General features: G+C 36.2%; 41 protein-coding genes and 2 pseudogenes (2 of these 43 cut by a window edge). 24 read left to right on the top strand and 19 right to left on the bottom strand.

Annotated elements, in window-relative coordinates; genetic code table 11:
- Positions 1 to 1,231, top strand: the 3' portion of a protein-coding gene (gene alaS, locus ACFIKH_RS05115; RefSeq protein ID WP_375653895.1) for an alanine--tRNA ligase. The gene continues 1,436 nt to the left of window position 1, outside the view; 1,231 of the gene's 2,667 nt are visible here — the last part of the coding sequence; its start codon lies off the left edge, out of view; the stop codon is at positions 1,229 to 1,231.
- Between the two features lie 1,234 nt (positions 1,232 to 2,465).
- Here alaS and ACFIKH_RS05110 read toward each other — a convergent pair.
- The gene (locus ACFIKH_RS05110) at positions 2,466 to 4,247 is read right to left on the bottom strand and encodes a glucan ABC transporter ATP-binding protein/ permease (protein WP_375671122.1); all 1,782 of its coding nucleotides are present in this window, start codon (positions 4,245 to 4,247) and stop codon (positions 2,466 to 2,468) included.
- Between the two features lie 237 nt (positions 4,248 to 4,484).
- On the opposite strand from ACFIKH_RS05110, the gene ACFIKH_RS05105 reads away from it, so the two are divergent.
- From ACFIKH_RS05105 to ACFIKH_RS05080, 6 genes are all read left to right on the top strand, one after another.
- Positions 4,485 to 5,468 (top strand): RluA family pseudouridine synthase, encoded by a 984-nt coding sequence (locus tag ACFIKH_RS05105; protein ID WP_375626030.1) that lies wholly within the window; start codon positions 4,485 to 4,487, stop codon positions 5,466 to 5,468.
- A 796-nt stretch (positions 5,469 to 6,264) separates the two neighbouring features.
- On the top strand, positions 6,265 to 7,284 hold the full coding sequence (locus ACFIKH_RS05100) for an ATP-binding cassette domain-containing protein (protein ID WP_375626979.1): 1,020 nt from the start codon (positions 6,265 to 6,267) through the stop codon (positions 7,282 to 7,284).
- A complete protein-coding gene (locus tag ACFIKH_RS05095; protein ID WP_375651825.1) occupies positions 7,259 to 7,930 on the top strand; it encodes an ABC-2 family transporter protein in 672 nt (223 codons plus the stop codon). The genes ACFIKH_RS05100 and ACFIKH_RS05095 overlap by 26 nt, the downstream gene beginning before the upstream one ends.
- 135 nt (positions 7,931 to 8,065) lie before the next feature.
- Complete coding sequence (locus ACFIKH_RS05090; protein WP_375651826.1) at positions 8,066 to 8,854, top strand: ABC-2 family transporter protein; 789 nt, start codon at positions 8,066 to 8,068, stop codon at positions 8,852 to 8,854.
- A 707-nt stretch (positions 8,855 to 9,561) separates the two neighbouring features.
- Positions 9,562 to 9,921 (top strand): hypothetical protein, encoded by a 360-nt coding sequence (locus ACFIKH_RS05085; protein WP_375671120.1) that lies wholly within the window; start codon positions 9,562 to 9,564, stop codon positions 9,919 to 9,921.
- A 531-nt stretch (positions 9,922 to 10,452) separates the two neighbouring features.
- Positions 10,453 to 10,818: a response regulator gene (locus ACFIKH_RS05080; RefSeq protein WP_375626023.1), complete on the top strand. Its 366-nt coding sequence runs from the start codon at positions 10,453 to 10,455 to the stop codon at positions 10,816 to 10,818.
- A gap of 232 nt (positions 10,819 to 11,050) precedes the next feature.
- Here ACFIKH_RS05080 and rpsI read toward each other — a convergent pair whose 3' ends face one another.
- Positions 11,051 to 11,536 (bottom strand): 30S ribosomal protein S9, encoded by a 486-nt coding sequence (gene rpsI, locus ACFIKH_RS05075; protein WP_015856545.1) that lies wholly within the window; start codon positions 11,534 to 11,536, stop codon positions 11,051 to 11,053.
- A gap of 2 nt (positions 11,537 to 11,538) precedes the next feature.
- Entirely contained in the window at positions 11,539 to 12,003 is a 465-nt protein-coding gene (gene rplM / locus ACFIKH_RS05070) for a 50S ribosomal protein L13 (protein ID WP_015856544.1), read from the bottom strand.
- Between the two features lie 296 nt (positions 12,004 to 12,299).
- Between rplM and recJ the strand changes: the two genes are divergently transcribed.
- On the top strand, positions 12,300 to 14,084 hold the full coding sequence (gene recJ, locus ACFIKH_RS05065) for a single-stranded-DNA-specific exonuclease RecJ (RefSeq protein WP_375671117.1): 1,785 nt from the start codon (positions 12,300 to 12,302) through the stop codon (positions 14,082 to 14,084).
- 17 nt (positions 14,085 to 14,101) lie between these two features.
- Here recJ and parE read toward each other — a convergent pair whose 3' ends face one another.
- The 4 genes from parE to ACFIKH_RS05045 form a co-directional block, all read right to left on the bottom strand.
- Complete coding sequence (parE, locus tag ACFIKH_RS05060) at positions 14,102 to 16,168, bottom strand: DNA topoisomerase IV subunit B (protein WP_375626972.1); 2,067 nt, start codon at positions 16,166 to 16,168, stop codon at positions 14,102 to 14,104.
- 81 nt (positions 16,169 to 16,249) lie between these two features.
- Positions 16,250 to 16,987, bottom strand: a complete 738-nt coding sequence (gene lipB, locus ACFIKH_RS05055) for a lipoyl(octanoyl) transferase LipB (protein ID WP_375626017.1) — start codon at positions 16,985 to 16,987, stop codon at positions 16,250 to 16,252.
- Between the two features lie 122 nt (positions 16,988 to 17,109).
- A complete protein-coding gene (locus tag ACFIKH_RS05050) occupies positions 17,110 to 17,961 on the bottom strand; it encodes a TPM domain-containing protein (protein WP_375671115.1) in 852 nt (283 codons plus the stop codon).
- On the bottom strand, positions 17,961 to 18,587 hold the full coding sequence (locus ACFIKH_RS05045; protein WP_015856539.1) for a LemA family protein: 627 nt from the start codon (positions 18,585 to 18,587) through the stop codon (positions 17,961 to 17,963). Before ACFIKH_RS05045 ends, ACFIKH_RS05050 begins: the two co-directional genes overlap by 1 nt.
- Before the next feature lie 241 nt (positions 18,588 to 18,828).
- On the opposite strand from ACFIKH_RS05045, the gene ACFIKH_RS05040 reads away from it, so the two are divergent.
- From ACFIKH_RS05040 to ACFIKH_RS05005, 8 genes and pseudogenes are all read left to right on the top strand, one after another.
- A complete protein-coding gene (locus ACFIKH_RS05040; protein WP_375626968.1) occupies positions 18,829 to 19,638 on the top strand; it encodes a class I SAM-dependent methyltransferase in 810 nt (269 codons plus the stop codon).
- A gap of 1,330 nt (positions 19,639 to 20,968) precedes the next feature.
- Positions 20,969 to 22,507: a histidine ammonia-lyase gene (gene hutH / locus ACFIKH_RS05035; RefSeq protein ID WP_375653889.1), complete on the top strand. Its 1,539-nt coding sequence runs from the start codon at positions 20,969 to 20,971 to the stop codon at positions 22,505 to 22,507.
- Positions 22,508 to 22,660: 153 nt separating this feature from the next.
- Positions 22,661 to 23,020, top strand: a complete 360-nt coding sequence (locus tag ACFIKH_RS05030; protein ID WP_375648517.1) for a hypothetical protein — start codon at positions 22,661 to 22,663, stop codon at positions 23,018 to 23,020.
- Positions 23,021 to 23,470: 450 nt separating this feature from the next.
- Positions 23,471 to 24,847 (top strand): amino acid permease, encoded by a 1,377-nt coding sequence (locus ACFIKH_RS05025; protein WP_375671113.1) that lies wholly within the window; start codon positions 23,471 to 23,473, stop codon positions 24,845 to 24,847.
- Positions 24,848 to 25,949: 1,102 nt separating this feature from the next.
- Positions 25,950 to 26,147, top strand: a complete 198-nt coding sequence (locus ACFIKH_RS05020; RefSeq protein WP_375671111.1) for a hypothetical protein — start codon at positions 25,950 to 25,952, stop codon at positions 26,145 to 26,147.
- A gap of 415 nt (positions 26,148 to 26,562) precedes the next feature.
- Positions 26,563 to 26,964 (top strand): annotated as a pseudogene (locus ACFIKH_RS05015) (hypothetical protein).
- Between the two features lie 358 nt (positions 26,965 to 27,322).
- Positions 27,323 to 27,724 carry a hypothetical protein gene (locus tag ACFIKH_RS05010; RefSeq protein ID WP_375626958.1) on the top strand — a complete coding sequence of 134 codons (402 nt, stop codon included), beginning with the start codon at positions 27,323 to 27,325 and terminating at the stop codon, positions 27,722 to 27,724.
- 1,367 nt (positions 27,725 to 29,091) lie between these two features.
- Complete coding sequence (locus ACFIKH_RS05005) at positions 29,092 to 31,845, top strand: autotransporter outer membrane beta-barrel domain-containing protein (RefSeq protein ID WP_375671109.1); 2,754 nt, start codon at positions 29,092 to 29,094, stop codon at positions 31,843 to 31,845.
- Between the two features lie 976 nt (positions 31,846 to 32,821).
- Here ACFIKH_RS05005 and ACFIKH_RS05000 read toward each other — a convergent pair.
- The 5 genes from ACFIKH_RS05000 to ACFIKH_RS04980 all read right to left on the bottom strand — a co-directional run bounded on the left by ACFIKH_RS05000 (position 32,822) and on the right by ACFIKH_RS04980 (position 36,677).
- Positions 32,822 to 34,087, bottom strand: a complete 1,266-nt coding sequence (locus tag ACFIKH_RS05000; protein ID WP_375671107.1) for an acetyl-CoA carboxylase biotin carboxylase subunit family protein — start codon at positions 34,085 to 34,087, stop codon at positions 32,822 to 32,824.
- On the bottom strand, positions 34,084 to 34,947 hold the full coding sequence (locus ACFIKH_RS04995; RefSeq protein ID WP_375627007.1) for a DMT family transporter: 864 nt from the start codon (positions 34,945 to 34,947) through the stop codon (positions 34,084 to 34,086). The genes ACFIKH_RS05000 and ACFIKH_RS04995 overlap by 4 nt, the downstream gene beginning before the upstream one ends.
- 80 nt (positions 34,948 to 35,027) lie before the next feature.
- Positions 35,028 to 35,927 (bottom strand): DUF6421 family protein, encoded by a 900-nt coding sequence (locus tag ACFIKH_RS04990; protein WP_375671105.1) that lies wholly within the window; start codon positions 35,925 to 35,927, stop codon positions 35,028 to 35,030.
- Positions 35,879 to 36,232 (bottom strand): hypothetical protein, encoded by a 354-nt coding sequence (locus ACFIKH_RS04985; RefSeq protein WP_375648341.1) that lies wholly within the window; start codon positions 36,230 to 36,232, stop codon positions 35,879 to 35,881. Before ACFIKH_RS04985 ends, ACFIKH_RS04990 begins: the two co-directional genes overlap by 49 nt.
- A complete protein-coding gene (locus tag ACFIKH_RS04980) occupies positions 36,219 to 36,677 on the bottom strand; it encodes a hypothetical protein (RefSeq protein ID WP_375648340.1) in 459 nt (152 codons plus the stop codon). The genes ACFIKH_RS04985 and ACFIKH_RS04980 overlap by 14 nt, the downstream gene beginning before the upstream one ends.
- 779 nt (positions 36,678 to 37,456) lie before the next feature.
- On the opposite strand from ACFIKH_RS04980, the gene ACFIKH_RS04975 reads away from it, so the two are divergent.
- Positions 37,457 to 38,239, top strand: coding sequence for an ATP12 family chaperone protein (locus ACFIKH_RS04975; RefSeq protein ID WP_375670326.1), 783 nt, complete (start codon positions 37,457 to 37,459; stop codon positions 38,237 to 38,239).
- 34 nt (positions 38,240 to 38,273) lie between these two features.
- On the opposite strand, the gene ACFIKH_RS04970 is transcribed toward ACFIKH_RS04975, so the two are convergent.
- The 4 genes from ACFIKH_RS04970 to uvrA form a co-directional block, all read right to left on the bottom strand.
- Positions 38,274 to 38,819, bottom strand: coding sequence for a hypothetical protein (locus ACFIKH_RS04970; protein WP_375671103.1), 546 nt, complete (start codon positions 38,817 to 38,819; stop codon positions 38,274 to 38,276).
- A 155-nt stretch (positions 38,820 to 38,974) separates the two neighbouring features.
- Positions 38,975 to 40,384 carry a type I glutamate--ammonia ligase gene (glnA, locus tag ACFIKH_RS04965; RefSeq protein ID WP_015856529.1) on the bottom strand — a complete coding sequence of 470 codons (1,410 nt, stop codon included), beginning with the start codon at positions 40,382 to 40,384 and terminating at the stop codon, positions 38,975 to 38,977.
- A 59-nt stretch (positions 40,385 to 40,443) separates the two neighbouring features.
- A complete protein-coding gene (locus ACFIKH_RS04960) occupies positions 40,444 to 40,782 on the bottom strand; it encodes a P-II family nitrogen regulator (RefSeq protein WP_273754282.1) in 339 nt (112 codons plus the stop codon).
- A 1,065-nt stretch (positions 40,783 to 41,847) separates the two neighbouring features.
- The gene (uvrA, locus tag ACFIKH_RS04955) at positions 41,848 to 44,763 is read right to left on the bottom strand and encodes an excinuclease ABC subunit UvrA (protein ID WP_375625995.1); all 2,916 of its coding nucleotides are present in this window, start codon (positions 44,761 to 44,763) and stop codon (positions 41,848 to 41,850) included.
- Positions 44,764 to 45,097: 334 nt separating this feature from the next.
- Between uvrA and ssb the strand changes: the two genes are divergently transcribed.
- The 5 genes and pseudogenes from ssb (at position 45,098) to ACFIKH_RS04930 (ending at position 50,274) form a co-directional block, all read left to right on the top strand.
- Positions 45,098 to 45,604 carry a single-stranded DNA-binding protein gene (ssb, locus tag ACFIKH_RS04950; protein ID WP_375625993.1) on the top strand — a complete coding sequence of 169 codons (507 nt, stop codon included), beginning with the start codon at positions 45,098 to 45,100 and terminating at the stop codon, positions 45,602 to 45,604.
- A 228-nt stretch (positions 45,605 to 45,832) separates the two neighbouring features.
- Complete coding sequence (gyrA, locus tag ACFIKH_RS04945; RefSeq protein ID WP_375625991.1) at positions 45,833 to 48,616, top strand: DNA gyrase subunit A; 2,784 nt, start codon at positions 45,833 to 45,835, stop codon at positions 48,614 to 48,616.
- A 24-nt stretch (positions 48,617 to 48,640) separates the two neighbouring features.
- Positions 48,641 to 49,160: pseudogene (coaD, locus tag ACFIKH_RS04940) on the top strand (pantetheine-phosphate adenylyltransferase).
- Positions 49,150 to 49,743 carry a peptidylprolyl isomerase gene (locus ACFIKH_RS04935; RefSeq protein ID WP_375671101.1) on the top strand — a complete coding sequence of 198 codons (594 nt, stop codon included), beginning with the start codon at positions 49,150 to 49,152 and terminating at the stop codon, positions 49,741 to 49,743. Before coaD ends, ACFIKH_RS04935 begins: the two are co-directional and overlap by 11 nt.
- A gap of 18 nt (positions 49,744 to 49,761) precedes the next feature.
- Positions 49,762 to 50,274: a peptidylprolyl isomerase gene (locus ACFIKH_RS04930; protein WP_375648337.1), complete on the top strand. Its 513-nt coding sequence runs from the start codon at positions 49,762 to 49,764 to the stop codon at positions 50,272 to 50,274.
- A gap of 305 nt (positions 50,275 to 50,579) precedes the next feature.
- On the opposite strand, the gene ACFIKH_RS04925 is transcribed toward ACFIKH_RS04930, so the two are convergent.
- Positions 50,580 to 50,717, bottom strand: a complete 138-nt coding sequence (locus tag ACFIKH_RS04925) for a hypothetical protein (RefSeq protein WP_375625988.1) — start codon at positions 50,715 to 50,717, stop codon at positions 50,580 to 50,582.
- A gap of 969 nt (positions 50,718 to 51,686) precedes the next feature.
- Here ACFIKH_RS04925 and tgt point away from each other — a divergent pair.
- Both tgt and ACFIKH_RS04915 read left to right on the top strand, forming a co-directional pair.
- Positions 51,687 to 52,805: a tRNA guanosine(34) transglycosylase Tgt gene (gene tgt / locus ACFIKH_RS04920; RefSeq protein WP_375625986.1), complete on the top strand. Its 1,119-nt coding sequence runs from the start codon at positions 51,687 to 51,689 to the stop codon at positions 52,803 to 52,805.
- A gap of 1,274 nt (positions 52,806 to 54,079) precedes the next feature.
- Positions 54,080 to 55,279, top strand: a complete 1,200-nt coding sequence (locus ACFIKH_RS04915) for an MFS transporter (RefSeq protein WP_375626941.1) — start codon at positions 54,080 to 54,082, stop codon at positions 55,277 to 55,279.
- A gap of 42 nt (positions 55,280 to 55,321) precedes the next feature.
- Here ACFIKH_RS04915 and ACFIKH_RS04910 read toward each other — a convergent pair whose 3' ends face one another.
- Together ACFIKH_RS04910 and ACFIKH_RS04905 are read right to left on the bottom strand one after the other, a co-directional pair.
- Positions 55,322 to 56,749, bottom strand: coding sequence for an MFS transporter (locus ACFIKH_RS04910; protein WP_375626938.1), 1,428 nt, complete (start codon positions 56,747 to 56,749; stop codon positions 55,322 to 55,324).
- 119 nt (positions 56,750 to 56,868) lie between these two features.
- Positions 56,869 to 57,671: the 3' portion of an NADP-dependent isocitrate dehydrogenase gene (locus ACFIKH_RS04905; RefSeq protein ID WP_375626936.1), read on the bottom strand. The gene runs 412 nt beyond the window's last position; the window shows 803 of its 1,215 coding nt (coding positions 413–1,215); its start codon lies off the right edge, out of view — the gene reads right to left on this strand; it ends in the stop codon at positions 56,869 to 56,871.

Below are 57,671 nucleotides of genomic sequence, written 5' to 3'. Positions count from 1 at the left end.
TGATCATATTTCTTCAGGTCAGAAAGCTATGCTTGTTGTTAATCAGACACCTTTTTATGGTGAATCTGGTGGGCAAATTGGTGATAGCGGTATCATTTCTGGTGAAAATTTTATTTTTGAGGTGCATGATACCCAAAGAAAGGGTGATGGTCTTTTTATTCATATTGGGGAGGTGAAATCTGGTCAGGCATCGAGATCTGATTGTGTCGAATTAACGGTTGATATTGTTCGTCGTAAGAAAATTCGCGCGAATCATTCTGCTACTCATTTGTTACACGAAGCTTTACGACAAGTTTTGGGATCTCATGTTACACAAAAGGGCTCTCTTGTATCGCCAGATCGGTTGCGTTTTGATTTTTCTCATCCAAAATCCGTTTCACCAGAAGAGTTGAAAAAAATAGAAGATTTAGCAAATGAGATTATTTTGCAAAATAGTAGAGTGATAACGCGCCTCATGGCTGTAGATGATGCCATTTCTGAAGGTGCAATGGCATTATTTGGTGAAAAATATGGTGATGAAGTTCGCGTTGTTTCTATGGGGGAGCCATTTGAACAGGGAAGATTAAAAAAGCGTTGGTCAATAGAGCTTTGTGGAGGTACACATGTGGAGCGAACAGGTGATATCGGTTTGATTCATATTGTTTCTGAAAGTTCTGTAGCTGCTGGAGTGCGGCGTATTGAAGCTTTAACAGGCAAAGAAGCACGTCTTTATCTTAGCCGCCAAGATGAACGTATTCATGAAATTGCTGATCTTTTAAAAACTTCTTCTGCTGGTGTGGAAGAACGGGTGCGGATTTTGCTTGATGATCGTCGTAAACTTGAAAAAGAATTGAATGATGTACGCAAGAAAATGATGTTGAGTGGTGGAATAACAGAAAGGAGCCAAGGTGATATTACTATCATCAATGGGTTTTCTTTTACCGGACGCGTTGTTAAAAATATTTTACCACGGGATCTTAAGGCGCTCGTCGATTCTGAGAAAAAACAAATCGGATCTGGAGTGGTTGCGTTTATTAGTGTCTCGGAGGATGGAAAAGGGAGTGCTGTTGTCGGTGTTACGAATGATTTAACTCATAGATTGAATGCTGTTGATCTCGTTCGTATTCTTTCAGCTATGCTTGGTGGTAAAGGTGGAGGTGGCCGTCCTGATATGGCGCAGGCTGGTGGTCCTGATGGGAACAAAGCTGATGAGGCATTTGCGGCACTAAAAGATTTTCTGGAAAAAAATTAAAGAATGAAATCATTCTGCATAGGTGTTTTTTTACATTTTTATATTGGGTTGGCATCTAAGTATCACGAATATCTGTCTGGTGTGTTTCTGAAATCAAGATACAGCGTAATTGGGGAAAAATACATTTGTAAAGATAAAAGCAGTGTTTGTCTTTATGATTACTTTTTCATTTGGCATTATAGCCTCCAAGCGTTTCAGAAGTCACCGTTTTAAGATAAGATAGATTATGCAGCACTTCATGCTTTGCTGTGTATTCTTTTACTAGGAAGACTAGTTATGGCATTGCTCTTATAGATTGTTTTGAAGAAACCTCTCTTTTTATGAAAGGAATAACACAAGATTTATTGCATACGATTATCCTTATAAAGTTATAAGCTGTCATTATTCTATTAGTTTTCAAATAACTAAAATCCCTTTCCTTATAAAAGAGCTATTGTATTGTTTTCATTTTGCTTTTTATTTACAAGAAAACAATTTTTCGGTTTATCATTAAAAGGTTTTAAAAAGAATATTCTCCTATCTTTATAAATTTTTATTTCAAGTTATAAATTAATGAATTATCTATATAAATCAAATGAATGTTACATAAATTTAAAGATTTAGATTAATGTCTAATTTATTATCATATAATTGCCTTAATACATTGAGTTATAATGATAATTTATCGTTTTATATTTTGAATAAGAGCTACGAATATTCGTAGAATTTTATCATTTAAAATTCTACGTATGTTAAATTAATCAAAATCACTCACGAATGTCGTTGTAAAATGGGCTTAGGAGCATTGAGAAATGTTTCTTAAAAAAGCCATATGAATGTGCAAAACAATGACGTTCTGTTCTTTATGAGAGGACTATAAAGAACAAGATAAACAAAAGTGCAAAGCAATACAATAATATTCATTATTAAAAAGATATTGCTTTAGTTCCTTTTGAAATTCGTAAAGCTGAGTTGAAAGAAGAGGGTAAAACTGGAAATTGTTTTTACCTTTATATCTTTATATTTTCCCTAAATGAGAATGTATACTCGTCAATATGCACAGATATAGGAAAATATTTTTGTTCCAATCTAGTAAAATTACAATAGCAGAGAAAATACTAAACTGTTTTAATATTTGTTTTAAATACCTAAGATGGATTGTGGCATTTTTAGAAATCTTTTTACTTGTATCATATAAGCACTCTTATTATATTGAGGAGGATTTTTTGCATAAGATCTATGAAGAGTATCGTTTTTATGAAGCTATGGCTTCATGTAAGGGGATAACATTTTCTCCTTCTCTTTCTGGTTGTTTGATTGTTAAACCACTTGCCTTTAAAAAATTAGAGAAACGTCCTCCTTTATCGATCAATTCTTGAAAGTTTCCTTTTTCCATTAAGTAACCATGTTCCAGAAAGAGTATCACATCAGCATTGCGTACTGTTGAGAGGCGATGTGCTATAATAAAAGTAGTGCGGTTATGGCGTATTGAATCCAGAGCATCTTTGACACGTGCTTCTGTTTCAACATCAAGAGCGCTTGTTGCTTCATCTAGAATGAGAATAGGGGCATTTTTTAAAACAGCGCGTGCAATTGCTAGTCGCTGTTTTTCTCCACCTGATAATTGAGATCCTCGTTCGCCCACCATTGTGTTATAACAATCAGCTTTTTTTAGAATAAAATCGTGAGCTTCTGCTATTTTTGCTGCTTCATAAAGTTCTTCATTCTTTGCGCTCGCTTTTCCTATTGAAATATTGTCATAAATAGTGCGGTTGAAAAGACCTGAGTCTTGAAATACTGTTGCTAGAGACTTGCGTAAAGATTCGCGATTGATCGAGCATATATTTATTCCATCAATGGAGATATGCCCAATGGTAGGGTCGTATACGCGCTGCAACAGATTGATCAATGTTGTCTTCCCAGCCCCTGTTGGTCCTACAATCGCAACAGTTTGTCCTGCTTTAACCTCAAAGGAAATATCAAAAACGCCTTGAGAAGAATTTGGAAATTTATAGGTCACGTGATGAAATTGGATGGCGCCTTTAACATTTTGGAGGGAAGGAAGATTTTGTGGTTCGTTGGTATGAAAGGTTGAGTCTTCCATTTCAAAAAATTCTTGCAGTTTTGCTTGTGAGGATATTGCACAATTAATGAAATTGCTCATTTGGTCTAGACGACTAATCATGAGTTGTGCAAATCCAACAAAAGCAACGATTTCACCTACTCGTAATTGACCTTTTGCAACAAAAAAAGCTCCAAGGAGAAGAACACAAACGATTGAAATTGTTGAAGCCATTCGATTTAAGCCACTGGCAAGCGCCCACCAATTAAGAACAGGATTTTGTGCTTTAAGCAGAGCATTTGTATGTTGATGCAGTATAGAAGTTTCTTCTTTTATTCGGTTATAACTTTGTACAATGGAAACATTAGAGATTGAATCACTGACATGTTTAAAAAGGTTGTGGTGGTAGCATTCTACAGCGGCTTGTCCGTCTTTTGTTTTTCGCATCACTAAACGTGCAATTAATACGTAGATGATGGCAAGCACAACCAAGACTATTGAAAGACGCCAATTCATATTAAACGCTATGGGGATGAGAACCAATAAAGCGACAAGCGTTGAGAGGTGTTGGCGCATAAAATCAAGCCATATGGTTGACATGGAATCTATTGCGCGCAAAAGTGTATGGAGTGCGTTGGAAGTTCCGCGTTGTTGATGCCAAATTAAAGGCATGGCAATGATACGTTCGAAAGATTCCGTTAAAACCGTTAAGCGGCGTCTATGGGCTAAGCGGTCAGCACCGCGAGCAACAAGGACATAAGCAATAATATGTGAAAGTCCAAAACAAACCCAAAGGGTAAGAGTAGGAATGATAGCTGATTTTTCTGAAATAGAATCAATAACGCGTCCGAATAAAATAGGTTCTGCAATAGTGATAATAGCTAACATAACATTAGCGGTACAGATTAAAAGGGATGCATTTTTTTCTCTATTTAGGTAAGTGAGAACACGTGCATAGGTTTTGAATAAGGACACGGTTAATTATCTCCATTCGCTATTAAGCGTAAAGGTTGTTGATTTTTACTACGCTTAGTTTTTAGCTAATAAAATTTGGACGTTAAGAAAAGGCAATTTTGGATACTAACTGTAATATGGTGTGATAAAGCCAACTAAAATATCAATTTTTGTGTTTATAAAGGCGCAAAAATAGATCAATAAAATTATCAGGTAAAAAATATTGGGCAGAGAAAATTATCAGGTAAGGGAATTTTCATGGCAGGCGTAGAAATAAAAAAAGTTGAGGCAGATGAAAATGGAATGCGCTTGGACCGCTGGTTTAAAGTGCATTACCCTGGGCTTGGTTTTGGAGCTTTGCAAAAATTGTTGCGTTCTGGTCAGATACGGGTTGATGGTGGACGTGTTAAAGCTGATACGCGTCTTTGTATGGGGCAAGCTGTTCGTATTCCACCTCTCCCTATTAATGACAAGGAAAATCTTTCAATAACGGATAAAACACTTCGTGGGCAGGATGATGAAACCGTTTTGAAAAAAATGCTGCTTTATGAAGATCCAAAGGTATTTGTTTTTAATAAACCAGCTGGGTTGGCTGTACAAGGAGGCTCTGGTTTAACACGTCATATGGATAGTATGCTTGAGGTATGGCGCAATAAAAAAGGTGAAAAGCCGCGTTTGGTTCATCGTCTTGATCGTGAGACGTCGGGGGTGCTTATTGTTGCGCGATCAAGGGGAGCTGCTCAGTTCTTAACAGCTGCTTTTAGAGCGCGAGAAACAAAAAAGACTTATTGGGCGTTGGTTCGGGGCGTGCCTAAAAAAAAGCAGGACAAAATTTCAACGTGGATGGTTAAGGAAATGACTGCACAAGGTGACAAAATGCGTGTTTGTGAACATGGGGAGCCAGATTCACATCATGCGGTTTCCTACTATCGCGTTTTAGACACGCGAGGGCGGGCTCTTTCGTGGCTTGAAATGGAACCCTATACAGGGAGAACACATCAGCTTCGTGTGCATGCTGCCCATGTGGATCATCCTATCATTGGCGATACAAAGTATTTTTTTTCTGATAGTAATTGGACATTACCAGGAGGAATTCAAAATCGTCTTCATCTTCATGCACGTCGTATTCGTATTCCTCATCCTTCAGGAGGAATATTGGATATTGTTGCACCTTTACCGCCTCATATGGTCCAAAGTTTTAATCTTTTGTCTTTTAATGAGAGTGATGCTGAAACAGAGTAAAGAAACTTCATTTGTTCTTTTTGATTGATACAAATTTTGTCTATAAATTTTATAAGATGAATAGGGCATCATTTGAAGAAAATTTTTGATAAGTAAATTGCTATGAGAAAATTGTGTTTTTGAGTGATGAAATTTTCGAATATCATAAGTTTTCTTTCTACAGCTCTTTATCCATATAGATTGTATTGTTATTTTTGGATATGGTGTGTTATTTAATAATCTGAGCTGGTGAAGCTGCTCCTTTGAATTATCTATAGAGGTCATATATTGGGGAGGCGTGTCTGTTGAGGGAGATGAGTTAGATAAAATCTGAAAGATATTTACTAAAATAGTGAAGGCGATTTTAATTTTTTCATGGGAGATAATTGAGGCATTTTATAGTAATGCTGAGGAAAAGTAGCCTCTCAAAAAATTCCTGTTGTCAAGGAAGTTTGTTCTGTTATCAAAGTGATTTGATAGGCTTATAGTATAGATTTATGCTTTGTATCTTTGCTTATACAATGAAGTTTTATGAGAAAAGTTCTCCTTTCAATGAGCAATTATTTTTCTACTTACTTAGTTTATTCAAAAGATTATCTTTCATAAAAGAAGAAATAAGTTTTTAGTATCTTAATGCTTCATTGAAGTGAACTCATCACATTGAAAAATATCTATACAAAAAATTGGAGATAAAACGTCAGGTGCGTTTTATTGCTCTAGGGAGGGCTTGAACACTTTTGTTTTTTCTAGTGAACAAAAACAGATAGTTATTATGGGAACATTTAAAGGGGAGATAAGTTGAAATTAGGAGTGACGGATGGGATCATTATTGATTGACGTTAATAACGTCTCAAAAATATATCGCAACATTGACAGAGGAATTGGTTTTAAAAACAAGGTGGTTTCTCTCTTCAAGCCGGTTTATACAAATCATCATGTGTTAAAAGATATGAGTTTCACTCTCTTTTTAGGGCAATCATTAGCAATTCTTGGCCCTAACGGAGCGGGTAAATCAACACTGATTAAAATACTTTCTGGTATACAACATGCTGATGAGGGATGTATTAAAGTCCTTGGTGTTGATCCTTATAAAGCGAAGAAAGATCTATTCAAGTCTTTGGGTGTGGTCTTTGGTCACAAGAATTGTTTGTGGTGGGATTTACCTTTACGCTACAGTCTGGATATGGTTCAACCATTATATGGTCTTGAACGCGCTTCTTTTACTCGTGATCTTAAAGAGATCACTGAGTTGCTGGGTCTTGAGCATATTATGGATAAGCCAGTGCGGATGCTTAGTCTGGGTGAGAGAGTGAAAAGTGAATTGGCATTTAATCTCTCCTTTAGACCTAAACTGTTGTTTCTCGATGAGCCAAGTATTGGTCTTGATATTACATCTAAGCATGAAATCAGGGAGCTTCTTAAAAAACTGAAAAGGGAGCGCGGCACTGGGTATATCATCACGAGTCATGATATGGGAGATATTGATGGATACGTCGATGATATTATTCTCTTGCATAAGGGAAAGAAACAGTTTCATGGCAATCTTCAGGCGCTTAAAAATGTCATTCCTTCTTTGGTGAGAATGACACTTTTTTGTGAACACTTGGCTGCACCTTCAACTGTTGTAGAAAAAATTGATGAGATTGCGTTGAAATTATCTACTCCTTTAAAGGATAAGCACTTTAACACTGAAGAATGCTCGCTGGAGATTTCGCTGCCTCGTGAGGATTTTGCGCATTTTGTACGCGAAATTACAACCGAATTGAACTGTACGTTCTCTGTATCCACTCCCTCGCTTGAAGAGATGCTCCGTGTTAAATTTAAAGAATTTATCTAACCACTGCTTTGGCATGTTTCTTTTTGCCAAGAATGGATTACTCACTGTTCTAAGTGATAGAGCAATGTTTTTTACCGACATTATCATTGGAACACTTTCGCCATTTGTTATTCAATTTCTATTATGGAATGCACTTTTCTCTGATATGGGCAACACCATAAATGGCTTTAGCTTTCATGATATGATGTATTATTATGCTTTTTCTTTAGTCCTAGGACGCTTAAATAATGGTTATAATGTGATTAAGTTTTTCTCTCATCATGTTAAAGAAGGTCAATTAGAAGTATATCTTACAAAGCCCTTCAGTTATATGACACAAATGCTTTTTACTTTTTTAGGGGAGAGTGTATTATATAGCATCCCGTTATTGGCTCTTTTTGTTGTTAAGCTTGTTTCATCCTATGAAAACATTCTGGGATTGGTCATCGCTTTTCTATTCTTTTTTCTCATTGTTATTCTATCACAATTGCTTTGTTTTTTACTCTCTTTTGGAATTGCCTTATTAAGCTTTTGGGTGATTGAGTACAATATATTACTCTCTTTCAGTATTCTTAGTTCAGCGCTTCTTGGGGGGGGCTTTTACCACCATCTTTTTGGCCGGTGTGGCTTATTCCGCTTATGCAATTTAATCCTTATCGTTTCGTGATCTCAGCTCCTGCCGAGTTTTTTGCGACGCAAAATTTAGCGTTGTTTCAGCAGTTTATTTTCGGAAGTTTTACTTATATTTTGTGTTTTTTATTCTTAATTTATATTGCTTGGAATAAAGGGATGAAAGCATATAATGGAGCGGGTGGTTGAGATGAAAATAATCCTTCATTTTATCAGTTTGAATATCCGCCGACAGATTGTTTATGGTAAGAATTTGGCTGGGGAGTTTATTCTTTCTCTATGCTATTATTTTATTCAATTCATATTTATTGATAGAATATCTTCTTTTTCAGGAAAGATCGGTAACTATAGCAGAGATGAAATCCATTTTATCTTTGTTGTCTTTGTTTTACTTGGAATATTTTTGAATATTTTTACTAATTCTATTGAAACGTTTTTTGAAAAAGTAGCGGATGGTAAAATTGAACCATACTTGATAAAGCCCGTTTCAATTTGGTTGTTGATGTTGTTTGGTTGGTGTAAACCTCTTAATCTGATCAAGCTCTTTGTTCTTTATGTTAGTGCCTATTTATTTGTATCATTACCGAATATATCCGATCTTAAGCTAAGATGGATCTCTTTTATTGTTGCAATATTTTGTGTTTTTATCGTCAATATTTGTTTTTTCATGATGTTTAATTTTGTAACATTTATTATTAGCCGTAAGATGCCTGTCGAATATTTTCATGAAATGATTTACGAGCTGTCATTTGTACCAATAGGCATTTATCCTTTAAGCATCGTAAAATGGCTTTTGTTTATGCTTCCTATGGCTTTTTCTGCTTCTTTGCCCGTTTCACTGTTATTTGGTAAAGGCGAATGGAATATTGGATATCTTCTGTTGAGCGCTTTTCTTTTTATTGCCATGACTTTCATGAGTTATAAGAAAACAATGCGTAAATTTAATGGATTAGGGGGATGATATAAAAGTCAGAAAGTTATAATCGTGGAAGACAATGAACTTTATTAAAATTATTCCGCGTTCTTGTAGAAACGAGTGGCTGTGAAATCGTTGAAATGTGTAATGTCCTTATGGCATTAGATTTGGCGCGTTCACCAAAAGTTATCTCTTATTGTATCTGATTTAGCTTTTTCAATCAAAGAGCTAAGCTGGAGTTTACGCTATTTTTTTTACTGGGACAGCTATTTCTTCTCAATTTATAATAATGCAAAATAATTTTATCAGAATATTTCAATAAAGTATTTTTTTGTTTTTTGTAAATTTTAAAAATATTTATCTTACTGTACTATACAAAAAAATAAAAACAATATGTGTAACTAAAAAACAACACATTAATATTTTTATAATGTAATAACATAGTAATATTTATGATAATAAAGCTAAAATTATAATAAAAACAATAAAATAATTCTAATTTAATACATTTTAGCATTAAATTGTATAATATAAAAACACAAATAAAACAATTGACAAACTTAAGATAAATATGTAACGGATATAATATAATATAAAAATAGCAATTAAAATAAAATTATTAATTAAAGTTTTGTATTATATTTTTATTATAAGAAGATAAATATACGTTATCGATAGATGATGTAATGTTTTATATTTAGAGGGGGGTAAAGAAAAATTTATTTTATTAAACATTGTAATAGGTGGTTATGATGAAAATATTTAAGCATTGTATAGTATGTGTGGTTGCAGTCGCTATTTTCTTTTCACAGGTTTTAGGAGCCAATGCCGATTCTTTAAATGGTAGATTTCAAAATGCTGGTTTTATTTCTGTAATGACACAGGAAAATAGAGTTATTAAAGCTGTTGATATGATTATTAGCCAATTTGGAGGACAAGGGGCTGAGAAAAATGTCCAAAAAGTCGCGGGTTTAATGGGGATGGAGGCAGCGATTTTTGGTTTAATCGCATATCTTGTATATTTCTTTACTAGAAAGCCACCGAGTCCTAGCAGAACGACAGGTGGAAAAACATTTGATGCTCTTGCTCATAGTGCATGGGCTTTGAATTAAAAGATATTTTATTTGATGAACCTTGAATTATTCTGTTGTTGAATATTTTATATAAATAAACCGTGATATTTAATCACGGTTTATTTATATTTTACTCTTAATAATATTGATAAGTTTATTCTTAAGATATTGTTTGGGGGATGGTAATATATGGCACATTGAATTTAACTAATCAGCTATTTTAAAGGTTACTTAAATTTTTCCCTCTTCAAAATACACATTTGAGCTAAGTTTGTGGTTGATATTTTTTTATGATGAAAATGCGAATGCATTAATTGAGATATCCATGAACTTTGCATATCAACTCAAAAAATACAGGGGATCACAATCTTACGACTATTTGTGGGTTTCATTCTTATGAAATGAAAAAGCATAGTGATGAGTATTATAAATGTTTGCGTAAAAAGCTTTTATTGGAAGCTTCTAGTCTCTTTGTGGTTTACAATTCATTTTATCATTTTATCTTAAGCAAAGAGAATGTGGATTCATTTCTATTTCTCTATTTTATCTGAGAAGGGTGGAGTTATACGAATGTCAAAAAAAGTCATGATCGTGGAAGATAATGAGCTTAATATGAAGTTATTCCGTGATCTTGTAGAAGCGAGTGGTTATGAAACCGTTGAAACGCGTAATGGTCTTATGGCATTAGATTTGGCGCGTTCATCAATGCCATCTCTTATCCTTGTGGATATCCAGTTGCCAGAGGTCTCTGGAATAGATGTTATTAAACAATTAAAAGGAGATGAAGAACTAAGATCGATTCCCGTTGTTGCTGTAACAGCCTTTGCTATGAAAGGGGATGAGGAGCGAATTCGTGCCAGTGGATGTGAAGAATATATGTCAAAGCCTATTTCTGTCCCGCATTTTATCACAATGGTAAAGCATTTCTTGGACTAAATTTTGTTAAGTGATGATAGAAAAAGACATTGAAAAGCTTATGAGATAACTAAAGTTATATTACAGATATTTTTTGATCTACTTTTTTAGTTCTTGTTTAAGGAGAATCTGTTGTTTTGCATTCTTGTTTTCTTCTAACAGATATAAATTTGTCTCTACGAAAGGTCTGTTTTAGCAGTTAAAAAAAGCCCCGTTTTTGTCCGAGGCTTTATGCATTGTACAAAAAATGAAATTAACGCTTTGAGAATTGGAAAGAACGACGTGCTTTTGCTTTACCGTATTTTTTACGTTCAACAACACGACTATCACGGGTAAGAAAACCACCTTTTTTCAAGATTGAGCGAAGTTCTGGTTCGTAATACGTTAAAGCTTTGGAAATGCCATGGCGCACTGCACCGGCTTGTCCGGAAAGACCACCACCTGCAACGGTTGCAATAATATCAAACTGGGTATCCCTGTTTGTTGCAACAATTGGTTGACGAAGAATCATTCTAAGAACAGGACGAGCAAAATATTTGTCAAATTCCTTATTATTGATCGTGATTTTTCCAGAACCTGGTTTAATCCATACGCGTGCAACAGCGTCTTTACGCTTTCCTGTTGCATAAGCACGTCCTTGTGAATCAAGCTTTTGCACGTGGACAGGAACAACATTTTCATGTGTTTCTGTAATACTTGTTACTATGCTAAGCTCAGAAAGAGAATTAATTTCAGCCATAATCAAGCAATCCTTTTGTTTTTGCGGTTTAAAGCACCAACGTCAAGAGATTCAGGCTGTTGTGCTTCATGTGGATGTTGGCTTCCAGCGTAAACACGTAGATTCTTCAATTGACGGCGACCAAGGGGACCACGAGGAATCATGCGCTCTACCGCTTTTTCAATAACGCGTTCGGGAAAACGCCCCTCAAGAAGTTGACGTGCTGTACGTTGTTTGATTCCACCAATATAGCCGGTATGCCAATAATATTTTTTATCCGTATATTTTTTGCCAGTGAGAGCTATTTTATCTGCATTAATGACAATAACGTTGTCACCATCATCAACATGTGGAGTAAATGTAGCTTTATGTTTGCCACGTAAGCGGTTAGCAACAAATGTGGCAAGACGACCTAAAACAAGGTTTTCTGCGTCAATAATAACCCATTTTTTCACCACTTCAGTTGGCTTTTGTGAAAAAGTTGCCATAGAAGTATCCTTTATTAGAACCCTTTTAATATAAGGGAATTTTTACTGTTTTGCGTTGAAAATTGTTACCATAGCGAAATATTTAACGCATACACCTTACTCTGATATAATGTCTTTTGATTGACGTCAAGAGAAAATAAAAACTTTATAAAACAACATGTTATGATAAAGGTATTATAATACCTTATTAAAAGAAGTTTGTGGACAATTTAAACTTAAAATGAATGTTGCAAAAGACTATTTTATCTTTAACGTATGATTGTATTTTATCGTTCTCCATTATAAAATGAGCAATAATGCAGTGGTCTCGTTACTTTCTCAATGTTGAATCTTCTGCTTGTGGTCAAGCTTGGTTAGATGCCCTTGATGTCAAAGGGATAAATAATGCGCGCGCTATTTCTCAAAAATTTGGTTTTCCAGATCAGTTAGCTCGAGTACTTTCAGCAAGAGATGTGGATGAAGCTGAGGCTGTTGCTTTTATTAATCCAACATTACGTACGCTTATGCCTGATCCAGAAAGTTTTAGGGATATGCAATGCGCTGCAGAGCGCATTGTTAAGGCTCTTCTCAATCAAGAACAGGTTGCTGTTTTTGGTGATTATGATGTTGATGGTGCTTGTTCTTCGGCACTCATAGCGCGTTTTTTTCGTTATTTTGGTATTGAAGTCAAAATTTATATTCCTGATCGTATTGTTGAAGGCTATGGTCCGAATGAACAAGCAATGAGGATGCTTGTGCAAGAAGGTGCTCGGTTAATTATCACTGTTGATTGTGGCGCAAACAGTCCAGATGCGGTAAAAGCAGCGAGGCTTGCTGGTGCTGATGTTGTGATTTTAGATCATCATCAAATGTCAGAGATTCATCAAGAAGCCGTTGCTCTTGTCAATCCTAATCGCCCTGATGATTTTTCTAAACAGGGGCATTTATGTGCAGCGGGCGTTGTTTTTGTTACGTTAGCTTGGGTTCATCATTTACTGCGGAAAAAACAATTCCAAGGGCAGCTGCCTGATCTTTTAAGTCTGCTTGATCTTGTTGCATTGGCAACCATATGTGATGTCGTCCCATTACAGGGGGTTAATCGTGCTTTTGTGATAAAAGGGCTTCAAGTTGCTCGTTCTATGCATAATCCAGGAATAACAGCTTTAACAAAGGTTGCACGAATAGGGGAGCCGCTTAATAGTTTTCATTTAGGTTTTTTGTTAGGCCCTAGAATTAATGCAGGAGGGCGCATTGGTGATCGAGCTTTGGGAGCACGTTTGCTTAGCTGTGAGAATAAAGATGAAGCGGACAGAATAGCAGAACAATTAGATCAGCTTAATCAAGAACGCCAAGAAATGGAGAACATTCAATTAGCACAAGCGGAATCTTACATTGCTTCTCTTTATCAAGATCAAGAAATACCCTTGTCACTTGTAATTTCTCATAAAGAATGGCATCCGGGAATTATTGGTATTCTTGCTTCCCGTCTCAAAGAGCGTTTTTTTTGTCCTGTTTTTGCTATTGCTTTGAAAGAAGATGGAAATGGCGTAGGGTCGGGACGCTCAATTAATGGTATAGATTTAGGAGCACTCGTTCGTGAAGCTGTTACATTAAATTTATTAGAAAAGGGAGGGGGACATAGTATGGCCGCAGGAATTACAATTCAATCAACAAAAATTGAAATCTTTCGAAAATGGCTAGAAGAAAAAGTTTCTTTAAGGGTTTCTGAGTTGCATGCTAAAAAGTCTCTTAGTATAGATGGTTCTCTTTCTGCTTCTGGTGTTAATGAAGCGCTGTTTGAGTTGCTTGAAAAAGCAGGGCCATTTGGGACAGGGAATGCAACGCCTGTTTTTGTTCTTCCCTCTCATCGATTGGTGAATCTATCTGAAGTTGGTAAAGGACATCTTCGCCTCATTGTATCTAATGTTGAAGGAAAAAAACTGCAAGGAATAGCTTTTCGTGCTGTAGGGACATCTCTTGGTGATTTTCTTTTTGAAAATATTGGTGAAATGATTCATTTAGCTGGTCATCTTAGTTTGAATTATTGGAATGGAACGACCAATCCGCAACTGCGTGTGATTGACGCAGCCGCAGTGGTTTGAAAGGGATATTTTTTACATTAGATGTCTAGATTAGAAGCAAAAGTAGAATTTTCTTGTATGAAACGAAATCGTGCTTCTGGTTTTGTTCCCATGAGACTTTCTACAGTCTTTTTCGTTTCTTGCATTTCCACGGCATCAATAGAAACACGAAGCAATGTACGTTTTTGAGGATGCATAGTCGTTTCTTTAAGTTGTTCCGCGCGCATTTCACCCAGCCCTTTAAAACGCCCGATTTCGATTTTAGCTTTTCCAGTAAATTCAGTTTTGAGCAATTCATCCTTGTGAATGTCGTCACGAGCATAAGCAACTTTTCCTCCTTGCGATATTCTATAAAGGGGAGGGACGGCGAGATATAAATGTCCCTGATGAATAAGGTCAGGCATTTCTTGAAAGAAGAAGGTAATGAGCAGTGACGCAATATGAGCACCATCAACATCAGCATCTGTCATGATGATAATACGTTCATATCTGAGATCTTTTTCACGATACTTGGAGCGTGTTCCACATCCAAGAGCAAGGATAAGATCGCTAATTGTTTGGCTTGAGTTCATTTTTTCATGTGCAGCACTGGCGACATTTAAGATTTTACCACGAAGAGGTAAAATTGCTTGGTTTGCTCTATTTCTTGCTTGTTTAGCAGATCCTCCTGCAGAATCCCCTTCAACAATGAATAGTTCAGCACCCACAGCATGGTTCTGGCTACAATCTGCAAGTTTACCGGGCAGACGTAATTTACGGACAGCAGTTTTTCGACTTATTTCTCTATCTTGGCGTCGTCTAACACGTTCTTCAGCACGTTCAATAACCCAATCGAGAAGTTTTGTTGCTTCTTGCGGGGAATTTGCTAACCAATGATCAAAAGGATCGCGGATTGCATTCTCAACGATACGCTGTGCTTCAATGGTCGCTAATCGATCTTTTGTTTGTCCAACAAATTCAGGGTTACTGATAAAGACTGAAAGTATTGCGGCTGTTGAAATCATAATATCGTCAGACGTAATAATTGTTGCGCGCTTGTTTCCTATTAACTCAGCGTAGGATTTCAATCCACGCAAAAGAGCTTGACGTAATCCTATTTCGTGTGTTCCGCCTTCTCCTGTAGGAATCGTATTGCAGTAAGATTGCACACAAGAATCACCACCATGCCAAGCGATAGCCCATTCAACGGAGCCATGGCCATTATTTTGTTGTGTTTTGCCAGAAAAAATTTCTGATGTTACTCGATATTCATCTTTTAGTGACGAGAGTAAATAGTCTTTAAGCCCATTGGGGAAATGAAAAACAGCTTTTTCAGGAATATTTTCTGCGCCTTCAAGTATGACGGGATCACAAGTCCAGCGAATTTTTACGCCACCAAAAAGATAAGCTTTGGAGCATGCCATCTTATAGATTTTTTCTGGATCAAAAGCTGCGTTTTCACCAAAAATTTCACGATCAGGATGAAAACGAACGCGCGTACCACGACGATTATAAACATCTCCCAGATCTTCCAATCCAGATTGAGGAATGCCGCGTGAGAAACGTTGGCGGTAAAGTTTTCGTTCTCGTGCAACTTCAACTTCCATATCATCAGAAAGAGCATTGACAACAGAAATCCCTACCCCATGAAGTCCACCTGCAGTTTGATAAGCCTTTCCATCAAATTTTCCCCCTGAGTGGAGTTGTGTCATAATAACTTCAAGAGTAGATTTCTCAGGCATTTGAGGATGATTTTCGACAGGAATACCACGTCCATTATCTGTAACGGTTATATAACCGTTCCTATCTAATGAGACCTCAATAAAATCTGCATAACCCGCAACAGCTTCATCCATCGCGTTATCAATAATTTCGGCAAATAAATGATGAAGCGCTTTACTGTCTGTTCCACCAATATACATTCCAGGGCGTAAACGTACGGGCTCTAAACCCTCAAGCACTCGAATAGAGAGGGCATTATAGTCATCTTCTTGCGTATCTTTTGCGCTTTTTTTTGAAATCATCGCTTTTGATTTCATTGGAGACTGCAGAGTGTTTTCTTTTGTATTTACCCGAGATGGGGCTTTATTTAAAACACTAAAAAGATCCTTTTTGTTATCGCTCATAGCGTTTAACTATCTACCTCATAAAATAAAATATTTATTAAAACGATTTTATGCCTGTTTTTTATTTAAAAATCAATGCACTTAGGAAACATCAATTGTTGGACCGAAAATTTGTTCAAAGGCGTGTTTGAGAGCAATATCAATATCATGCATTGTTACAGGGTAACCTAGATCCAGAAAGCTTGTTACACCGTGGTTTTTAATTCCACAAGGAACAATTCCTGAATAATGGGCTAAATTAGGATTAACATTGATAGAAACTCCATGAAAACTTATCCATTTGCGCACTCGAATGCCAATAGCTGCAATTTTATCTTCGGAAGAAAGATCATTTTGTTTTGATGGGCAATGAGACTGTTTAACCCAGACACCAACTCGATCTTCTCTGCGTTCGCCTTTAATATTAAAGTTTGCAAGCATCTGTATGATCCATTCTTCTAATGCACTAATAAAAGCACGAATGTCTTGTTTTCGGCGTTTAAGATCAAGCATGATATAAGCAATACGCTGCCCTGGACCGTGATATGTGAATTCGCCTCCACGTCCTGCTTCATAAACAGGGAATAAATTAGGCGCCAAAAGATCTTTTTTATTTGCACTCGTCCCTGCTGTATAAAGGGAAGGGTGCTCAAGAAGCCAAACCTGTTCATGCGCGGTTTTTGCAAGAATTTTTTCTACACGTTCTTGCATATAACGCAGAGCTTCAGGATACTCAACTAGATGATTACTTATCTTCCATTCAACGGGTGGATTTCCTAGAATTGCATTAAAATGATATGATAAGTTATTACGATCCGTATGTTTTAATTCAAATGTCATTGGTAATATTTATCTTGATGTTTGAGTTTGTATTATAATCAGAAAAATAAAAAAAGAACAGGATTAAGAGATAGTTTATAAGAAGTGCAATGAATTTTATTAAAAAAATCGTTATGCTCGTTTTACCATCTTCCTGTTGCACCGCCACCACCTGATGATCCACCACCACCTCTGAATCCTCCTCTCCCTGAAGGTCCGCCAAAGATTCCACCAGAACCTCTACCGCTCGCATTTAAGTTTAAAAACCAAGGTGTGAAGACAATACCCAGCCAAAGATACTTTCGTGGACCTATTTTTTTACCAAAAATCATAGCAAGAATGGGCAAACAAATGACTATAAAGAGAATGAGAAACGTGATTGTATTTATAATCATTTCTTCTTTTTCAGCTTGTTTGCGTTGTTCTTCAACAGCTTTAGCTTTTTGATTGATTCGAAAAGAAAAATCAGCATCACTTTGTGTGATCACTTTGATAATTGCGTGAACGGATTCGACAATTCCTTTTTGATAATTTCCTTCACGAAAATTAGGAATCATGAAGCTATTAATAATGACAGAGGAAATGGCATCTGTTAGTTCTCCTTCCAGACCGTAGCCTACCTCAATACGTGCTTTGCGTTCATTTGGTGCAATGACGATTAATATGCCGTTATTGATTTGTTTTTGACCTAATCTCCATGTACGAAAAAGAGAATTGCTGTATGTCTCTATATCATTGCCCGAAAGAGTAGGGAGCGTCACAAGAACGATTTGATCTCCTGTTTTCTCTTCGAGTGTAGCTAGCTTTTCCGTTAAATTTCTTTGTGTTGCATGATCAAGTAAATGAGCCATATCGTTGATATAGCCGGTTAAGGGAGGAAACTTAGTGTGTGCGTAAGTGACATTCCCCAATGCAATGATCAAATATAGAATACTCAAAGGAACCCATAAACGTAGAAAAATACGACGTTGTATAGAGTGTTGAAATATTTTCATTAATTAAAATTAACCTTTGGTGTTTGTTGGCTATCAGTATCGATGGTAAAAGTAGGCATAGGTTTAGCATCACGAAACCATAGCTTTGCCCAAATCATCGTCGGCATTGTTTTGAGAGCAGTATTGTAAGCACGTACTGTTTCAATATAATCGCGGCGCGCAACGGAAATTCGGTTTTCTGTTCCTTCTAATTGTGATTGAAGAGCAAGAAAGTTCTGGTTTGCTTTAAGATCCGGATAGTTTTCGACAACAGCCATAAGCCGCGAAAGGGCACTTGATAAATTTGCTTGATTTTTGAGATATTGCTGCATAACTTCTGGATTATTCAACATATCTGCATTAATGTTGACTTGCGTTGCTTTGGCACGTGCCTCAATTACATTTGTGAAAACGCTTTGTTCATGAGCTGCGTAAGCTTTAACTGTTTCTACAAGATTGGGGATGAGATCTGTACGACGTTGATATTGATTGAGCACTTCACTCCATGCTGCATGTGCTTTTTCTTCATTTGTTGGTATCGTATTAAATCCGCACCCACTTAAAAATGGGACTAACCATGCCAAAAAAATCACGATTGAAAATTGTTTTAATATTTTAAACATTGAAGAAGTTTGTACATTTAACATAAAGATGTCTCCACAGATATTTTATGTATTATATAGGGTTTATCTTCTTGCTGGAAAGTATTTTGAATTTTATCAACAGGCATATTTATCAATAAACTGACACCTCTATGCGTTTTAGGAACGCTTAAGTGACTTGTTGATATTAAAATAATAGCGGTAATATAGAGGTCATCTTATAAAAGATCAATGATATTCATATAAATTATTATTACAGGAAAATATAGTATTTTTGTTTCAAAACATGCATATAATAATTGGGAAAGGGGAAAATCCTGTGATAGAAAGTGTTCAACGGCAAAGTGAAAAGTTTGATGGATTGGCTAATGATTATGATCGTTATCGTCCTCGCTACCCCCTCACTTTATTTAAAACCATGCTCCATCCTTTTAAGAACAAAAAGCATTTGTCCATTGTGGATGTGGGGGCTGGGACAGGTATCGCACTAGAGGGAGTTGTTAATTTTTTAGGAAATGAGCACCAATATCATGCTATCGATGTATCGGCAGATATGATTAAGAAGGGGCGAAGAAAATTTCCTACGGTGCAGTGGTATCAGGGGCGTGCCGAAGACCTATTGCCTCAAATTGGTGAGGTCGATCTTGTCATTGCAGCGCAAGCGTTTCAGTGGATGGATCGTCCTAAGTTGCTTTGTTCTGTTTCAGATCAACTTCGAGTCAATGGTGTCATGGCTGTTATTCAAAATAATCGTGATTTCAAGCATAGTGAATTTCTAGAGGCTTATGAGACATTGTTAGAGAAAATGAGTCCGAACTATTCCCGGTATTATCGTAATTTTGATTTTTTACAGGAAATGAGTGATGGCTTTGGGGTAGATCCAGAAAAGATTTTTTTCCATACGCACAATTGGACGATGATGATCCCATCTGAAGCTTTTATTGGAATGAGCCGCTCTTCAACGCAAGCGCAACGTGCTATTGCTTGCTATGGGGAAGAATATTTGCGGCAATTGGTTGCATTGACAAAGAAATATGAAGTGCAAGGTAATTTGGAGCTTTTGTATCGAAGTGAGCTCTATATGTATGCAGGATAATCTGATATCGATGATTACTTTTGCTCTTTTAGCACATCAGAGTAGGCGGTATTCAGGAGATTAACGTATTATTAAGGTAGATTTTGAGGGGGAGAGTTTTTTCTTCTTCAGCATTCAAATTGACATCTTATTACATATTACATCTTATTTTTATTGTTCACTTTATATGAGAGAGTTTTAAATAGAAAATTTATGAACTAAATTATAGCATCGGAGTGCTTTCTTTACTGTATTTTAACAACAGATTATTTTATAAAAGGGGAAGAGGTAGATTGAATAGAAATATTTGATAATTCTTTGTTTTTACGCTTATTTCTTATTATTAAATGAGAGTTCTTAAATTTTGACAAAAATAACTGAAAAAATACAAAAATTATCATAATCAGAAATTTGCAGAAAAAGGGTAATGGCTTGGAAGAATCTTTAAAAAAACTAATTCTGAAATTATCTCTAAATTCAGATTCAATATAACAAAAAAGTAAAATATAAATATGTTATATGAAGCATTTCTCTTTTTAAATATATAATATAAAAACAATATGTTAATTAAATTTTTTGATATAAGAAAGCTTCTTTTATTTTTATTTTAAATAACGGGTTAGTTCGAGTCTTGTGTGGTTTTATTGAAGATGTACTTTTCAGGTTTCAATCTGGCGCTTTAAATACAATTTTAGAAGTGGTAAATAAGCTTAATTTCTTCTATGTTGTGATATGTTAAATAAGTTTTTTAATTTTCTATAGAGTTTAATTTTTGCAATCATGATAGATTGTGACAGCTATCTGTCTAAGATTTTTATAAGTTTAGTAGGAATAGCTTAATGATATATCCATATGATAAATTCATTGAGTCCTTCGTCTTTACGCTTCATACACAAGAACAAGTCTGCACCATCACACAGTTTATCATTTCCCAATGTTGCGACAGCCCTTGAGACGGTTCATAAGAGGGGTTTTAGTTCTTTTTTGTACAGTTTTATCCATACGCCAATCTCGCTTATGACGTTCAAGCGAATGGTTTTGATTAATTCAACATACACAGATTTAGAATGGGAGAATCTTAAGATGTTCGGATCTCTTATCAAATTCAATATAAATAATGCTAGATTATGATTATAAATTAATGCGTTATCTATTTTTGAAATCCATGACCTTGGTTGTGCTTGTCAATATTTCATTTATCGTCAACTATTCTACTTTTGGATAATGACTCCATCGTAAGGAATACCTTTAAGAAAGTATTCTCGTTTTAAAGAGTCGTTATAGTTTTTTTGTTTTATAGAAGGATCAATAATGCTAAACATTACGCTTTGATTAAAAAAGAAAGTAAATTATGACTATTATACTAAAACCAAGCGAGGTGACGCTTAGTGAACTTGAGGCTATTTATTTTAATGGTGAAGTGAGTAAACTTCATAATGATACGCATTTAGCTATCGAGAAAGGGGCTCAGCGCATTGCTGAAATTGCTGCTGGAAGTGAGCCTGTGTACGGTATTAATACTGGTTTTGGGAAGTTGGCTTCCATTAAAATTGATGCGGACGATGTCGCTGTTTTACAGAGAAATCTTATTTTGTCCCATTGTTGTGGGGTAGGAGAGCCTTTAGCTGAAAATATTGTGCGTTTGATAATGAGCTTAAAGCTTATCTCTTTAGGAAGAGGAGCTTCAGGAGTTCGTTTGGAATTGGTAAATTTGCTGGAAAATATGCTTGCAAAGGGCGTCATTCCTGTCATCCCTGAAAAAGGGTCTGTTGGTGCTTCAGGTGATCTAGCTCCACTTGCTCACATGGCGGCTGTTATGATGGGAGAAGGAGAAGCATTTTTTCAAAATATTCGTATGAGTGGAGCGGTTGCATTAGAGAAAGCGGGATTGTCCCCTATTATTTTAGAGGCAAAGGAAGGTCTAGCTCTTATTAATGGGACTCAAACATCGACAGCTCTTGCACTTGCCGGTCTTTTTCGAGCTTATCGGGCATTGTGTGGTGGATTGCTGGCAGGAGCTTTGACGACAGATGCCATTATGGGATCAACGGCGCCATTTCATCCTGATATCCATATTTTACGAGGACATTATGGGCAAATTGCCGTATCGAAAACATTAGAAAAGCTTGTAGAGGATTCAGAAATTCGTGCAGCACATTTACGGGGTGATGAGCGTGTACAAGATCCTTATTGTATACGTTGTCAGCCACAGGTCATGGGGGCATGTTTTGATATTTTGCTGGCAGCAGCAAAAACACTGATTATTGAAGCAAATGCTGTTACAGATAATCCATTGATTTTAAGGAATGGTGAAGTTGTATCAGGTGGGAATTTTCATGCTGAACCTGTAGCGTTTGCTGCTGATCAGATTGCTCTTGCTTTATGTGAAATAGGATCTATTTCTCAACGGCGTATTGCTCTTATGGTTGATCCAGCAGTTTCTTATGGACTTCCAGCTTTTTTAGCGCATAATGCGGGTCTTAATTCAGGTTTTATGATTGCTGAAGTAACAGCAGCAGCTTTAATGTCTGAAAATAAGCAAATGGCTTATCCTGCTTCCGTTGATTCAACACCAACTTCAGCCAATCAAGAAGATCATGTTTCAATGGCTTGCCATGGAGCTCGTCGGTTATTGCTAATGAGCGAAAATCTTTTTACACTTATTGGCATTGAAACGCTTGTTGCAGCACAAGGAATTGAATATCGTGCACCTTTAAAAACAAGTACTTTTTTGCAATCTGTTATGGAATGTTTACGCAAAAATGTTGCTTCTCTTAAGGAAGATCGCTATATGGCTCCAGATCTTCATCAAGCACATATACTTGTGCGTGAAGGGCACTTATTATCTGTTTTACCAGAAACAATTTTTCCTTCATTAAGTTTTCAATAATATTTATTTTAGGGACAATGATGAAGGGCGGATATTGAATTTTGAAACTTCCTCATATGAAAATATAGAAGATCAATACTATATTTAAATTATTTAATAATTTATGAATTTTATAGTTCATTTTTGATATTTTAAATAAAAAAGGAGAAAGAAATGGTTAAAAGTGCTAGATTATGTGTTTTAACAACAGTTCTTTTTTTCTCTCAAATTCTCGAGATTCATGCAAATTTTAGGAGAGGTGGCTTTCCAGAGGAAGTTTTCATTATGATAGTGGACCAAGAGAAAGAGCCTCTTATTTCAGCGAAAAACAAAAGTTTTATTGCTATCTCAGGGCAAACTTCTAGAGGTAAGGAGAATGCTATCATTGGACCAACAGTCAAAGATGCTATTTTAACCGTATATTTTTTTTTCATTGGAAAGCTTGTAGTTAAGGCAGTTGGAGTCCTTAAAAGATGGGCTGTAGATACCCTTTCTCATACTTTTGAAAATTGGCGAGATTCGTATTATCATTGATTGAGCTGTTCAATTGGTGTAAAAGGTTTGTTTTCTGGACCCAAAGAGAGTTTACTTAAAGTAACAAAAAATTAATTGTACGCATAGTTAATGCGTTTGTTATGAATTTTTAGGCTTTTATTTCAGTGCACTGAAATAAAAGCCTAAAAGTTTAGATTACATTAAGGTTAATTTTCTCTGTAAAAAACTAGAGAATACGAAATGAATTAAATGACAATTACAAAAAAATTCATTATCACTTTATTTGAATAAAATAATACGAAATTGCAGGCTGTAAAAGCTAGATAGTTCGCAATAAAAGTATTTTTTCATTGTTTAGAGCAAAGTGTTGGACTGGCTGGTCTTCAATGTTTTTTGAAATATATTTGTGAAAGAAACATGAGGCTTTATTTCTCATAGAGCTATTATCGTGGTGTGGATTGTCAGCATTTCAATAAAGTAAGGAAAGAAATGGCAATAAATGAACTGAAAAGAGGGATGAGTAAGCGCCAAGTTATTTTTTTAGCTCTTGGCTCTGCTATTGGAACAGGTCTTTTTTATGGGTCTGCACAGGCAATTAAGCTTGCGGGTCCCAGTGTTTTGATTGCCTATTGTATTGCTGGTTTAGCTATTTTTATGGTTATGCGGGCTCTAGGAGAGATGATACTTCATAATCCATTACCTGGTTCTTTTGCTCGTTATGCGGCAAATTACATATCACCATTAGCAGGTTTTTTAACGGGATGGACATATGTATTTGAGATGATTCTTGTTGGTTTGGCTGATATTACAGCTTTTGCGACTTATATGGGGTTTTGGTATCCTGATGTTGCTCCTTGGGTATGGGCACTGAGTATTACATTAATCATTACAGGTATTAATTTAGCTGCTGTAGAAATCTATGGTGAACTAGAGTTTTGGCTATCTTCTATTAAAGTTATCGCTATCATTGCAATGATTATTTTAGGAATAGCAATTATTTTTTTTGGGTGGGGTGAAGGTGCAGATTTTTCTACCGTTACTGTTCATAATTTATGGAAAAATGGTGGTATTTTTCCCAATGGTTGGTTTGGTTTTTTAGCTTGCTTTAGTGTTGTTGTTTTTGCTTTTGGTGGTATAGAAATCATTGGGATGGCAGTCATGGAAGTTCAAAACCCTCATCAAACAATTTCAAAGGCAATTAATTCTACTCCAGTTCGTATTTTGCTTTTTTATGTCATGACGTTAGCGATTTTAATGTCACTTTATCCTTGGAATGAGATTGGTCTTATGGACAGCCCTTTTGTATCCATTTTTGAAAATCTTGGGATTTCATATGCGGCAAATATCTTAAATATTGTTGTTGTTACAGCGGCTATTTCTGCAATGAATAGTGGAATGTATGGTGCTTGTCGCATGATACATGGTTTATCGCAGGAAGGTTATGCTTTAAAGAAGTTCCAATATTTATCAAAAAATGGTATACCGATTTTTGTTATTTTGATGATTTTCGGTATTTTTCTTCTTGGTGCTGTCCTTAATTATTTTTATCATGAAAAGCTTTTTTTTCTTATTGCTGCAATGGCAACATTTGCGACAGTTTTTGTTTGGATGATGATTCTACTTTCACAATTTTTTATGCGAATTAAGATGCCTAAAGAAGCACAGAATGGTTTAAAATTTCCAATTCCATTTTGGCCAATAGGATCGATTTTTTCTATTTTATTTATGGTTTTTATTTTTATTCTCTTATGGTATTTTGATGAGACACGGCCAATTTTAATTATAGGTTTTAGTTGGATTGCTTGGCTTGTTATTTGTTTCTATGCACTTAAACTTTATAATTTTAAGCAAAAGAAACAGCAATAAAATGTGAATAGAGATAAAACTCAAAACAAATAACTGATGTCATCAGGAGAACAGTTGTTTGATTGTTATACTCTAAAGATTAGAACAATTGAGATTGAAAAAAATCTGCTCGTTATTATTTTGCTTTGGAAGTTTTTGTGAGCCATTGCTTATGCTAACGGCCAAATCATATAAATATTGGGCATTTTTTTATGGTGAGCTTTGAAATCAATATAAGTCTTTCATGTTAAAATGCTTAACAATGCAAATAGATTTTAATAGAGACAAGATTATAGGCAGATATCTTTTTCTAAACGTATTAATGGAGTTCTGTTTTACAAGATAAGTTATTGTTTTTATTATTTTATAAGCTCTTTAAAAAAATTTGTTGTTTAAATTTTGTTGTTTAAGAAACTACTATTGCTTTTAGAAGCGAAGATAAAGTTCTAGATGTATTCTCTCGAAAAGAAGGGTTGGAGTCTTCTGTATCCTTTAAAAGGATATTTGAGTTGTTATGGGGTAAAGGGGAGAAGTTTTTTATTGTCTATTATTTTTTCTCAAAGAGGATTGGCGTTGGTAGAAAATAGTGAATAATCAAAGTCATTGTATCATTGCGTTTGCAAAAACTTCAATAAAGAGCAGTAAGGTATCACAATAAAATTTCATAGAAGAGTAAATTAAAGAGAACAATGAACGTGTGACAGTTTTACGATTCTTGTTGTTATTGCGAGCAAAAGAGCAAGGATCTAACTTATTTTTTATAATATTGATATGGGATAATTTTTATCACAAGTGGAGAAGGACAAAATGCACTCCGCAACTGTATTGTGGGTCATAGTAATCATAGTTCAAGTACACAGGAAGAGCACACAGGCTTTGGCTTTCAGATTGAAAAGAGCAGCAGCGGTGCTTCTGTTGTGGGTGCGAGTGCGAAAGACACTAGCGATCAATAGGAAAATAGCTCCGTTCAATCCTATTTCAAAGCGCAGAGAGGTGCAGATTATTACTGATCATGATGTAAACATGTAAGCCGACAAATGTTTCAGCAGAGTGTGATGTCAACGTTGATGCTGGAAATAATATCACGCTTTCGGAAAACTATGATATCTCTAAGATACAAGAAATGCCTGAAAAGTGCTTTGTTGGTGTGACAGGATCTGTCAATGTGGGCATTCTTGGTACCATAAAAGATGTAAGGGGCGCAGCCAAACGTTTTGATTATAGAGATGTAAAACACAAAATCGATAATAGTTTGATTGGCGGGCTAAATGGCAATGCAGTCGCGATTGTTCGTGCATGTAGCCCCCCAAAGGTGCCATAACAGTAGGTAAAGGATTGCGTGACTTTAAAAAGCGAGATATCCACAATATAGCAAAGAAACAATATCTATCTTTTGGGAACAGCTGATAAGGCTCTATCGATAGAAAATCTATTATATGTCGTAAATGATGGCGAAAAAGATCATGTTTACCTACAAAACCATTTACTTAACCCCATTGGTATAGGATTTGGTCACAATCCACCTACTTTTTATAAGGTATCCTTGGAGTTTCCCTATATATTATTTCCACCAGCAATTCCCATGCGAAAGGAGAGGAGAGCGCTAGGCGCCTATGATCCTATAATTTTTATAGTCATGCGCCTTATACGTGTGCAATGCACTATGGAACGCTTCATATTATGCCAATTTATTCGATTTTAGATAATTTAGGTTTAGGTTATTTATGGAGAAAAAAATGCAACAAATCTTAAAATTATTAAGTGGTCTCATTCTGTCAAATATCGCTGGATATAACATCGACAAGCCCCACTAGGAGTTTTGAGTGCTTGGGAGAAACCTAGAGCAGACTTTACTGAGGTAAGAAAAGCACTGTTAGAATGTGGCACGCCAGCTCCTTATGATATCTTTCCAGAAAATAAAAAGTTAAGCATCAATGCAGTGGCTTCCATTGATGTTTGCATGATCCAAGCAAAATTCCACTACAAATGGGGAGGACTATATTGGTGTTATACTTAATAAAGATGAAAACCTCTCCATTTGTCGTCCTAGTGCTGTTATCCCGCAACGAAGTGTCAAGAAGCGTTTGAACAGCTCGTTTTGTAAAAAATATAAAACCGCTCCTGAATATCAGCCTTAATTTTTGCTGATGATGATCAACAATCCCTATCTTCATGTTTTTCATGCCTGTGCGCGGGGGGCTTAATTCACCATTTCAATGCTATTTATTTATGGGTACTACAACTGTAGGCGCAATAATATAAAAATATCTATTTTTGTTGTAATCAAAATATTGATAATAATTATAAGTATGCCGTTGATAGAATATGATTTTAGTAATAATTTTACCGTATTTTTGATATAAAAATAATGTTATAATCTTCGGGAAGATAAAAATAATAAAGGTTGATAATGTCCATCATTGTTTTGAAAATAAAAAACAGCATGTAAAATAATTTATAGATTGTTTCGTGCCAAAATTACTCAAGGATAGGAAAATGAAGCATATTTTAAAATTATTAAGCGGGATAACCTTATTTGTTATGGCTGGATGTTACGAAGAACAGCCTTCTCGAACAGCTGTAGATGCATGGGAAAAGCCCGGCGCAGATCAGCTTGAGATCAAAAAAGCTCTGTTGGAATGCGGAGTGCAGAATTTGGATGGTCGGCTTGATACAGAAACAAGTATGGATGAGAAATTCAATGCTGAGGAGGCAGAGAATGCATGTATGATCCAAGCAGGTTTCCGAGATAAATTGGGAAGGGTGAAGTGGTGTGAGAAATATGAAAATCTTCCAATTTGTCAGCCTGATGCAGTTATTCCTCAGCGAAGTGTAGAGAGGCGTTTGAATAGTCCTCATTGTAAAGAGCATAAAGAACAACCTGAATGTCAACCTTAGGTATTGATGTTTCTGTAATCAATAATCCTCATATTCTTTTTCTCGCATGGGGGGCGGGGTTTCTTTTTTTTAATGTACTAGCCATCTTGTATGCGAGAAAATACTAGCAAGTTTTTCAGCCTTTCTATCGTAAATATTGAAGGGGGAAAATGAAAAATATTGAAATTATTGAGTGTTATAATTTTATTAAGCTCTGCTGGATATGTTAGCAAATCTCCTCCAATCGATCTTGGCATTATGAGAAAAGCCCAATGTCAATGAATCTACGATCTCACAAGCACTGTTCAAATGTGGCAGGCAGCCAATCTACGCTTTTCCTGAAAATATGGATTCGTGTGCAAGTGAGTTTGCAGCAATTTATGAATGCATGACTAAAGCAGGTTATAGGTAATGATATTTTTGGTGTACCAATTAGACGAAAAAGATGTTACGTCTTGATGAATGATAAAAAACGCTAGTAAATAAAAAAAGCTTTGCACAAGTGATCATCAACAGTAGAATACTCATTTTAAAGCAATAATTGAATGAAAATATTAAACGGGAGAAGAGAAAAATACAGCTCTTTTGTCTCCAATATAGTTATATTCATCAGCTACGAGATTAGCAATAGTGTTGTTGTCAGATGATGATAGTGGAGGATAGTGAGTTGTTGTTTAGAGAAATTTATTCAATATAAAGAATGTCAAATAATAGCTTTGCTAAAATATCTGCTTTAATGATAATAAACAGATAGCTTTCATAAAACTGATTTTGATGAAATTTTATTTTGGTGTTTTTTAATTTTAAGATGGTGAGTGTTTTACTGTATTTTAGATTTTATCAAAAGATCTAAAGTATTATGCAAGTAATTTTGATATAAAGATCTTTTCATTTTATGATAATTTTTTTGTTAGATACTAGCATTTTTAATACAGAAATTGTGTACATTAGGTTATAAATTAGTGTGCGATTTTTTGTTTTTTTATTGTAGTTAAAGAAATGATGCTGTTATAGCTTTCATATAATATATCTCATTATATCGTATTTTTATTAAAACGGTTCGATTGTTTAAATCTTAAAAATTGTTATCATTTTGTTGCATTTTTATTTTTCGGTGGTGAGATAAATTGAATATTATATCTCTTCGAAATTCACATTTTTCGCGTTTTTTGAGATGCACTCTTTAAAGAGATTGTCATCATAAATGGTGTTTTTAAACTTTTTGTTCTTTCTTTACATAAAATACAAAACATATTATGAGTATGCTATAATTTATCATAAAAAACAAAAAATATCAATTTGTTTTATTCTTATTGTGTTTAATTCGTGGTTTGTTTTTTTTGCCAGCATTTTTTGTTTTGTTGAAAAAAAGAGAGTTTTGAAAAACAATGATAACCAAGGTATCTAAAAATCACTTGTATTCGTGTGTTTTTACAGCAGCTATTTTTTCTTTTTTATTAAATATAAATATTGAGGCGCATTCTCATTCATATACATCACTGTCATGTGACGAAAACAAATTGCCTTATAAATGCAGTGATGGTGTAAAGCATACAATTAGTGATAAAGTATATAAGTTCACGGTACCTGTTAAAGAAAAGAATGGGGAGGGTAGTTCTCTCATATTGCCTGCTGCTATAGTAGTGCAGGAGCCAAATACAGTTATTCAGGCAATGCGTGTAGAGGTTGAAGCTACTGCGGGTATAGAAGATAGTTATGGTGTTTTTGTATCACGAGGGGGAAGAATTGTTTTGAGTGATTCAGCTTTTAAAAATGTGTCAATAGGTCTTAAAGCTGATAGTGGAATGATTGAGGTTAATCGTGGAACAATTGAGGCTTCTCAGATTGCAGCTTATGCAGAGAAGCGAGGAGCATCTGTTACGTTAACGAATACAAAAATTAAAGTGGAAGGTTTGGGTATCGGTCAAGAGAGTGCTCTTTTCGTTAGGGCTGATGCGGGTATTCAGATGAAAAGTGGTTTTATTGATGTGAATGATGCTGCTGCGCTTTATGTGGGGAGAGGGGGGAGTGCGACTTTAGATGGTGTTACCATTACTTTAAAATATCAAAAAACAGAAGACAATGAAAATACAAGTGAAAAGATTGCACATACAGTTTTCAATGTAAAACATCAGGGCTCTGTTTATTTAAAAAATACTAATATTATTTCTACGGATGTTCATGTTTTAACAGTTGGACAAGATTCTAACACACTGTCCAATAATGGAAGGGAAGGAAATATTTTAATTTCGCGGGTTAATATTGAAGATTCAACAATTAAAGCAATAGGTAATAAACATGGTATGTATTTTGAGATGGATGGGGGGAATGATGGGTATGAACAGGGACTTGTCTTTTTGAAAAGGACGATTTTTGAGGTTCCAGATGGAACAGCTATTCACAGTAATAATAGTCGTAGTTATATTGCAGTAACAGAAGGTACAAAAATTTTTGGTGACTTATTATTAACAGCTGAAAAGGGAGGGACTGTAGCGATTTTGGCTGATTCTTCTTCATTGATAGGAGGGACTCGTGTTGCCGATGATTCTATTGCTGAGCTTTATTTGACAAGGGGATCAAAATGGTTTTTGACAAAAAGAAGAGAGATAGCTTCGCAAGCTGCAAACCGCACAAGTTCATTTATTTCATTTGTGAAAGTTTCTGATAGTTTTATTGCTTTTGAAACTCCAATTTTTCAGGATTATCAGACACTTTATATTGGGGAGGGAGAGAAAGAAGTTTATAGTGCGCAAGAAAGTGCTGATATTTATCTCAATACACATTTCAGTAGTGATGGTTTGCTCGATAATAAAAAGACTGATCGGCTTTTGATACATGGTGATGTTTCTGGAAAAACGACAGTTTATGTGCAATTTGTCACAGGAAACCAAGGTGAGATAGCAACCGGTGAAAATGTTCATAGTATTTCACTTATTCAGGTTTCTGGAAAAGCGGCAGAAGATTCTTTTCAGTTAGATCGTGCTTATATTGCATTAGAAGGGTTGCCTTACCGATATTATCTTCATGCTTATGGTCCAGATTCTACTCTTGGAAATGCACAAATTTCTCAAAGATTGGTTGAAGGAAATGGACATTTTTGGGATTTTCGCCTTGAAAGTAAGTATATTCAGCCTTCTTTGGGAGTGTCTGTTATCCCTCATTCTGAGTTAAAGGTCAGAGAGGTTGTTCCACAAGTTCCAACCTATCTTTTATTACCAAATGCTTTGTTTCATATTGGACTCATGGATATCAGTAATCAACAAAAGGAATTGCAAGTTACGCAGTCTATTCCTCGCAAATTATTAAAAGTTGAAGGGAATTTTGCTTTATCTGTCCACGGTTATGGTGGGAGTTATCGTTATGTCTCAGATCTTTCTACACTTAAATATGGGTACGATGGTCATGTTGATTATAATGCTATAAAAACAAACATTTTGCTCAAAACAATAGAGAGCGCATATGGTACGACATCTTTTGGGATTATGGGAACCTATGGACAGCTTTCCTTACAACCTCGTAACGTGGAACAAAGCCAAAAGAGTACGTTTAATAAATGGTCATTTACGACATACGGTAGTGTGAAACACAACACTGGTTTTTATATAGATGGTCTTTTATCTTATGGTTTGTTTAAAGGGGATGTGCTTACCCATGCTTGGGGTAAGACGGCGACATTAAAAGCAAATCCTTTGAACGTTTCGTTTTCTGCTGGTAAAGTGTTTATGACAGGATATGAAGATCTTATTTTTGATCCGCAACTCCAGCTTATTTATCAACATCTTCAATTTGATAAGTTTCGTGATATTGATGGATTTGATGTTGAGATGAAAAAAATAGGTCAATGGTTTGTGCGTATTGGTGGACGTTTAAGTAAAACATTTACAGCATTTGAAAAGGATCGGATCACTTCTTTTTATGGTAATATTCATCTTGCTCGTTGTTTTGATAAAGAACAATTTGTTCATTTTAAAGATGCTTTCCAGTTGGGTTCTTTTGGCTCTTCCTTAGAAGTTGGTTTGGGTGTCAATTCACAGTTTTCTTCTAAAGTTACACTCCACAGTGATGTTAGCTATCAGCATAGGTTAACCAAGGCTGGTTTTTCTGGAGTTCATTTTTCTGGTGGTTTGCGCTATCATTTTTAATAAATCTTTTTAAAAATAATAAATGTGATTTTTAAAGTTTTGTTTTATTTCCTTGATTTAAACCATTGATAGTGCAGCAATTTTAATTGCTTCTTTTAATAATGGCATCATGTGTTTTAATAAGTATGAAAGGATCACGTTGATTTATTTTTTTATCTGGTTGATAGGGGGGCTTAAATGTTTCAAAAAAATTGATAATGAGACTGTAAATCTATTTGTGTTATTTTGGCTATAGATATTTTGGATGTATTCGTCATCAGCTTTTTAAAATAGTAGCTTTATTATCCTATTATGCTGTAAAGTATTGTCGTTTGAAGTTGCTGATATCAATCATGAAAGGCAGGGAGGTGTGTTGACTGTTGATTTAAGAGCTTTTGCTGTTAAGCAAAGGAGGGGATATGTACAATATACAGCTCTATCGTTTCGTGGATGATGCGCATTTTTGTGCTTTAAAATTTTGCAAAAAGCGTTTTTGAAGCTGTTCGTATCGTTTGAATTGTTGTCGGTGGATAATGAGAAAAGTGGTAAAGCGTGAACACTTTTATCATAAAATTTAATATCTTCAGTTTTTAATAAAGATAAATCCTTTTAAAAAATTGGTCTAATGGCTGTATTGAGTATATAAACAAGATCATGTCTTATTTGTTAAATAGATATGAAATATAAGTTTTAAATCAAAGTGGGGGAGCTAAGATCTTTTTTTCTTCTTTTAAGACGTGGGGAGAAGAGGTTGATCGTATCAAAAAAGTCGTTTAGAAGTTTTTATTATTGTTTCAAATATAGAAACATTGAAGAGCTTTTATTAAAATGGGGTGTAAAAGTAGATTATATCTTCCTCAATTCCTGTTTTTTGAAATATGCACCTTTAATGGAAGATGTTTGCAAAGTTTTAGGCAATCGCATTCGCATTGTGAGTTCGTTTGTATCGATAAGATTTATATTAAAGTTCAGGGGCAGTAAAAATATCTTTATCGGACTATTGATAAACATGGTGTTTCCATATGATGCTTAAGGTGTCATCGAGCCATTTATGGTAATTGCGTGCTTCTTCGTTTGAGTTATGAACAGAGAAAATAAAACCAGGATATCCACCAAATGCTGGTGGAGGTGGTGAAGTATGATTGGTTTCAAAGAAAATGATAGTTCTGGCGGTTTGAGGATGCTGCGCAACCTTATCTAGACCAAAAAATCCAGAAAACCGTCCATGACCACGAAGAGGAATAATGTAATTTGCAGCCACTTTTTCAGCTGGGAGTATATCGGGAAGGTTTGGGTTTGGTTCAGCTAAAGCGGCATTCATACATAGTTTTGCAAATGAAATCCCTGTACCTTTCTCAACAATAAAATGGGAGACACCTGATCCACCTATACGAGCGCCGATCTCAATGACATAAGGTAAATTATGAGCATCTAGGCGTAGCTCTACATGGGCAGCCCCCATATTTATACCAAGAGCTTTAACTCCAGAGCATGCAGCCTCACATAAAGCAATAATTAAAGGATCATCTATATCACAGCGTTGACGATAAATTGTTTCTTCAAACCATGGTCCCTCAGGCTGTCCCTTGTCTCCAACGGTCAGAACATGTACACCTGCTGTATCAACAAAGCATTCTACGACAAACTCTTTTCCTGGCAAATACTGTTCTACGATTAAACCTACAGGTTTACTTTTATCATTAAAACGTGCCATATCTTTATGCTGAACATTCCATACGGCTTTAATGAGATCAGGAAGTTCGGCGGAATTTTTAGCTAACATGACGCCTGTACTTGCCCATCCAGAAACGGGTTTAATAACGAGCGGATAGTCTAAGGCTTGTGTTTGTGATAGGTCTTCTGGATTATCTATATAAAGGAATCCTGGTGTTCTTAAGCCTGCTTTAGCAAAAGCTTGACGCATGAGATATTTATTTCTGGTTAATGCTGCTACTTCTGGTTCAATACTTGGAGTATTGATTTTTTTTGCAGCCAAAGCTGTCCATAGGATGGCTTCTTCGCGAAGGGTCATAACCCCAGAAATATTGCGTTCTTTTGCTCCCGTTGCAAAAGTGTCTAGAGCTGCCTCTGGGTTATCAAAAACAGGAAGTTGCCAAGTTGAAGTTACTGCTGCAGGGTGTTGAGAGGGAACGCTTTCAGCGGTATCATAGATCATTACTAATTCGATATTAGCTGCTTGTGCTGCTTCAAATATAAATGGTAATTTTGCATTGCGCTGGCAAACTAACGCGAGTTTTTTCATTTTGTTTCCTCATTAAATTTGGAGTTTTGAGAATGGCGTTTATGTTGCCATGTAGATACCTTTGATGCATCTATAAATAAGAGTGTCATCCCTATAACAACTACAATCATAGCAATTATTTTGATCATATTGAGAGAAGGGCTCGAGCCGATTATCCATTCACATGCAATCACTGCAAAAGGGGATAATACGCCGATAGTGTTGGCGTATAATACGCCTCCTTCGGCTAAAACTTTTTGGTATAATACGTAAACTGGTGCCGAGCAAACAGTTCCTAAAATCAATATTTTAAATATATCTTCTAACTTAAGATATAAGAGTGGGGCAGGATCAAAAATAAATAATGGCATAAATGATGCTGCAGAAATTGTCGTGATCCAAGCCAATGAGGTGAGCAAAGGTAAATTTTTAAGATAACGTTTAGACAATAAGCCATAAGCAGAGTAAGAAAGTGCTGCTGTTAAAGCAAGAGCTGTTCCTATTAGGCTGTAATATCCACCCTCTGCACTGTTTATATTAAATGCTATAGCCGCTACACTGACAATGATCATACCGATAAGTTTTAACCATGAGAACGTAAGGCTATTCGTCAGTGCACCCAATATGTAGGTAATACCTGGAATAGTAGCGAGCACCATGGTTAAATCACTGGCTTTGAGTGATTTTAATGCGCCAAAACTGCATACAAAATACAGCGAAAATCCTAACACTGAGAGAATTAAAAAAGAAGGTATCATGGAAAGCAATGGTAGGGATCTGAAAACAGCTTTCTCACGAAATATTGCAATCAGCCATAAGGTGGCAGCGGTGGCAAACAACCTAAGTCCAACCGCATGCATGACGGGTATATTGCTAACCAAATTCTTAGATAATAACCAACTTATGGAAAACAATGCTAGAATGGCAAAAGTAAATAATAGTAACCGTCCTTTTATAAAACTCAATGATTTAATCCTCTAATCACTCGCTGTGCATAATATGATGTTGAAAAATTAAATCGTGACTTTGAGGTCTGTAGTTTTCCAAGATTATTTTGGATATAATCTTTAGCTCCTGCCAAATAAGCGTCATCATCTAATGCTTCAAGTGCTTCTATATCTGCTATCATCAATATTATTACTTTTTCAAGACGCTCCAAATCAAATTGAAGATAACCTTGATTTGTTTCAATCAATGCTTTGTTCCGCATCAATATTTCAAAAAGCAAGATCCCTGTACCAGCATCGAATGTCATATGCTGATCAGAATCTTGTGGATAACGAAATATGCGTTCTAATAGGACAAATTCAGTTATTTCTTTCCAAAATTTTGGATGATTTTGTAGCATAATACGCACTGTAATTAAATCAACTTTAGTTTCTTCTAGAAGACCTGTAAACCAATTTAATTTTATATACAGATTTTTATCCAATGGCCGCGGTCCGGTATGATGTGCATAGTCATGATAATAGCCCCACAAACAGCGAGCATCGTAAATGTCTTCTTTAGATAAGTTACGACTATGCAATTGACCGAACAGGAATTTACTATCTCGACCGAGTAAACGTTCAGCTTCCACAATTGTTTGCTTATTGTAAATATCAAAGAATTTACTGAAAAAAAACAAAGCAAATGTTTGCTTATCAATTTTTTGAGTAGCCGCTACAGATTCTGGGAATAGAACAATGCAATTGCCTTCTAAAAAACCTCTTGATGCTATTCCCATTTTTATACATTGAAATGGTGATACATAATTATTTGTATATTTTGAGGCGTCAGCCAGATAGGCCGTTTCATGACGATATCCTGTAACTAATTCCAGCCGGAATCCTTCTGGATCAGGTCCATTTGTTGCACGCATTGGAGCCAAGAAAAACAAGGGAGCATCTGGTAATGGGCTTTGAAAGCAGCCAAAGTGTTATCAAATTTAGGAGGGGTCGTTAAACCGCTGATTATCCACTGATGAAGATCATCAGAAATGGTCGCTAAAAGTTTTGGAGATAATCCGTCAAGAATATTGGCATGGTGGTTCAGCAGAGTGATCAATTCATTGATCATATTATTATCTGCTGAAGTTGGTTCCTTAATGCTCCCATCTCGTTCTTGGCGCATACGGAATTTGTCAACCAAGTTAACAATGGAAAGAAGCGCTTCAGATTTTTTCATGATTAGTTGACTTTAGTGAGTGGAGCAAAAAGGCCATTGGCACTTGTCCAAAATTTTCGACAATACTCAGCCTATAGCGATTTGCCGCAACCGATGTTGTGATACAAGCATCGGCTTTTTCAGCCTTACAAAGAACGGCTGCATCAGCATTGCTGTTGGCAAATACTTTGTCATATTGATGAGCTACCAAAGATTGCGGGGCAGAATGAGTCGCTACGGTTTTAATTTTATCAGCGTTATTGCGTTTAGCTAAAACCATAGAGTGAGTAGGCATGATAAAGCTGTCAAATAATTGCATATCACCTAAACGGGTAAATATGAGTGTATGCAAATCAGGGTAAGCAGCACAGCTTAAGAGATATCCATCCTTTTTCTGAGCAAGTTCATTAAATGCTTCTTCAAGAGTTGTGTATAAGATAATACGGGATCTCGAGTCAGTGGACAAAATATTTTGATTGTGATTGTCAAGCCACTATTGTGCTGCAGCTGTGCAGTTAGTATCTGCAGGGATAAGTGTATAGATAAAAGTATTATTTTCAGATTGCATGATCTCTATTCTTTATAATTATATGCCTAAATTTAAACTAGTGCAATATGTAGAGTATATCAAGCACAATGCGTTAAGTAATTTAGTGCTTTATAAAATAATGTATATGTGAGAGCAAATTTACGATATAATTTGGTCTTTTCATTATTCTATCATGCTGTAAAACACCGTCGTTTAGGGGAGTGATTGAGCAGGAAAAATTCTATGCAAGGGGTATTTATTGGATATGTTAGAGAATTATTGGAATGGTTAAGCGAAGGTAAATGACACGTAAAGCACACTGTTCTATCATTTTGGGGATGATGAACTTTTTGGCTTTAATATTTTGCAAAAAGTATTTTTGAAGCTGTCCGTGTCGATAACATTATTGTAGGTGGATAATAAGAAAAATGATAAATCGTGATCACCTTTATTATCATATTCAATGTATTAAACTTTTTAATTAAGATGATACTTTAAAAAGATTACTCTATATTCATGACTGTATTGAATATATGAAAAGATATTATCATTGTCTTGTTTGTAAAAGAAACATGAAATATAACTCTTAAATTAGAGTGGGGGGTGGTAAGGTCTTTTTTCTTCTTTGGAATCGTTAAGAAGGTCAGATTAAACCTTATTGAAGCTACAGAACCTAAAGAAACAGTCGTTTTTTTGAAAGATCAGAGGTAAACAATATGCGTGAGATTTTGGATCATTTTGATATGCCATTGAATAAGAAGAATTCTGTTCAAAAGATTCAAAATCTTTCATGCCAATCACACCCAAAACGGTTTTATAAGCAAGTGAAGATTGCTTGTGGGGAGGTCGGCTTTACGATTTTGTTGGACGAACGTCCCGTTAAAACGCCCGCAAGGCGTCATTTTCATGTGCCAACAGAAGTGTTTGCTGAATATGTTGCTCAGGAATTTGAGAACCAAAAGCACGTTGTTGATCCTGCAAAAATGCCGATGACGCGTTTGGTTAATACTGTTATTGATGGTATCGCTGATGATATGCAGGTTGTTTTTGAAGATTTATTGCGTTTCGTTGCGTGTGATATGATCTTTTATCGTGCACAGACACCTAAAGAGTTGGTGCAAAAACAATCTGAGCAATGGGATCCTTTATTAGACTGGGCAGAAAAAAAACTGGGTGCAAGGTTTTATTTGACAGAAGGGCTGATGCATGTGGAACAATCACCAGAAGCACTTCAAGCTGTGAGTCATTATTTACGTAGCGTTGAGTCTCCTTATATGCTTGCCGCACTTCATATGATGACAACCTTAACGGGATCTGCTCTCATTGCTCTTGCTGTTGCTGCGGGAAATATTGATGCTGATCATGCTTGGTCTATTGCCCATTTAGATGAAGATTGGATGATGGAACAATGGGGAATAGATAAAGAAACAATGGTACGCCGTGCTCATAAAAAAGTTGAATTTAAGGCTGCTGCTACAATTGTTACAACTTGTTTATAGGGGTAAATCTTTTATTTACGTGCGTTCTTTTCACTCAGAGTATTTTTGTGACTTTTTGGGGATTGATTTTTACTTTTTCAAGTCCAGGAAATAGTTCATTGGTTATGTTTAAGAGCGTTTCGTCATTCCTACGGATAAAATACCATTGGTTATCGTGAAGTAGGGCAATAATTTCAGTGTGAATAGAGCATTTTTTTCCAGCATTTGTTGTGGTTACAAGCTCCACGGGTATAACAAAATAAGGGGTGCCATTATCAAGTGTACCTTCACGTTTTTGTTTTTGGTCAATGTTGATCGTTTCAATCTTGTAACTTTCTGCCAACCGTTCTATTTGGCTTTTCATGATTTGTCGAAATTGTGATTGACTAAGATTTTTTTTAGCGGTTAAGCGGTTGATGATTTGGGGAGGAATAGCATTTAAGATGACATTTGCATCGGCATTTTTAAGTGCTTTACTATAAGCGGATGCCGCTTTTTCAAGAGCTATGAGTTTTTGATTGGTTATCGTATGTGCTTGAGTTGTTGATGTGATAAAGACAATGCATAAAAGAAAGGGAACGAGAAAACAAATTCGCGGCATTAGAGACCTTGTTAGTTCATTTGAAGAGATTCAACACATTATAAAGGAAAAGCGGATGAGCAAAAAGCCTCTTGCGCTTTTGCATGAGAAGAATATCCACAAAAATGGAGGCTTTTGCCTCCATTTTAAAAATCAGAAGAATGCGTATTGATTGTTTAAACAGAATAGTACATATCAAATTCAACAGGATGAGGTGTTGTTTCGTAGCGCAAGACTTCTTGCATCTTTACTTGAATGAAGGAATTAATCTGATCATCATCAAAAACGTCGCCAGCTTTAAGAAAGCCACGATCTTTGTCAAGTGCTTCAAGCGCTTCACGCAGACTTCCTGAAACAGTAGGGATTTCTTTGAGTTCTTTTAAGGGAAGATCATAAAGATCTTTATCCATAGCATGTCCGGGATGAATTTTGTTTTTGATGCCATCAAGACCAGCCATTAAAAGGGCTGCAAATGCCAAATAGGGATTTGCTGTTGGGTCTGGAAAACGAACTTCTACGCGTTTTGAATTTGGTGAGGAGCTCATTGGAATACGGCAAGATGCAGAACGATTACGTGCTGAATAGGCAAGAAGAACAGGAGCTTCATAACCAGGAACCAAACGTTTATAGGAGTTTGTGGATGGGTTTGTAAAAGCATTGATTGCTTTTGCGTGCTTAATAACACCACCGATAAAAAATAAACAGGTTTCTGATAGACCGGCATATTCATTTCCTGCAAAAATGGGTTTGCCATCTTTCCAAATGGAGATGTGGACATGCATTCCAGAGCCGTTATCACCAAAAACTGGTTTTGGCATGAAGGTTGCTGTTTTCCCATAACTGTTTGCTATTTGATGTACAACATATTTAAAAATTTGCATCTTGTCAGCTTCGCGAACGAGTGTATCAAAACGAATACCCAATTCATGTTGGCCTGCTGCTACTTCGTGATGGTGTTTTTCGACCTGTACGCCCATATCCTTGAGTGCTGTGAGCATTTCAGAACGCATATCTTGGCAGGAATCAATCGGCGGAACAGGAAGGTATCCTCCCTTTATTCGTGGGCGATGCCCTAGATTGCCTGTTTCATATTCCGTGTCATCATTGGAGGGAAGTTCACTTGAATCGAGTTTAAACCCTGTGTTGTAAGGATCCGTTTTATAGCGCACATCATCAAAGATAAAAAACTCTGCTTCTGGACCTACATTAATTGTATCTCCAATGCCTAAAGATTTCATATAAACCTCAGCCCTTTTGGCGATAGAACGAGGATCTCTACGATAAAATTCACCAGAGACAGGATCAAGTACATTACAAAATATAACCAAAGTGGATTGAGCAAAAAAAGGATCAATATGTGCTGTTTCTGGATCTGGCATTAAAACCATGTCAGATTCATTAATTGTTTTCCAACCAGCAATTGAAGAACCATCAAACATGACACCATCACTAAAAGTATCCTCGCTGATCTCTGCGATATCCATTGTAATGTGATGCAATTTTCCTCGTGGATCAGTAAAACGTAAATCAACAAAACGGATTTCATTGTCTGTAATCTGTTTGATAATATCTGATGCGGTTGTCATATTCAATTTCCTTAATATGGCGTTGAGGTGGATAAAAAAGTGAATTTTCTCATTATTTATTAAAGGGCATCGATACCAGTTTCGTCGGTGCCTATACGAATGGCATCATCAATGGAAAAGACAAATATCTTTCCATCTCCTATATGTTTGGTTTGAGCTGCTTTACGTATTGCATCAACAGTTTGTTCCAGTTTTTCATCGGACACAACAATTTCAATCTTTACTTTAGGTAGAAAGTCAACAACATATTTCGTGCCACGATAAAGTTCTGTATGCTCCCTTTGATGGCCAAAACCTTTCGCTTCTGTTACTGTAATACCATGTAACCCAATTTTTTGAAGCGCTTCTTTCACTTCATCAAGTTTGAAAGGTTTTATAATGGCTTCAATTTTTTTCATGCTGAAATTATCTCCAACGTTATTTTGTCTTTTTAGACTGCATCACATTATATTGACAACTGTAAGATGTCCAACAGATACTTTGTGCACAAAAAGTCGAAAATAATGACACTCTATGCTCTTTTAGGAGAGTTTCTTTTGTAGAATAAAGTCAAATACTGTTTTTTGGGAAGAAATCTTACAATTTTTGTACAAGAATTAAAATAATATAATAAAAGAGTTTTGTTTTTTTTGTTAGATAATACGTTGATTTATAAGGATAATTAGACGTTTTCTATACGGAATGAGAAACTCTAATAGCGTAAGATTTTCTCATTTTAGATCTTTTTATCGTCAATCAATCAAAACGATACCTTTGTATATCATGAATAGTAAGAGTGTGTGGATAAAAACATTTGAAAAAATAACATGCTTTTTATGAAAGCTTTCGATAACTAAAGGTTTTGCAATATTAGGGAGTAGGGGGAGACAAATATTGGAAAAGAGTGTGATGATGCCGATCATGCTCCTTCATAAACGTAAAGATGGTTGTGTACAATAGTGGATTTATCATTATAGCATTAGGTACCGTCGTGAAATGGGCTTGAGAGCGTTGAGAAATATTTCTTTAAAACAGATGTGTGATTTGGCAACGCAAATATATTTTGTTTGGGGCGTTTTGTCTCTTCGTGAGGAATGTGATTCCATTAAGGAACGCGATAAACAAAAGCGTGAAGCAATGGGCAATCTTCATTATAAGATACTGCTGCGGATACCTTTGAAAATCGTAAAGATAAATTAAAAGAAGATGTAAAGATAGGAACTTATTTATATCCTAAAACTTCGTATTCTTTCCAAATTGGGCTGTTTGGTCGTTTCAGATATAAACAAAACAGAGAATAAATACGCAATTATGCGTGCGTTCCTATGGGCAATACGAAAATTGAAACAGCTTATAAAGCGCTAAATTGTTTCAGCCTTTGCTTTAAACATGTTGCACCACTGGAATTAGGTGTTGGTGTTTACAAGGTAACAATAGAAGTACAGGCTTTGTTCGTATGATTTATTTTACAATGGAAACCGTTTTTAAGAATTGGAATTATAGAGAGAGGGGCGCAGTAAAACATCTTTTAGAAATTTTCCTGTGTAGGAAGCGGGGACCTTAATGATGTCTTCAGGGCGTCCAATTGCAACGATTTCGCCACCACGATCTCCACCTTCGGGTCCTAAATCAATAATCCAGTCGGCTGTCTTTATAACATCGAGGTTATGTTCAATGACTATAACTGTGTTGCCCTGCTCGACTAGTTCGTGAAGCACTTCAAGAAGTTTGGAAATATCGTGAAAATGTAAACCTGTTGTCGGTTCATCCAAAATATAGAGTGTACGTCCCGTTGTTTTACGAGAAAGTTCTTTCGCAAGTTTTACACGTTGTGCTTCCCCACCAGAAAGTGTGGTTGCTTGCTGTCCTACTTTTATGTAACCCAATCCTACTTTAATGAGAGTTTCCATTTTATTATGAATAGCGGGAATAGCTTGGAAAAATTCCTCTGCTTTTTCAATTGTCATATCCAAAATATCGGCTATAGACTGTCCTTTGAATTTTATTTCTAGTGTTTCTCGATTATAGCGTTTTCCTTTACAGACATCGCAAGTAACATAGACATCAGGTAAAAAGTGCATTTCAATTTTTATGACTCCATCACCTTGACATGCTTCGCAACGTCCTCCTTTAACATTAAATGAAAAACGACCAGCTTTGTAACCACGGGCTTTTGATTCTGGAAGATCGGCAAACCACTCACGAATCGGTGTAAAAGCGCCTGTATAGGTTGCGGGATTAGAGCGTGGGGTGCGTCCAATGGGGGACTGGTTGATATCAATGACTTTATCAAGAAATTCTAATCCTTCAATTTTGTCATAGCTGGCAGGGCTGTGATGAGAGCCCATGATATGATGTGATGCTGCTTTGAAAAGTGTTTCAATAAGAAATGTTGATTTTCCTCCTCCAGAAACACCGGTTACACATGTAAAGGTTCCAAGAGGAATATTCGCATTGATATTTTTGAGGTTATTTCCTTTGGCACCGATGACTTTAAGTGTTTTCATTTTTGATATTTTACGTCGTTTGGCAGGTATTTTAACAGCCATTTTTCCTGAAAGGTATTGTCCTGTGAGAGAGGCTGAATTTTCTATAATTTCCTGTGGTGTCCCTTGCGCTATGATTTCTCCGCCATGAACGCCCGCGGCAGGGCCCATATCGACAACATGATCTGCTGTGAGAATAGCGTCTTCATCATGTTCAACGACAATAACTGTATTGCCAAGATTGCGTAAATGGCGCAGCATTTCCAAAAGGCGTTCATTATCGCGTTGGTGTAAACCGATAGATGGTTCATCTAAAATATAAAGAACGCCTGTAAGACCAGAACCAATTTGGGATGCTAACCGAATGCGTTGACTTTCTCCACCTGAAAGCGTTCCTGAAGTTCGAGACAAGGTAAGATATTCCAATCCTACATGATTTAAAAAAGCTAAACGTTCGCGAATTTCTTTTAAAATACGTATAGCGATATTACGTTGTTTTTCTGTGAGATATTGATGAATATTGGCAAACCAATCATCTGCCTTTAGAATAGAAAGATCTGATATTTGCCCAATATGCATTCCGTGGATTTTTACAGCAAGTGCCTCTGGTTTTAAACGATAACCATGACAAGCTGGGCAAGGCGAAGAAGACATATAACGTTCGATTTCTTCTCGAGACCAAGCAGAATCGGTTTCTTTCCAGCGTCTCTCCATATTGGGGATAATTCCTTCAAAAGGTTGGGTTGTTTTATGCGAACCAGAATTATTTTTATAGATAAAAGAGATTTCATCTTTTTTTGTACCGTAGAGAATTGCCTGTTGTGCTTCATTAGAGAGTTCACACCATTGATCTGTGAGTTTGAAACCGTAAGCTTTTCCTAATGCTTCTAAGGTTTGTCTGTAATAAAGTGAATCCGATTTAGCCCAAGGAGCAATGGCTCCATTCTTTAGGGTAAGATTTTTATTTGGCACAATTTTTAGTGGATCCATTGCCTTTTTTATACCTAATCCATCGCAGAGAGGGCAGGCCCCGAAAGGATTATTAAACGAAAAAAGGCGTGGTTCAATTTCAGGAATAGAAAAACCAGATATAGGGCAAGAAAACTTTTCTGAAAAAATGAGCCGTTTGTGTGTATCATTTTTTGATTTATGAGCAGATTCCTTTGTCGTTTCTTTTTGTGCCAAGGGCTGGTCTGCCATTTCAGCTATGGCAAGTCCATTTGCTAATTGTAAACAGGTTTCTATACTATCAGCCAAGCGAGAGGTGATATCTTTTTGTACAACAATGCGGTCTACCACGACATCGATGTCGTGTTTATATTTTTTATCAAGAGGTGGAATATCGGCGATTTCATAGAATTTTCCATCAACTTTAGCGCGTTGAAATCCTCTTTTTAAAAGTTCTGTTAGCTCTTTTTTATATTCGCCCTTTCGTCCTCGCACCAAGGGTGCCATAATAAAAATTCTTGTTCCTTCTGGTAAGGATATAATTTGATCCACCATTTGGCTTACTGTTTGGCTTTCAATAGGAAGTCCTGTCGCAGGAGAATGAGGAATACCAATACGTGCAAAGAGAAGACGCATGTAGTCGTGGATTTCAGTAACGGTACCTACCGTTGAACGAGGGTTGCGACTGGTTGTCTTTTGTTCAATGGAGATAGCTGGAGATAGACCGTCTATGCGGTCGACATCGGGTTTTTGCATGACTTCCAAAAATTGGCGTGCATAGGCTGAAAGGCTTTCGACATAGCGGCGTTGTCCTTCAGCGTAAATTGTATCAAAAGCTAAGGATGATTTTCCTGATCCAGAAAGTCCTGTTATAACAATGAGTTTGTCACGAGGCAGATCGAGATCAATATTTTTAAGGTTATGCTCACGTGCACCGCGAATGGAGATATATTTTTGATAAGTCATATTTTACCCTTGGCATATGTGACAAAAACTGAGCATCTAAAATGGAATAAAACTGTTTTTTTTAGAATTACAATGTGTTTAACTGCTTTAATGCTAAAAGAAGGTATAAGTTTTATGAAAAGAGAAATACAAATGAGTAGCTTTTTATTCTCTCGTGGTGGAATAAACTATGCGTCTTTATCATCTTTTGTTATAATTACACGGATACAATATTGGGAAAGGATAGCAATATCCATATTGAAGGTCAATTGCAGACATGTAAATTGAAGGTCAAGATGGTTATAACTATTATAAAACAGAGTATTTTACGAATTAAAATTTTGGAGTTTATGCGATGGCTGGTAGCCTTAATAAAGTTATTTTGATTGGTAACCTTGGTGCGGATCCTGAAATCCGCCGTTTGAATTCTGGTGATCAAGTGGCAAATTTGCGTATTGCTACTTCAGAAAGTTGGCGTGATCGGAATACAAATGAGCGAAAAGAACGCACTGAGTGGCATAGTATTGTTATTTTTAATGAAAACCTTGTCAAAGTTGCAGAGCAATATTTAAAAAAAGGCAGCAAAATTTACATTGAGGGGCAGTTACAGACACGAAAATGGCAAGATCAAAATGGAAATGACCGTTATACAACAGAGGTTGTTTTGCAAAAGTACCGTGGTGAATTACAAATGCTTGATGGGCGGGGAACCGCGGGCGGGGAGCAAGGAGCAAGTCAAGGGGGGAGTTATAGTGGTGGCTTTGCCGATAGTAACTCAAATCAGAGAAATACGTTTGGTCAAAATAATAATCAATTGGGAGAAAGTTTTTCACACAAATTAGATGATGACGTACCTTTTTAAGAGTCTTTAATTGCAGTATCATGATTACTTTATGATTTGTTTGTTTCAGATTTTTGAAGTTTAGCGAAGTGGAAATTGTTGATTATTATTGGTAATTTTAATATAAATTAATAACATATTGAAAAATATTGTTAAATTTCTTTTTTGTCATGGGGGAGAAATTAGCATTTTGGTGTATTTTTCGATATAAATAAAGTGAAATGATTCTTTTTTGAAAGTTTTAAAATTGTGACCGATCTTACTCCACTTCCAGAACGTGATGTGCTAACCGGTATTGAACCAATCAGTATTATTGATGAAATGCAACGCTCCTATCTCGATTATGCGATGAGCGTGATTGTTTCACGTGCACTCCCTGATGTTCGTGATGGTCTTAAGCCTGTTCATCGACGTATCCTTCATGCTATGAATGAGATGGGGCTTTCTTTCAATAAGTCATATCGTAAATCTGCTGGTGTTGTTGGTGAGGTTATGGGGAAATTCCATCCCCATGGTGATGCTTCAATTTATGATGCTTTAGTGCGTATGGCGCAGGACTTTTCTTTAAGAAATCCATTGATTGATGGTCAGGGAAATTTTGGTTCCGTTGATGGTGATCCACCCGCGGCTATGCGCTATACTGAGTGTCGTTTAGAAAAAGTTTCAGAAGAACTTTTAGCTGATATAGATAAAGATACTGTTGATTTTCAGGATAATTACGATGGGCGTGAGCGTGAACCGGTTGTCTTACCAGCGCGTTTTCCCAATCTTTTGGTTAATGGGTCAGGGGGGATTGCTGTGGGAATGGCAACCAATATTCCTCCCCATAATCTTGGTGAAGTCGTTGATGGTTGTATCGCTTTGATTGATAATCCCGATATCACACTCGATAAAATAATTGAAATTATTCCTGGTCCGGATTTTCCTACAGGGGGCATTATCCTCGGACATTCTGGTGTTCGTGCAGCTTATGAAACAGGACGTGGCTCAATCATTATGCGTGCTAAAGTTGAGATCGAAGAAATTCGCAATGGTCGACAAGCAATTATTGTGAATGAGATCCCTTATCAAGTTAATAAGGCAACGATGATTGAGAAAATGGCCGAATTGGTGCGCGATAAACGCATTGAGGGAATCTCTGATTTGCGTGACGAATCTGATCGTGATGGATATCGGGTTGTTATTGAGCTGAAGAAAGATGTCGTTGCGGAAGTTGTTTTAAACCAATTATATCGGTATACGCCGCTACAAACTTCCTTTGGTTGTAATATGGTTGCTTTGAATGGGGGAAAACCCGAACAGATGACGTTGCTTGATATGCTTCGTGCATTTGTTTCTTTTCGGGAAGAAGTTGTCAGTCGGCGAACAAAATATCTTTTGCGTAAAGCGCGTGAGCGAGCACATGTTTTGGTTGGTCTTGCCCTTGCTGTTGCCAATATTGATGAAATTATCGCACTTATTCGCAAAGCTCCTGATCCGCAGACAGCACGTGCACAGTTAATGGAGCGACGCTGGCCAGCAATGGATGTCGCACCTTTGATTAAACTTATTGATGATCCTCGTCATATTATTCATGAGGATGGTACTTATAATCTCTCTGAAGAACAGGCGCGTGCTATTTTAGAATTGCGTTTGCAACGATTGACAGCCCTTGGGCGTGATGAAATCGCTGATGAATTGAATAAAATTGGCGTGGATATCGCTGACTATCTTGATATCTTGGCATCACGCATACGCATTATGTGTATTGTTAAGGATGAGTTGAGCGCTCTTCGTGAGGAATTTGCAACGCCGCGACGTACCGTATTTGGTTTTGGTAGCGCTGAGATGGAGAGTGAAGATCTGATTGCACCAGAGGATATGGTGGTAACGGTGAGCCATAGTGGCTATATTAAACGTGTGCCTCTTAATACCTATCGTGCACAGCGACGTGGTGGTAAGGGGCGTTCTGGTATGTCCACGAAGGATGAGGATTTTGTAACGCGATTGTTTGTTGCCAATACGCATACTCCGGTTCTTTTCTTTTCATCACGTGGAATTGTTTATAAGGAAAAAGTTTGGCGACTGCCGCTGGGGACACCCCAATCGCGTGGGCGGGCTTTGATCAATATGCTTCCTTTACAACCAGGTGAGCGTATTACAACGATTATGCCTTTGCCTGAAGATGAAGCGAGCTGGAGTGCATTGGATGTTATGTTTGCGACAACACGTGGAACTGTGCGTCGTAATAAATTATCAGATTTCGTTCAAGTTAATCGTAATGGTAAAATTGCAATGAAACTTGATGAAGAAGATGAAATTCTTTCTGTTGAAACCTGTACAGAACATGATGATGTTGTTCTAACAACAGCCAATGGACAATGTATCCGTTTTCCAGTTGTTGATGTTCGTGTCTTTGCTGGGCGTAATTCTGTGGGAGTTCGTGGTATCAATTTAGCTAAAGGCGATAAAGTCATTTCGATGACAATTTTAGAGCATGTCGAGGCGACGTCTATTGAGCGTTCTGCTTATATTAAACGTGTAATGAATGAACGGCGTGCTTCTGGTGCAGATGCTGATGTTGAAGATATTGTAACTCTTGATGAGGAAGATGGGGGTGCTGAAACAGAGTTAACAGATGAACGTTATGCAGAACTTCATGCACGTGAACAAATGCTTTTGACGGTGAGTGAGTTTGGTTATGGTAAACGCTCTTCATCCTATGAGTTCCGGATTTCCGGACGTGGCGGAAAAGGGATTCGTGCAACAGATCCATCTAAAACAGCTGAAATTGGTAAATTAGTAGCGGCTTTTCCGGTGAAGGCGCAAGATCAAATTATGTTGGTATCAGATGGGGGACAGCTTATTCGTGTTCCTGTTGAGGGAATTCGTACTGCTGGGCGCTCAACTAAGGGAGTCACAATTTTTAATACAGCCAAAGGTGAAAGGGTCGTATCGGTTGAACGTATTTCTGAACCTGAAGATGATACGAGTTCATTAGATGATGAAGGTGAGAAGCATTCTGATACAGTTGATATGAGCGAAGAAAAATAATTTTCAAGAGGATGAAGTAAAATCATGAAAATTGCTCTTTATGCAGGTTCTTTTGATCCTCTTACAAATGGTCATCTTGATGTTTTGAAAGGATGTTTTGTGTTAGCTGATAAGGTGGTCGTCGCTATAGGGATACAGGCTGACAAAAAAACACTCTTTAGCTTCGAAGAGCGTGTTGATTTCATTACGCAGGTAGGGAAAGATTTGTTTGGCGCGGATTCTAACCGATTGCAGGTTCTTTCATTTAGCAACCTTCTAATTGAGAAGGCGCGTGAAGTTGGTGCTTCATTTCTCATTCGTGGATTGCGTGATGGTACTGATCTTGATTATGAAATGCAAATGGCAGGGATGAATGGCGTTATGGCTCCTGAATTGCAAACTGTTTTTTTGCCGGCAAGCGTTTCTGGGCGTGCGATAACTTCTACATTGGTACGCCAAATTGCCTCCATGGGAGGTGATGTGACACCATTTGTACCGCCCAATATTGCACGAGCTTTGAGCTCGAAATTCCAATCTTTTAGGGGAGAATAATTGTGTCTCGTAGAATTTTTGCTGTTTTGATATGTGTGTTTTGTTTTTTTTCATTGTCCGCTGTCGCCGGTAATTCTAGCCCAGCAAGTGATGCAAGCCTTCTTGTTTTATCTCTCAAAGATGGTGATGTCATTATTCGTCTGCGTCCTGATTTGGCGCCAAAACATGTTGCGCAAATTAAAAGATTAACAGAGGAGGGGGCTTATAATAATGTTGTATTTCATCGTGTTATTCCTAATTTCATGGCACAAACTGGTGATGTAAAGTTTGGAAAAAAAGGCAGTAGAGATTTTGATTTGAAACGCGTTGGTATGGGTGGCTCAAATTATCCCAATATACCGGCAGAGTTTTCAAAGCAGCCGTTTAAGCGTGGTACTGTTGGGATGGCACGGTCACAAGATCCGGATTCCGCGAATTCTCAATTCTTCATTTGTTTTGATGATGCTGCTTTTTTAAATGGTCAGTATACGGTTGTTGGAGAGGTTATAAAGGGGATGGATATTGTTGATAAAATAAAAAAAGGTACGACAAGTAATAATGGATCTGTAAAAAATCCTGATGTTATTAATGCTGCTACTTTACAAGTTGAGAGATGAATCAAAGGAGCTTTCCATATGGTTGAGAATAAAAATCCAGAGAATACTTTAATTCTTGAAACAACAAAGGGCAGAGTTGTTATTGAGCTTTTGGCTGATTTAGCGCCAAAACATGTTGCACGTATTAAAGAATTGGTACGTGAAGGTGCTTATGATAATGTTATTTTCCATCGCGTTATTGATGGTTTTATGGCGCAAACTGGCGATGTCCAATTTGGAAAGAAGGATAGTGAAAAATTCAATTTATCCCGTGCGGGTATGGGGGGGGCAGAAAAACCAAATTTAACAGCAGAGTTTTCAAATCTTTCTCATAAGCGTGGTACAGTTTCTATGGCACGTAGTCAGAATCCAAATTCTGCTAATTCTCAGTTTTTTATTTGTTTTGCAGATGCTCCGTGGCTTGATCGTCAATATTCCATATGGGGACAGGTTGTTGAAGGTATGGAAAATGTTGATAAAATTAAACGTGGTGAACCTGTTGCAGATCCAGATTCAATTACCAAAGCCGTTATTGCTGCGGATGCAAAATAGTATAAATTATGCTGATTTCAATTGTCAGTTTCTAAGAAAAAATACTCTTTTCTGATCAATAAAGGCACACAAAACTCTTTTGTAGTATCACACTTACCTTTTATAATTTCGAGCTAAGAATTGTCCATATATTTCCTTCAATCGGATCTTCTTGAAGAATATAACGCAAAGGATTTGTACAAACACTTGTCAGAATAGGAAAACGCAAAGTCTGTTGTGTTATGGTTGTTGTTTGGAAAAGTATTTTATAAAAAATTCGGCATTTCTCTTCAATTCATTGTTGGTCTATTAATGGTTTTATGATGTTACTTTTCTGAGAGAGCGTGTGCTTTTGTTGCTGCTTGTAAATCAACATCCAATCCTAATGCAGCAGCACACATATTAATACGGATAAGAGCCTTACTAGCTGCTCCAGTTTTCCTAGCAAGGTGGAAAACCAGCATTTATGTATATCTCATTGGTGTCATCTTTAAAACAAGAAGACAGTTTAATCTTAGAAGAATGTGAAGGCGCAGAGGTGAAACAAATGGCTAGTCTTGCCATATTCTTTTTAATTCAGCTTTACTTTTTTAAAAAGTATCTAAAGCGATATCATTTAAATAATGAAGGTTATGCATAGCCTTACGTTTTTATTTTTCTCGTTTTTTAATAGAGGAACGCTCCAAACGGAATATACTTAATGTTGCACATTTACGTGTTTTTTTAAGAAGCATTTCTCAGTATATATCAACATTCACTTCCACGATGACATTCATGGCATGTATAGTTTTAAAGCTTGTGAAGGAGCAAACGGGTACCATCATACGCTTTTTCAGCCTCTAATGTTACGATAGAGCTTTTGGTATTTGAGAATCTTTACAAAAAGCATTTTTAGTTTTTTTAAGTGTTTTTACACGTTAATTTCTTTTGTGAATTATCTCAAGTGCCAAGAGCTATCTCAATATTGTAAGGGGATAAATGATTATGCTCATTTGCGCTTTTATTAAGCGTGGGGATCGCCGTGCTCAGCAGATGAAAAATTTTTATCTGTAAAAGTAAAGAATATTGTAAGCTGTACAATGCGTTCAGAATTTTCTTCTATGCGTACAAAGTTATTGCTTATGGAAGTATGTGAAGATGAGATTATTGTGATAATAATTTTTCAGTTCTATTAAGGCTTTAGTGCATTAATCGTAGGTATTTTGAGGTATGATATTATAAGGATTTTGCTATTTTTTTGGAGCTAGATTATCACTTTTATTATGGTGATTTCTTAACAAGAAATGTTCTTTTATCTCGTTTAATTTTTTATGCTGGTTACAATATTGAGCGAATCAAAAATTAATTCATAAAGCTTATGACAATGCTCGTAAGGGGATATCTTTTTTCTTTCTATAGAGATATGCATTGATGGAATCAAAAAGACGAGAGTTATGATAAAGACATTTCATTATAGAAAAATTGCTCAAGATGGGTATGCACGTCGAGGCGAAATTATAACGGGGCGAGGATGTGTTCGTACACCCGCATTTATGCCTGTTGGGACGGCAGGAACCGTTAAGGCTATGTATATGGATCAAATACGTGATCTTGGTGCAGATATCATTTTGGGGAATACTTATCATTTAATGTTACGTCCAGGAGCTGAACGTGTTGCGCGTTTGGGAGGATTACATGAATTTTCACGCTGGAGCGGACCTATTTTAACCGATTCTGGTGGCTTTCAGGTTATGTCATTGGCGGGAATCCGTAAAATTACTGAACAAGGTGTGATTTTTCGCTCTTACATTAATGGAGCTTACTATGAAATGAGTCCAGAGCGTTCTATCGAAATTCAAGAACTTCTTGGTGCGGATATCCAGATGCAGTTGGATCAATGTATTGCATTACCTGCAACTGAAAAAGAAATGGAAGAAGCTATGGAACTTTCATTGCGGTGGGCGCAGCGTTGTAAAACAGCTTTTGGAGATCAGCCAGATAAAGCATTGTTTGGGATTGTTCAAGGTGGTGATAATATGAAACTGCGTGAACGTTCTGCTCAAGCATTAAAAGAAATGGATTTAAAAGGTTACGCTATTGGAGGGCTTGCTGTTGGTGAGCCGCAGAGTGTTATGACAGCAGTATTGGATACTACTTGTCCGATTTTACCAGAGGATAAACCACGCTATCTTATGGGAGTAGGGACACCTGATGATATTTTACAAAGTGTTGCTCGTGGTGTTGATATGTTTGATTGTGTTATGCCGACGCGTGCAGGACGTCATGGTTTAGCTTTTACCCGCTTTGGTAGAATTAATTTGCGTAATGCGCGTTATGCAGAAGATCCACATCCTCTTGATCCGCAGTCACTTTGTCCAGCAGCACATGATTATAGTTGTGCTTATTTGCATCATTTGATCAAATCTGGTGAATCTCTTGGGGGTATGTTGTTGAGTTGGAATAATCTTTTTTATTATCAACAACTGATGCAGGGAATTCGTGATGCCATTGAAGAAGGCTGTTATGCTGATTTTTGCGCTGAAACGCGCGCTCTATGGGCACAAGGACGCTAAAATATTAATCGTAATATAACGCTTCATTTTTTTATTGAATTTATTCTTGCACTTACAAATTTAGCTAAAAATATGAAATTAGAAAACACCTTCAAAAATTATAAATTCCACTATCCTAAGATATAGAAGTGCGGTTTTATAGGGCATATATTCTTTTTCTAATTACTATATAAAACAGAAACTGTTACTCCGGTACGCGCTACCTGATCCGGAGAAAAACAGTTTATTTCTGTTTCTGATGACTGTTTAAAGCAACAATGTTAATGAGGCGTTAGCGAACTCTTAAAGAAGTATGAAAATTGTATTTTTATGAGCTAATTTGTGTTTTTTATTACTAAAGGTAAAGAATGGGTTATATACAACCGAATAGATAAATCTTTAGAAAATTAAAAGAAAACTAAAATAAGATTACAACATTTTAAATATTATAATTATATATTTTAAGTTTTTATTATTTTTATATCTTAATAATAAGTATTATTTATAAGATAATTATATATTTTAAGTCATAAAAAATTTAAATATTAATCACGATAATTAGCACATTTATAAAATATCGATAAATATATTGAGATAAAAATTATTATATTTGTTTTCTGCTCTGTTTATAGAATTTATCTGAAAATAAGCATAGTATATTTAATTGAATATTTTAATTTAAAGATAATGAGTTAGATATCTGATGCGATTCCTCTGTTAGAGGAGGGAGGGGTAAAGATGCCTAAAAGAGGATATTTAATAAATCTAGAAACCAAGCACTATTCTCATGAGAGTTTTTAAAAGATTCTATAATAATTTATAAGAATGGCGTAAAGTTGAAATTATAGCTTATCAATTTGGAGGATCTGCATTTAGATAACAAAAATAATGCAACAATAATTTTGGGAGAAGTTTTATCTTTGTATCAAGATAATGATGAGATGTGGTTCACTTGTTTGAAGTGCATTATTCGACAAATTTTAGAATTATTTATAGGGTATAGTATATCGTCGCAAAATAAAGGTTTCACTGTAAAATCGGAACTGATAAAATAGGAGACAAAGTTTATTATCTGGCAGATCTGAGAAAAATAGGTGAATACGTCTATAACCTTGAGGGTTTCAAAGGTTTTTCATTAAAGAATCTTACCTGAAACTTCATAAAATGCTTTATATATCAAAATATTTCTAAAACTTCATTGGGGACTATTGGGTATGCGTATAACAATGTTTTGAATTTTTGTTTGTGTGTATTACAGATATCTACAGTTAAAACTCCTATCCAGAAGTGATGATATGAGGGATTCTTATAAACAAAAGGTTCTTGCATTGGAAATTGATTCGAGAATACGGCGTTTAATAATTTTAGCCCTTGCCGTGGGGAGTTTTGCTATTGGTACTGCAGAGTTTGTTGCAATGGGGCTACTGCCAGAGATGGCACGAAGTTCATATGTTGATATTCCTACCGCTGGTCAATATATTTCTGCTTATGCATTAGGAGTTGTAATTGGATCACCTCTTTTAGCTGTGGCAACAGCTCATGTATCACGCAAAACTGTTTTGATAGGATTGATGCTTTTTTATGCTTTAGCAAATATCGCTAGTGCCTTTGTTTCTGATTTTAGCATATTAGTAGTATTACGCTTTCTCAGTGGACTTCCCCATGGAATCTATTTTGGACTTGCGGCTATGGTTGCCTCTTCAATGGTAGAAATGAAAGAACGTTCTAAAGCTGTTGGATATGTTATGCTTGGCTTAACAATTGCAACCGTTTTGGGAGCACCCAGTGCTACTTGGATTGGTCAACTTATTGGTTGGCAGATTGCTTTTGTCCTTGTGGGTATGATTGCTTTATTATGTTGTTTGCTTATTTGGAATTTTTTGCCTTGTGATTTAAGTTTTCCAAAAACGAATCCTTTGCACGAAATGGGTGCATTAAAGCAAAAGCAGGTATGGCTTCTTTTGTTAATGGTTTCGGTGGGAGCGTCAGGATTATTTTCTGTTTTCACTTATATCAAGTCAACATTAATGCATATTTCTGGTGTTTCACTTGAGTGGGTACCATTTATCATGCCGTTAGTTGGATTGGGAATGGTGGTAGGAAATCTCTTGGGGCCTAAATTAGCTGTTAAAATTGGTATTTCGCCGATGATATTTTTTTCTATGCTTTGGAGCGTATTTGTTTTTTTTCTTTTTTTCTTTTTGTCCTATGCTCCGTTAACAGCGGCAATAGGATGCTTTTTTGCTGGGACTTCTTTTGCTTCTATGCCTTCTATACAAACAAAAATTATGGATGTTGCACTACAGGGACAGATTTTGGCAGGAGCATTAATGCAGTCTGCTTTTAATATTGCTAATGCTCTTGGTGCAGAATCTGGAGCATTAGTTTTAAAATTGGGCTATAGTTATGAATATACAGCTATTTTAGGAAGTGTTCTAACTTTGTGTGGACTAGTGATTTTTTGCGTCTCATGGTATATGGAAAAGCATGCTTAATACTTTTGATTTTTTTAATGAAGAAGGTATTTTTATGTTTATTTAATTATTGGAATGTCCTGTTGGACTTTTTAATATGCAGTAAGAAATGCGCAGCGCTAATGGAATAGCAAAACAAAATAAAAAACCAATGAGCACTATAAGAAGAGTTTTTGCTGCTAAGATCATTCCTATTGTTCCTCCAGGATTAAAGAGACCGGAAAGATTGGTGATAACTCCGGCTAGAGTTGCACTCAATGCAGCTGAAAATAGTTGTACGGAGGTAAGGGATTCACTGGCACGTAGAGCATCTTCATCATTTGTACATTGTAAGATCCGTGTGAGCAAATGTGGCCATGCTATGCCCGCACTGATTCCAATAGAAAATAGTGCTAAGCAAATAGTAAAAATATATTCAAGTGTGGAAACTTCTGTTGGGATGAGCCATAAAAGAATCGCTATACCTAACAGTTTAAATAGGGGCGAGTATATAATGATGTTGCGAATTTTTTTTGTGGAGACAGCAGCACTTGAGAGGGCTCCACACGTCCACCCTAGGCTCATAAGTGCTGCTATATAACCGGCTATAAGGGGAGCTTGTCCATGAAGTTCTTGAAGAAAAAGTGGTAAATAAAGTTCTATACTGTACACGACTGTTGTCATCACGAGTATTAATGCGTAAACGGGAAAAATTTCAGAAGAGAAAGAAAAGGATTTGCGCGGCAACATAGGATGAAAGCTATATGATTCGATTTTTGCTAGAACAAAGAGAAGACTAAGTCCGATAACTAATCCGCAAATTTTTGCCATTGTTGTGTCCATAGCTCCTCCAACAGAAATGATAAAAATCAATAAGGTGAGTATGAAAAGCTGAAGAAGAGGGAGGGGGGATGTTGGAACATAGTTTTCATTCTTTTTAGGTAAAATTTTACAGGCTATGAGTAAGAAGAATATAGCTAATGCGCCAATGATCCAAAAGGATGCTCTCCATAGGCCATAATATACAGAAATTCCTCCTATCGCTGGACCTAATAAGGTTGATATTCCCCACATTCCAGAGATAACACTTAATGCATGTGACCATAAAGAGGGGCTGAAAATAATACGTACCATGGAATAGGATAGAGATAACAAAGAACCACTTCCCAATCCTTGAATAAAGCGTCCTATTAAAAATAATGACATAGATGAAGAAATGCTGCACAGGAAAGTGCCTAAGGTAAATATAAGTCCAGAGATAACATAAGCGTTGCGAGGACCTAATTTTCCTAATATTTTTGTTGCAAGTGAAGTACCAAGGAGTGAAGCTGTAATAAAGACAGTTGCCACCCAAGAATAATATATCTCATTGCCAATATGATTCATAAGGGAGGGTAAAATAGTAATAACAATATAAACGTTGGTTGCGTGTAATACAACACCACCTGTAAACGTTAAAAAGCAAAGACCGTTTTTACCTAATAAAAGCGCAGACCAACTTTGTTTTTTCACTGTTTTTTTGCTATTTAATAAAAGTTTATCCTCTTTTTACTTATAAGGTACTTCTTTGAATTTGCCAAGAGAAATTCAAAGCTCTGTTTAGAGCTTTGAATTTTAATTTAAGTAATAACTTAATTGCCCATTGCTTTTTTGAGATTCTCATCAATTTTCTCGAGGAAACCTGTCGTAGAAAGCCATTTTTGTTTAGGACCAATCAAAAGTGCGAGATCTTTAGTCATAAAACCCTCTTCGACGGTTTTAATACAAACTTCTTCCAATGTCGTGGAAAAGTTTTTTAATTTCTCATTGTTATCTAGTTTAGCACGGTGTGCCAGCCCACGCGTCCATGCGAAAATAGATGCAATAGAATTTGTTGATGTTTCTTCACCTCTTTGATGCTGACGGTAATGGCGTGTTACGGTGCCGTGTGCTGCCTCTGCTTCAACAATTTTACCATCTGGTGTCATAAGAACAGAAGTCATGAGACCAAGAGAACCAAAGCCTTGGGCAACAATATCAGATTGAACATCACCATCATAGTTTTTACATGCCCATACATAGCCCCCTGACCACTTTAATGCAGAAGCAACCATATCATCAATAAGACGGTGTTCGTAATATAATTTACGGTTTTCAAATTCAGTTTTAAATTCCGTATCAAATATTTCTTGAAAGATATCTTTAAAACGACCATCGTAAGTTTTTAGAATGGTATTTTTTGTTGAAAGATAAACTGGAACATTCCTTTGTAGTCCATAATTAAAGGATGCGCGGGCAAAATCACGAATTGACTCATCAAGGTTATACATAGCCATAGCAACCCCTGCGCTTGGGGCATCAAAAACATCATGTTCAATAACTTGATTGTCATCACCTACAAATTTAATACTTAATTTCCCTTTTCCTGGAAATTTAAAATCTGTTGCCTTGTATT

Origin of the sequence: Bartonella sp. SD1336NMGDW, assembly GCF_042193565.1 — a bacterium.
GTDB classification, from domain to species: Bacteria; Pseudomonadota; Alphaproteobacteria; order Rhizobiales; family Rhizobiaceae; genus Bartonella; species Bartonella grahamii.
This window is presented reverse-complemented; position numbering and strand designations above follow the sequence as displayed.

Coding starts and splice junctions, on each gene's coding strand:
- ACFIKH_RS04975 (WP_375670326.1), top strand. CDS start 37,457: ATGCGTGAGATTTTGGATCATTTTGATATGCCATTGAATAAGAAGAAT.
- ACFIKH_RS04985 (WP_375648341.1), bottom strand. CDS start 36,232: ATGAAAAAATCTGAAGCGCTTCTTTCCATTGTTAACTTGGTTGACAAA.
- ssb (WP_375625993.1), top strand. CDS start 45,098: ATGGCTGGTAGCCTTAATAAAGTTATTTTGATTGGTAACCTTGGTGCG.
- ACFIKH_RS05040 (WP_375626968.1), top strand. CDS start 18,829: ATGCATATAATAATTGGGAAAGGGGAAAATCCTGTGATAGAAAGTGTT.
- ACFIKH_RS05030 (WP_375648517.1), top strand. CDS start 22,661: ATGGTTAAAAGTGCTAGATTATGTGTTTTAACAACAGTTCTTTTTTTC.
- ACFIKH_RS05085 (WP_375671120.1), top strand. CDS start 9,562: ATGAAAATATTTAAGCATTGTATAGTATGTGTGGTTGCAGTCGCTATT.
- lipB (WP_375626017.1), bottom strand. CDS start 16,987: ATGACATTTGAATTAAAACATACGGATCGTAATAACTTATCATATCAT.
- ACFIKH_RS04915 (WP_375626941.1), top strand. CDS start 54,080: ATGAGGGATTCTTATAAACAAAAGGTTCTTGCATTGGAAATTGATTCG.
- ACFIKH_RS05005 (WP_375671109.1), top strand. CDS start 29,092: ATGATAACCAAGGTATCTAAAAATCACTTGTATTCGTGTGTTTTTACA.
- rplM (WP_015856544.1), bottom strand. CDS start 12,003: ATGGCAACTTTTTCACAAAAGCCAACTGAAGTGGTGAAAAAATGGGTT.
- ACFIKH_RS05000 (WP_375671107.1), bottom strand. CDS start 34,087: ATGAAAAAACTCGCGTTAGTTTGCCAGCGCAATGCAAAATTACCATTT.
- rpsI (WP_015856545.1), bottom strand. CDS start 11,536: ATGGCTGAAATTAATTCTCTTTCTGAGCTTAGCATAGTAACAAGTATT.
- ACFIKH_RS05100 (WP_375626979.1), top strand. CDS start 6,265: ATGGGATCATTATTGATTGACGTTAATAACGTCTCAAAAATATATCGC.
- ACFIKH_RS04960 (WP_273754282.1), bottom strand. CDS start 40,782: ATGAAAAAAATTGAAGCCATTATAAAACCTTTCAAACTTGATGAAGTG.
- recJ (WP_375671117.1), top strand. CDS start 12,300: ATGCAGTGGTCTCGTTACTTTCTCAATGTTGAATCTTCTGCTTGTGGT.
- ACFIKH_RS04990 (WP_375671105.1), bottom strand. CDS start 35,927: ATGCGTGCAACAAATGGACCTGATCCAGAAGGATTCCGGCTGGAATTA.
- ACFIKH_RS04970 (WP_375671103.1), bottom strand. CDS start 38,819: ATGCCGCGAATTTGTTTTCTCGTTCCCTTTCTTTTATGCATTGTCTTT.
- ACFIKH_RS05045 (WP_015856539.1), bottom strand. CDS start 18,587: ATGTTAAATGTACAAACTTCTTCAATGTTTAAAATATTAAAACAATTT.
- ACFIKH_RS05010 (WP_375626958.1), top strand. CDS start 27,323: ATGAAGCATATTTTAAAATTATTAAGCGGGATAACCTTATTTGTTATG.
- glnA (WP_015856529.1), bottom strand. CDS start 40,384: ATGACAACCGCATCAGATATTATCAAACAGATTACAGACAATGAAATC.
- ACFIKH_RS05090 (WP_375651826.1), top strand. CDS start 8,066: ATGGAGCGGGTGGTTGAGATGAAAATAATCCTTCATTTTATCAGTTTG.
- ACFIKH_RS04925 (WP_375625988.1), bottom strand. CDS start 50,717: ATGCTGGTTTTCCACCTTGCTAGGAAAACTGGAGCAGCTAGTAAGGCT.
- ACFIKH_RS05020 (WP_375671111.1), top strand. CDS start 25,950: ATGCCTGAAAAGTGCTTTGTTGGTGTGACAGGATCTGTCAATGTGGGC.
- parE (WP_375626972.1), bottom strand. CDS start 16,168: ATGAGCGATAACAAAAAGGATCTTTTTAGTGTTTTAAATAAAGCCCCA.
- uvrA (WP_375625995.1), bottom strand. CDS start 44,763: ATGACTTATCAAAAATATATCTCCATTCGCGGTGCACGTGAGCATAAC.
- ACFIKH_RS05050 (WP_375671115.1), bottom strand. CDS start 17,961: ATGAAAATATTTCAACACTCTATACAACGTCGTATTTTTCTACGTTTA.
- ACFIKH_RS05025 (WP_375671113.1), top strand. CDS start 23,471: ATGGCAATAAATGAACTGAAAAGAGGGATGAGTAAGCGCCAAGTTATT.
- tgt (WP_375625986.1), top strand. CDS start 51,687: ATGATAAAGACATTTCATTATAGAAAAATTGCTCAAGATGGGTATGCA.
- ACFIKH_RS05080 (WP_375626023.1), top strand. CDS start 10,453: ATGTCAAAAAAAGTCATGATCGTGGAAGATAATGAGCTTAATATGAAG.
- ACFIKH_RS05105 (WP_375626030.1), top strand. CDS start 4,485: ATGGCAGGCGTAGAAATAAAAAAAGTTGAGGCAGATGAAAATGGAATG.
- hutH (WP_375653889.1), top strand. CDS start 20,969: ATGACTATTATACTAAAACCAAGCGAGGTGACGCTTAGTGAACTTGAG.
- ACFIKH_RS04930 (WP_375648337.1), top strand. CDS start 49,762: ATGGTTGAGAATAAAAATCCAGAGAATACTTTAATTCTTGAAACAACA.